The organism is Streptomyces sp. NPDC046876 (assembly GCF_040645035.1).
GTDB lineage: Bacteria > Actinomycetota > Actinomycetes > Streptomycetales > Streptomycetaceae > Streptomyces.
Genome location: NZ_JBEYXK010000015.1, coordinates 48,730 through 103,510, shown reverse-complemented (window position 1 = coordinate 103,510; position 54,781 = coordinate 48,730). Strand labels below are relative to the sequence as shown.

The window sequence follows — 54,781 nt, the reverse complement described above, 5'->3', positions numbered from 1 at the left end:
CGTAGCGCTCGCGGCCCACCGCGTCCGGGGCGCCGGCGACGGCCGGGGCGTACACCGAGCTCATCCAGGCGCGCAGCTCGGCGAGGGCCGCGGTGGCGAGGGCGGCCGCCTCGTCGAGCTCGGCGCGCAGGGACTGCGGGCCGCGGGCCGCGAAGCCGCCGAAGAAGCCGCGGTCGCTGCCGTCGCCGGCGTTGCCCTCGGTGCCGTCGTCCTCGCCCGCCCAGGTGGTGAGCTGCTCGATGAAGGTGGCGGTGGCGCGCGGGCCGCCGTACAGGCCCCGGTCCAGGCCCAGCCGGAGGCTCTCGCGGTAGCCGGCGAGCGCGGCGGGCACGGCCCGCATGCGGGAGGCGATCGCCGCCCAGTCCTCGTCCGTCTCGGCCGGGGTCAGCGGGAAGACCTCGCGGATGGCGTGCGCGGGGGAGTGGATGTTGCTGACGGCCCGGAGGTCCTCGTCGGCCTCGTACACGGCGAGTTCGGCGGTCAGGCGCTCGCGCAGCAGGCGGGCGCACCGGCGCTCCGCGTCGGTGTCCGCACCGGGCAGTCGCTCCGCGGCGTCGAGGCGGGCGAGCGTGGCGCGGGCCAGGTCGGCCACGGCGGCCCGGCCGGCCGGGGAGAAGTCCGGGAGCCGGCCGGAGCTCGCGGCGACACCGAGGTAGGTGCCCGTGATCGGGTCGATGGCGATGAGGTCGTCGACGTACGCGTCGGCAACCTGGCGGGGCAGCCGGGCGGCGCTGTCGCTGCGAAGGGTGTCTGACATGCGGACATCTTCGTACGGGGAACGGTCCGTGTCATCACCGTTCGCTCTCGGCCTGCTGACGTGCGCTGCTGCGCCCCGGGCCGGGTGGCCCGGGGCGCAGGGCGGTGGCGGCCGCGCTACCCCTGCGGGCGGTGGGCGCGGGGGAGTTCGTACGGGAGCCGCGAGACGACGGGGGCCGCCTCCAGGCGGGCCGTGATCACCAGGGTGCCCTCCTCGATCTGGTAGTCGAGGGGGAGGCCGAGGCCGCGCATGGCGGCGACCATGCCGGTGTTGGCGGACTGGGTGACGGCGTACACGCTGTCGCACCGGGCCTCGACGGCCATCGCGACCAGGCGGCGCAGCAGTTCGGAGCCGATCCCGCGGCGCTGCCAGTCGTCCTCGATCAGGAGCGCCACCTCGGTCTCGTCCCCGTCCCACAGCAGGTGCCCGAGGGCGACGAGCTTGCCGGACGCGGTGGTCGCGGCCAGGGTGCGGCCGAAGCGGGGGCTCAGCAGGTGGCTCAGGTAGCGGTCGGCGTCGGCGACGGGCCCGTGGTAGCGCAGACCGAGGGTGCGCTCGGAGCAGCGGTCGTGCATGGCCCTGGCGGCGGCCAGGTCGGAGAGGTCGGCGCGGCGCACCGTGATCTCGCTGCCCTCGGGCAGGGTGAGCACGTCCTGGCTGCGCGGGACGCGCGGTCCGAGGCGCGCGTCGAGCTCGACGAGGGCGCGGGCCCGGGCGAACTCGGTCGGGGTGAAGGGCAGGTACGGCCGCTCTACCGTGATGGCGCCGCCCGAGGGGTCGCGCAGCCGCATCACCGTGGCCTCCAGGACCCCCTCGACGGGGGCGTCGGCGGCCGCGTTGGGGCGGCCGGAGAGGGTGGTGGCCGGGATCGAGTGGATGGTGCAGCGGCCCAGCAGCTGGCGCAGCGCGAGCGGGAGTTCGGCGGCGTCCAGGGCAGTGCGGGTGGCCAGACCCAGGACGCGGGTCGGTGTGTCGACCAGGTCGTGGGCGTCGGCGCGCTCGATCCAGGTGCTGCGGCCGCCGGCCCCGGATACGGCCCGGGTGAGCTCCGCCAGGGGCAGCTGCTGCGGGGCGCGCACCAGGAACTCGTCCACGGTGCCGCCCTCGGGCAGAGGGTGCGTCTGGAGGGTCAGGATGTCCACGTTCGCCCGGGCGAGGGCCGTGCACAGCGCGGCCAGGCTGCCGGGCTCGTCGCGCACGGTCGTCCGCATCCGCCACAGTGCGGTGGATGCGGACGAGGGTGCGGATGTGGATGCGGATGCGGACGCGGGTGTCGGCGCAGGGGCGGCGGGCGCCGCCCGATCCGCGCCGGCCGTGGCGCCGGCCGCGCCGGCCGGCGCCTGCGGATCGGAGGGCGCCGTGCTCCCGGGCGGCGGCGCGTGGCTGTGGCGGCGTGCCCACCAGGTGTGGAACGCCGCGGTCACCAGGAGTGCGACGGCCGAGGCGACGAGCAGGACCGGGCCGTTCGGACCGTGCGCGACGAGGTTGGCGATGCCGTCGGCGACCGCGACGGCGCAGAAGAGAGCGGCCAGTTCGACGAGGTCCCGGCGCCAGTGGTGGCGGTGGGGACGGTGGGCGGAGGCGGGGATGCGTTCAGTCATGCATGCCACTGTGGCGCAGGGGTGTTGCGTGATCACGAACGATCTGTGACCGATGGGTTAAGTGTCCATCTGGCCGATTTCGCCCGGTTTTCCGGTTGATTTCCGCTGCCGCACTGTTCCTCTGCGGGACCGCCGGGTGTCGGTACCGGCTGCTACTGGCGCACCCGCCCCGGCCGGAGCGTCGTGGAGAACAGTACGCCTCCGCCCTGTCGGCGCAAGCGGACGGTGAGCTCCCCGCTCTCGCCGTCGATCTCGACCTCGCCGTAGTACGGAGGGTTCTCGGACGGCGACATGTTGGGCAGCGGGGCCGACTGCACGAACACCGTCTCCGGGCCGAAGGTGGCGTCGAGCTTCCCGGCAGGGAACCCGCCGGCCCCGACGGGACCGGAGACGAACTCCCAGAACGGCGCGAAGTCGCCGAAGGCGGCGCGCTCGGGGGCGTAGTGGTTCGCGGCCGTGTAGTGCACGTCGGCGGTGAGCCAGAGGGTGCCCGTGATGCGCTGGTGCTTGATGTGGCGCAGCAGCTCGGCGATTTGGAGCTCACGGCCCAGCGGCGCTCCCGGTTCGCCCTGCGCGACGGCCTCGAAGTTCGCGGCGCCGTCGGGGACGACGATGCCGAGCGGCATGTCGGAGGCGATGACCTTCCAGGTGGCGCGCGAGCGCAGCAGCTCGCGCTTGAGCCAGGCCAGTTGCTCCGGTCCCAGGATGCCGATGGGGTCGTCGCTCTGGCGGCCCGGCGAGTTGGCGTTGCGGTGGGTGCGCATGTCGAGCACGAACACGTCCAGGAGCGGCCCGTACCGCATCACGCGGTACATACGGCCTTCGGCGCGCCCGCCCCGCAGGTCGGTGACGGGGAAGTACTCGCCGAACGCCCGGCGGGCGCGCGCCGCCAGGGTGTCGACGTCCTTGACCGTGTAGCGGGGGTCTTCCAGCAGCTGGCCGGGGTACCAGTTGTTGCGCACCTCGTGGTCGTCCCACTGCGCGAGCACCGGCACCTGGGCGTTGAACGCGCGCAGATTGTGGTCGAGCAGGTTGTAGCGGAAGTTCCCACGGAACTCGTCGAGGGTCTCGGCGACCTTCGCCTTCTCCTCGGTGGTGACGTTGTGCCAGAGAGTGCCGTCGCGCAGGGGCACCGAGGCCTGGATCGGCCCGTCCGCGTAGACCGTGTCCCCGCTGAAGAGGAAGAAGTCGGGGTCGCGCAGCCGCATCTCCTCGAAAACGCGGTAGCCGCCCAGGTCGGGGTTGATGCCCCAGCCCTGGCCCGCCAGGTCGCCCGACCACAGGAAGCGCACGTCGCGGCGGCGCGAGACGGGCGTGGTGCGGAAGGTGCCCGCGACGGGCCGGCCGGCCCGCCGCGGGTCGTCGGGGTCGGCCAGGACGACGCGGTAGTGGATCTGCTGGCCGGGCGGCAGGTCGCGCAGGGTCACGGTGCCGGTGTAGTCGGTGCCGGGGCCGAGGTACGGGCCGCCGTGGCGGCGCACGCCGTAGCGGAACGACTCGCTCGGCGAGGTCTCGACGTACATCCGCGCCGGCCGGTCGGCACGGGTCCAGACGGTGGCGGAGTGGGCGGTGATCTCTCCGGACTGGACGCCCCACGGCGCGCCCGGGCGGCCCGAGCGGGTGAACGCCGGTGCCTCCGCGGGTGAGGCGAGGGCCGGTGCGGCGAACGCGGGGGCGGCGATGGTGCTGGACAGGGCGATGCCCACCGGAACGGCGATCGAGCCGCCGAGCAGGGACCGTCGGGTGTGCGGCAGGGGTGCCATCGGAGTGTCTCCAGGGCAGGCCGGGGAAGGGTCGGACCAGTGTGCCGAGGCACACCGGCCCGCCCGCGTCGCCCACGCGAACCGCGGATGAACAGCCCGCCAGCAGCTCATCCCACCTGGCTGTTTGTCGCCCTCACCGTGTCCAGAACCACACGGGCGACCAGGGTCGGGTCGTCGTTCATCGGGACGTGGCCGCATCCGCGCAGCCGCACCAGCCGGGCGCCGGGGACGACGTGCTTGGCCCGCACGCCCTGACGGGGCAGCAGCAGCCGGTCCCGGGAGCCCCAGGCGATGGTGACCGGCAGACCGGGCACGTCCTCGGTGAACCGCACGGAGCGGCCGGCGGCCAGGGTCTCCTCGAAGCCGGTGGCCTGGCGCAGGGCCAGGGTCTCGGCGACGACGGCCTCGGGCGAGCGGCGCGCCGGGCGGGCGTAGATCGTGCCGGTCAGCGCGGTGCGGCCGGCGGCGCTGTGCGAGAGCCGCTCCAGGGTGGACAGCGGCAGGGCCAGGGCGCCGACGCGCATCGCGCGCAGGGTGGCGAAGGCGTACTTGCGCTCGGCCTCGGTCCAGAAGCCGGCCGGCGAGAGCGCGGTGACCGAGCGGACCAGGCTGCTGCGGCCCATTTCGAGGGCGAGGAGGCCGCCGAGGGAGTTGCCCACGACGTGCGGGCGTTCGGCCCCGAGTGCCGAGCAGAGCGCGCCGAGGGCCGCGGCGACGCTGTGCAGGTCGTACGGGATCCCTTCGGGAAGGGGCTCCGAGGTGCCGAATCCGGGCAGGTCGACGGCGATCACGTCGTGCTCGGCGGCCAGGATGTCCGTCACCGGGTGCCAAGCCTGGAGGTGGTGCCCGATGCCGTGGAGCAGGAGGAGCGGCGTGCCGGCGCCCTTGCGCTCGTAAGAGACGGTGGCGGTGCGGGGGCCCAGCGGCGATGTGATCGGGAAGGACACCGTGGCGGTCATGCTGCTCCTCGTCGGCCGGACGCGGCCGGCCCGGGGCGGTGGGCGGACGCGCGTGAGACAGGCTGTCAGTTATGACTATGACCATGATTACCGCCCGGTAGTCCGCAAGCCGCAACCCCGCGGGGGCGTGTCGTGGGCGGCCGGCCGCACGCGCGAACATCCTGTGAACGGCTCGATACGTATGCCCGATCTGCCCGGTAAAGGGGTGAGGATTGGTCTTGACCAAGGTGGTGAGCCGCCCTAAGGTCGCAGGGATAGTGCAGGAACCTTTAATAAACAAGGGCGCGGAACTGCCGCTGGAACACGGCGATTGCAGCGATGGCAGGAGGATTCAGGGTGGGGACCACGCAGCTGGAAACGGTGCCGGAGCCGAAGTACTGGCACCTCAAGACCGTCCTCAGCGAGGCGCTCGACTCGGACTTCGCCGTCGGCGAGGTCCTGCCGAACGAGCGTGAGCTCGCCGCCCGTTTCGGAGTCGCCCGCGCGACCCTGCGCCAGGCCCTGGAGCAGCTGGAGCTCGAGGGCCGCCTCCAGCGCCGCCGCGGCGTCGGCACCACCGTCGCCCCGCCGCGCGTCGGCGTCGCCGTCGGCAGTACGCGGCACAGCTGGCCCGGCGAGAGCCCCGACGGCTGGGAGGCCGTGGACGCCGCCGAGACCGTGCCGCCCGCCGCGGTGCTGAAGGTCCTCCGCACAGCCGCCGACCAGCCCGTGCACACCGTGCGCCGGACCCGCAGCACGCAGGGCCAGGCCGTCGCCGCCGAGCTGCTGTACGTGCCCGCCGCCTCGGTGCCGGGCCTGTCCGTACCGGGCCTGTCCGCCATCGACGCCCCGGCCGGAGCCGGGCGCGCCCGCGCCGTGCTGCGCGAGCTCCAGCGCCTCGACCTCGACGGCCAGGACCGTTCGGTCGAGCTCGGCTCGGCCCGCGCCGACGACGCCAAGGAGCTGGACCGCCTGCCCGGCGCCCCCGTCCTGGTGGTCACCACCCGGTACTTCACCGCCGCGGGCACGGCCGCCGTCTCGATCGCGACGTACCGCGCCGACACCTGCCGCCTCACCTTCGGCGACTCCGGCGACGTCGAGATCGCTGACGACACGCGCGTCGCCTCCTGACTGCCCCCGGTCGCCGGACGGGCGGTTGCCGGGTGCGGCGGCGGGTCAGCGGCGCCGGGCGGTGACCGTCCGCTCCACGGCGAACAGCTCCTCCTCGACCTGGTCCAGCGCCAGCCGGAGCGCCCCGGTGGCCACGGCGGCCTCGCCCAGGAGGGACTGCACCACCCGGGGCGGGCGCAGGCAGTAGCGTTCGAGCTCCCGGCGCAAGGGGTCCAGGACGCCGTCCAGGCCGGCCGCCCAGCCGCCGACCACCACCAGCTCCGGATCCATCGCCAGCACCAGGGCCGCCACGTCGTGCACCAGGCGCTGGATGAAGCGGTCCACCGCGGCCACGGCCTGCTCGTCGCCCCGCGACGCCTTGGCGAAGACCTCGGCGACGGCCTGCTCGTCCAGCGGGTGCAGCGGCTCGCCGTTCGTCGACAGCAGCTTCTCCGGGGTGACCTCGCGGCCCAGCAGGTGCAGCGCGCCGATCTCGCCGGCCGCCCCGCCGAACCCGCGGTGCAGCCGGCCGCCGATCAGCGAACCGGCACCCGGGCTGAGGCCCGCCATCACGAACACCATGTCGTCGGTGTCCTGAGCGGCCCCCTTCCAGTGCTCGGCGAGCGCCGCCGCGTTGGCGTCGTTCTCCACCTGCACCGGGCAGCGGAATGAGCGGCGCAGCCGGTCACCGAGCGGCAGGCCGGTCCAGCCGGGCAGGGCCGTGCCGAGGCGGACGGTGCCGTCGGCCTCCACGATGCCGGGGCTGCCGACGCCGACCGCCCGCAGTGAGTCCCTCGGTACGCCGGCGCGGCGCAGCAGATCGGCCACCGCCGCCCGGACCCGCTCCAGCCGCTCGTCGGCAGAGGCGGTCTCGGCCACGTCCTTGGTGCCCGCGCCGATCACCCGCCCGTCCAGCCCGGACAGCAGCACCGCGATCCGGTGCGAGCCGATCTCGATGCCGAGCAGGTGCCCCGCTTCCGCCCGGAACCGGTAGCGCCGGGCCGGCCGCCCCTGCCGGCGGGCACCCTCCTCCGCATCGGCCTCGACGACGAGCCCGGCGGCGATGAGCCCCTCGACGACGCCCTCGACGGTCGGGCGGGACAGCCCGGTCACCCGGGTCAGGTCGGTGAGGGTCGGCGACCGGGAGGCGCGCAGTGCCCGCAGCACCACCGCCGAATTGATCCGCCGGAGCAGAGAGGGATCTCCGCCGGTCAGCTGCCCCAACGTCTGTCCTCCCAGCTGGCGAGCCTGTCAGCCGGATCGTACTGCGCACCCGCCGCGGCGGCGAGGAGCGGCCCCCGCCGGACCGGGCCGGAGCGCTCGGCGCGGGTGATCAGGTCGGCACGACGAAGCCCGATTCGTACGCCGCGATCACGGCCTGGGTCCGGTCCCGCGCCCCCAGCTTCGACAGCACCGCACTCACATGGGACTTCACGGTCTCGGTCCCCACGAACATCTCGGCCGCGATCTCCGCGTTGGTCAGCCCCCGCGCCATCAGCCGCAGCACCGCCTCCTCCCGCTCGGTCAGCGCGGCCCGCTCCAACCGCGCCCGCGCCCCACTGCTCCCGTACTCGGCGGCCAGCGACCGCACCGCCGTCGGGAAGAGCAGCGTCTCGCCCTCCGCGACCAGTCGCACCGCGTGCACGATCTCCGACGGCCGGGCCCGTTTCAGCAGGAACCCGTCCGCCCCCGCCCGCAGCGCCCGGTACACGTACTCGTCGTTCTCGAAGGTCGTGACCACCAGGATCTTCGGCGGCTGGTCGATGCTCTTCAGCACCGCCTTGGTCGCCTCGATCCCGTCCAGCAGCGGCATCCGCACGTCCATGGCGACCACGTCCGGCCGCAGCTGCCGGACCAGCGGGATCACGGCCGCACCGTCGGCGGCCTCACCCACCACCTCGATGTCGGGCTGGGCATCGAGCACGGCGCGCAGCCCCGCGCGCACCAGCGGTTCGTCGTCGACGAGCAGTACGGTGACCGGCATCCGCTCAGCTTATGTGCTGAGCGGGAGCCGTGCGCGCACCCTCCATCTCCCCTTGCGTGGACCGGATTCGGCCGAGCCCCCGAGCAGCGCGGCCCGCTCCTGCATCCCCCGCAGCCCGCTGCCGCTGCCGCCGCCGGGGGAGACCTGGCCTTCGGGCAGCGGATTCGACACCTCCAACTCCAGCTGCCTGCCGGACATTTCCACGCGCACCTCGACCGGGACCGGTCCGCAGTGCCGCAACACGTTCGTGAGCGCCTCCTGCAGGATCCGGTACGCCTCCCGGGTGACGGGTCCCGGCAAGGTCTCCAGCGGGCCGCTCAGCCGGGCGTGCACCTGCGCTCCCGAGGCCCGGGTGGAGTCCAGCAGCCGGTCCGCGTCCGCGAGCGTCGGCCGCTGGGAGGGACGCGGACCGGAATCCCGCAGGACCGACAGGACCCGGTCCAGGTCCTCCAGAGCCGCCCGGCCGGTCTCCTCTATCGCGCTCAACGCCCGCTCGGTGAAGGCCGGATCGCCCGCCGCCCGCGCCGCCCCCGCCTGCACCACGGCCACCGTCAGCGCGTGCCCGATCGTGTCGTGCAGCTCGCGCGCGATCCGGGTGCGCTCCAGCAGCTGCTCGGTCCGCTCCTCCAGTACGGACAGCCGCTCCGCGGCCGAAGGCCCCAGCAGCCGGGTCGCGATGGACGTGATGAGCTCGCCCATCAGGAACACGGTCACGAGCAGCACGACCAGCGGCAGCGGAGTGAGCACGGCCGCCAGCCAGGGCGGCGGGACCACCGGCAGCATCACGTCCCCGCGGACGGGATAGCCGAACGCGGCGGTGAGCAACTCGACGCTGAACGCCGGCAGCCACACGGTGGCGAGCATGGCCACGAAGGCCAGCCCCAGCCGTATCTCCAGCCACAGCACGGTCCGCCAGCGATCGCCCCAGCGCTTCGAGGCCACCGTGGATATGGCGCTCTCCTCGGCCCCGCGGTCGTACGGGGTGAGCAGGAACTGCGCCTGCAGCCCCTCCGCCGTCCGCATCCAGGGGATGAGACCGAACGGAGCGATGATCAGAGCAGGGGCCCACGGGATCTCGTCCTCTATGAACATCCACACCGCGACCAGCAGCACGGGCACGCACAGGTGCAGCCAACGCGTGTACGTCAGGGGCCGGAACGGCGCTGTGATCAATCGGTGCATGCCCCCATCGTGACAGCACCGCGATCACGGCCGTCTCCCCCGTGCGGGGGAGACGATCCCCCCGTGCGGGGGAGGAGGGGGAGGGGGGCCGACGGCGAATCTTGAGCCATGAACCGCATCGAGATCCGCCGACTCACCAAGGAATACGGCACGACCAAGGCCGTTGACGACCTCAGCTTCGACGTCCTGCCCGGCCGGGTCACCGGCTTCCTGGGCCCCAACGGCGCCGGCAAGTCCACCACGTTGCGGGTGCTGCTCGGGCTGGACCGGGCCACCTCCGGGACCGCCACCATCGGCGGCCGCAGCTTCACCGACCTCCAGCAGCCCCTGCTCCACGTCGGAGCACTGCTGGACGCCCAAGCCGCGCACGGCGGCCGGACCGCCCGCGACCACCTGCTCGCCCTGGCCGTGAGCAACCGCATCCCGGTGCGCCGGGTGGACGAGGTCATGGAGCAGGCGGGCATCACGTCCGCCGCGAAGCGGCGGATCAAGACCTACTCCCTGGGGATGCGACAGCGACTCGGTATGGCTGCCGCGCTGCTCGGCGACCCCGGCGTGCTGCTGCTGGACGAGCCCACCAACGGCCTGGACCCCGAGGGCATCATCTGGATCCGCGAGCTGATGCGCGGCCTCGCCCGTGAAGGGCGGACGGTCCTGGTGTCCAGCCATCTGATGTCGGAGACGGCCTCCTTCGTCGACCACCTGGTCGTCCTGGGACGCGGCAGGCTCCTCGCCGACACCTCGATGGAGGACTTCATCGACGCGCGGAGCACCCCCCGGGTGCGGCTGCGCACCTCCGACCCGATACGCCTGCGCGCCGCCCTCGCCCGGGACGGATTCCGGCTGACCGAGGCCGCGGAGGGCCGCTGGACGGTCGACGGGATGCAGGCCGAGCAGCTCGGCGCGCTCGCCGCCCGCGAGGGCGTCGCGATGCTCGAACTCTCCGACGAGCGGGCGTCGCTGGAGCAGGCCTACCTCGACCTCACCGCCGACCACGGCGAGTTCACCGCCACCCACTGACCCATGACCGGAGGAAACCGCGCCATGTCCACCACCGCCCTGCCCACCCGAGCCGCCCTGCACGCGGAATGGATCAAGATACGCTCGCTGCGCGGCATCGTCGGGTCGCTCGTCGCGACCTTCGTGGCCGTCACCGGGTTCCAGATGCTGACCGCCGCCGCCATCGGGACCGCCGAGGAAGGCAGCATGGGGTCGGACCCGATGTTCGCCGCCTTCTACGGGCTGATGTTCGGGCAGACAGCGGCCATCGCGTTCGGTGCGAACGCCATCTCGAGCGAGTTCCACAACAACGCCCTGCGGATCACGCTGACGTCGGTGCCGAACCGCACCCGCTTCTACCTCACGAAGGTGCTCACGGTGGGCGGGCTCGCCTTCCTGGTCGGCGAGGCGACCGCCTTCGCGACCTTCCTCGGCGGCCAGGCCTTCATGGGCCGGTACGCCATCGGCCTGGGGGACGAGGGCGCACTGCGCGCCGTCGTCGGCTGCGGGCTCTACCTGACCCTGATGTCCCTGTTCGCTGCCGGCATCACGGCCGTGTTCCGCAGCGCGGCGGCGACGCTCAGCATCCTCATACCGTTCATCCTGGTCGTCTCCTTCGTCGTGGGCGACGTTGCGGGCGGGGCCGCGCAGTACCTCCCGGACCGTGCGGGGCAGATGGTGATGCGCGTCGAGCCGTGGGGCGAGCTGGGCCCCTGGACCGGCCTGGGAGTGATGGCCCTGTGGACGCTGGCCGCGCTGATCGGCGGCTGGGCGGCGGTGCGCCGCCGCGACGCCTGACACGCATGACGGAGGGCCAGTTGTCAGTGCTCGGCGGAATACTGACGGCATGACCACGGCACAGCATCTCGAGACGATCGAACGGCTGCGGGCCAGGGAGTTCCCCACCGAGCACGGCCGGTCGGACGTGGGGACGAGCGGCCCGGGGTACCACCTCGCCGAGCTGGGCGGCAGCCGGTGGTACGGCGACGAGGACGCGGCCGACCGGGCGGCGCACGAGGACCAGGTGTCCGCCGAGTACGAGGCCCTGACCCACCGGTTGGAGGAGCGCTGGGGGAAGGCCGACACGTTCAGTCTCGGCAGTCTGCGGCTGCGGGACGGGGGAGAGGAGGTGCCGCAGCCGTGGCGGGAGATCGGTGACACCAGCGACCACCTGCACTTGTGGCGGGCCGGGGACCGCTGGGTCGCCGTCTACACGGCCCACTGGGGGGCCGACCACTCGCCCCAGCTGATGGTCGCGGTCACGGTGGTCGACCCGCCCTAATGACCGGGTGCGTCCGCGTCGGCGGCCGCGCGGAGGCGGGCGAACTCCTCGGCCATGGTCTGGGCGGTCCAGTGGGCGTTGAGCCCGCTGGGGTTGGGCAGGGCCCAGATCCGGGTGGAGCCGATCGTCCGGTCCTGGGGGCCGATCCGGGCGTGGCGTTCGCCGAAGGCGGTGCGGTAGGCAGTGACGCCTGCGACGGCCAGCCAGCGGGGGCGCAGCGCCTCCACCTTGGCCTCCAGGATGCGGCCGCCCTCGACCAGCTCCTCGCGGCTCAGTTCGTCGGCGCGGGCGGTGGCGCGGGCGGCGACGTTGGTGATGCCGAGGCCGTAGAGGAGCAGCTCCTGCTGCTCGGCGGGGGCCAGGCGGCGGGGCGTGAAGCCGGACAGGTGCAGGACGGGCCAGAAGCGGTTGCCGGGGCGGGCGAAGTGGTGGCCCGTCGCGGCGGAGAGGAGACCGGGGTTGATTCCGCAGAACAGCACACGCAGACCGCCCGCGACCACGTCGGGGACGAGGCGGTCGCGGGCGGCTTCGAGCTCTTCGGGGGTCAGAGGATCGACCCCGGTGCGTACCCGGCGGCCTCCGGGTACTGCTTCGCGATGGCCTCGATGCGGGAGACCACCGCCGAGACCTGGTCGCCGGCGGCGCCCGTGAAGGACAGCTTGTCGGCCATCAGGGCGTCGAGCTGGGCCCGGTCCAGCGGCATCCGCTCGTCGGCGGCCAGCTTGTCCAGCAGCTCGTTGCGCTCGGCGCCCTGCTCGCGCATCGCGAGCGCGGAGGCGACCGCGTGCTCCTTGATGACCTCGTGGGCGGCCTCGCGGCCGACGCCGGCGCGGACCGCGCCCATCAGGACCTTGGTGGTCGCGAGGAACGGCAGGTAGCGGTCCAGCTCACGGGCGACGACGGCCGGGAAGGCGCCGAACTCGTCGAGGACGGTCAGGAAGGTCTCCAGCAGGCCGTCGAAGGCGAAGAACGCGTCGGGCAGGGCCACGCGGCGGACCACGGAGCAGGAGACGTCGCCCTCGTTCCACTGGTCGCCGGCGAGCTCACCGGTCATCGAGGCGTAGCCGCGCAGGATGACCATCAGGCCGTTCACACGCTCGCAGGAGCGGGTGTTCATCTTGTGCGGCATCGCGGACGAGCCGACCTGGCCGGGCTTGAAGCCCTCGGTGACCAGCTCGTGGCCGGCCATCAGGCGGATCGTCTTCGCGATCGAGGACGGGGCGGCGGCCAGCTGGACCAGCGCGGTGACCACGTCGTAGTCGAGGGAGCGGGGGTAGACCTGGCCGACCGAGGTGAAGGCCTGGGCGAAGCCGAGGTGGGAGGCGATGCGCTGCTCCAGGTCGGCGAGCTTGGCGGCGTCGCCGCCGAGCAGGTCGAGCATGTCCTGGGCGGTGCCGACCGGGCCCTTGATCCCGCGCAGCGGGTAGCGGCCGATCAGGTCCTCCAGGCGGTCGAAGGCGACCAGCAGCTCGTCGGCCGCGGTGGCGAACCGCTTGCCCAGGGTCGTCGCCTGCGCGGCGACGTTGTGGGAGCGGCCGGCCATGACCAGCTCGGCGTGCTCGCCGGCCAGCTTGCCGAGGCGGGCGAGGACGGCGACCGTGCGGTCACGGGCCAGCTCGAGGGAGAGCCGGATCTGGAGCTGCTCGACGTTCTCGGTCAGGTCGCGGGAGGTCATGCCCTTGTGGACGTGCTCGTGGCCGGCGAGGGCGTTGAACTCCTCGATGCGGGCCTTCACGTCGTGGCGGGTGACCTTCTCGCGCTCGGCGATCGAGGCGAGGTCGACGGTCTCGAGCACGCGCTCGTAGTCGGCGAGCGCGGCGTCCGGGACGTCGATGCCGAGGTCCTTCTGGGCGCGCAGCACGGCGAGCCACAGCCGCCGCTCCAGCGTCACCTTGTACTCGGGGGACCACAGGACGGCGAGCTCCGGGGAAGCGTAGCGGCCGGCCAGGACATTGGGGATGCGGGGCTTGGCTGTCACGTGTAGGGATTCTACTTGGGCCGCCGCTGTGCGTTTACGCAGGTCGGACCCCTGCCTCGGATTGTGCTTTGCTACGAGGGCAGCTCGCCGACGGTGGCCTCGTACGGCACCAGCTCCGGGCGCTTGGCCGGCCGTCCGTCCCCGGAGGAGCGGCCCGTCAGCCGGCGCCCGATCCAGGGCAGCAGGTGCTGCCGGGCGAAGCCGAGGTCCTGCGAGCGGCGCACCGCCCAGCCCGGCCGCACGGCCGGCGGGAGACCGGCGCGCCAGTCCTCCTCGGCCGGCAGTCCCAGAGTCTGCCAGACCGCCTCCGCCACCCGCCGGTGGCCCTCGGCCGTCAGGTGCAGCCGGTCCACGTCCCACATCCGCTGGTCGCCGAGGACCTCGGCCCCGTACAGGTCGACCACCAGGGCGCCGTGCCGGGCGGCGAGCTCCTCGACGACGGCGAAGAGCTCCTCCATCCGCGGCCGGAAGCGCTCCATCACCGGGCCGTTGCGCCCCGGGGAGCGCATGAGCACCAGCGTCTTGCAGGAGGGGGCGAGGAGGCCGACGGCCTCCTCCAGGTGGCCGCGGACCCGGCCCATGTCGACCTTGGGCCGCAGCGCGTCGTTGAGCCCGCCGACCAGGGTCACCACGTCGGCGCGCATCGCCGCCGCGGCGGGGACCTGCTCCTCGGCGATCTGCCCGATCAGCTTGCCGCGGACCGCGAGGTTGGCATACCGGAAGCCCGGCTCCCGCGCGGCCAGCCGGGCGGCGAGCAGATCGGCCCAGCCGCGGTAGGAGCCGTCCGGCAGCAGGTCGGACATGCCCTCGGTGAAGGAGTCGCCGACGGCGACGAAGCTGGTGTAAGACGCATTGATCCGCATGGCGGAAGCGATGCTACCGGGCGGTATCCCGGCGGGGCGGGCCGGGTTGGGCACGGCGGGCCGGGACAGACCGGGAGCGGCCGGGGCCCGGCTGTGGCGGGCCTCAGGCGGAGGCGGGTCGGCCGAAGAGCTCCCTCAGCACGTCCTCCATCGTCACCAGGCCCGTCATCGCCCCGTCCGGCCCGAGGACGGCGGCCAAGTGCGTGCGGCTGCGCCGCATCGCGGTGAGGACGTCGTCCAGCGGGGTCTCTGCGCGGACCTGGGCGATCGGGCGCAGCGCGGACGCGGGGAAGGGCGCCTCCCGCTCCGCCCCGCTGGCGTCCAGGGCGTCCTTGACGTGGAGGTATCCGAGGATCCGGGCCTGGCCCTCGGTCACCGGGAAGCGGGAGTACCCGGACTCGGCCGAGAGCCGCTCCAGGGCCGCCGGGGTGATGCCCAGCCGGGCAGCGACGACGCGGTCCGACGGCAGCACCACGTCCCGGACGGGACGGCGGCCCAGCTCCAGGGCGTCGTGCAGGCGCTCGCTCGCCCGGTCGTCGATGAGCCCGGCATCGCTGGAGTCCTTCACGATCCGGGCGAGCTCGTCGTCGGAGAACGTCGCGGAGACCTCGCCCTTGGCGTCCACCCGCAGCAGCCGCAGCAGGAGGTTGGCGAAGGCGTTGATCGCGAAGATCACCGGCTTCAGCGCCCGGGTGAGGGCCACCAGCGGCGGCCCCAGCAGCAGCGCGGTGCGCACCGGCTCGGCCAGCGCCACGTTCTTCGGGAGCATCTCGCCGAAGAGCATGTGCAGGTACGTGGCCAGCGCCAGCGCGATCACGAAGGAGACCGCGTGGGTCACCTCGGAGGGGATCCCGACCAGGTCGAACAAGGGCGTCAGCAGGTGCGCGATGGCCGGCTCAGCCACCACGCCCAGCACCAGGGTGCACAGGGTGATGCCCAGCTGGGCCGCCGCCATCAGCGCCGAGACGTGTTCCAGGCCCCACAGGACCGAGCGGCCCCGCCGGTCGCCCTGCTCGGCGTACGGCTCGATCTGGCTGCGCCGGACCGAGATCAGTGCGAACTCGGCGCCGACGAAGAAGGCGTTGACGACCAGGGTCGCCAGGCCGATCAGCAGCTGCAGCACGGTCATCGCTCGCCCTCCCGGTCCGTGTCCTGTGCGGGTGCGGCCGGCGCGTGCAGCAGCACCCGGGCGGCCCGGCGGCCGCGGGCGTCCACCACGTCGATCCGCCAGCCGGCCAGCTCCAGGCTGTCGCCGACGGCCGGGATCCGGCCCAGTGCGGTGGCTATGAGTCCGGCGAGGGTCTCGTAGGGGCCCTCCGGCACGCGCAGCCCGATCCGCCGGAGCTGGTCGGTGCGCGCGGCGCCGTCGGCGGCGTACAGGAGGCGCCCGGAGGCGTCCGTCCCGGCCGGGGCCAGGTCGGGGGTCTCGTGCGGGTCGTGCTCGTCGTGCACCTCGCCGACGACCTCCTCGACGATGTCCTCCAGCGTTGCCACGCCGGCCGTGCCGCCGTATTCGTCGATGACGACGGCCATCGTCTGCTTGCCGGAGAGCCGGTCCAGCAGCCGGTCCACGGTCAGGGACTCCGGTACGAACAGCGGCGCGCGCAGCAGCTGCGCGACGGGGTGGTGCAGGCGCCGCTCGGCGGGCAGGGCGAGCACGTCCTTGATGTGGACGGTGCCGACGACGGTGTCGAGGCTGCCCCGGTAGACGGGGAAGCGGGACAGGCCGGTCGCGAGCGTCGCGTTGGCCACGTCCTCGGCGGTGGTCTGCACGTCGAGCGCGGTGACCTGGACGCGCGGGGTCATGACGTTCTCCGCGGTCAGGTCGGCCAGGTTCAGGGTCCGCACGAACAGCTCGGCGGTGTCCTTCTCCAGGGCGCCCGCCTTGGCCGAGTGCCGGGCCAGGGCCACCAGCTCCTGCGGCGTGCGCGCGGAGGCCAGCTCCTCGGCCGGCTCCAGGCCGAACCGGCGGACCATGTGGTTCGCGGTGGTGTTCAGATGGCTGATGAACGGCCTGAAGGTCCGGCTGAAGACCCGCTGCATGGTCGCCACGCGCTTGGCGACGGCCAGCGGGGAGGAGATCGCCCAGTTCTTGGGCACCAGCTCGCCGATGACCATCAGGACGACCGTGGACAGCACGGTCCCGAGCATCAGGGCGGTCGAGGAGGCGGCCGCGGCCGACAGCCCCATCGCCTCGAACGGACCCTGCAGGAGCGCGGCGATCGACGGCTTGGAGATCATGCCGATGATCAGGCCGGTCACGGTGATGCCGAGCTGGGCGCCGGACAGCTGGAAGGTCAGGCTGCGGACGGCGGCCAAGGCGCTCTCGGCGCCGCGCTCGCCGCGCTCGACGGCCCGTTCGAGCTCGCTGCGCTCGACGGTGGTCAGAGAGAACTCGGCCGCGACGAACGCTCCGCAGGCAAGGCAGAGCAGCAGTGCCACGACGAGCAGGAGCACTTCGGTCATCGGTCGGTCACCTCGTTCCCATGATCAGCCAGGAAGAGGGCCGACGCGCGGTGTCGGCCGCAGCGGCGGTATCGGGTACGGCGACGTCGGGTACCGGGGGCTCGCCCATGGGCGGATGCTCACACCTTTCCTTGCGGTTTCGGCAGCAGGAACCGTCGCCCACCATGGTAAAGGATCGGCAAAGTGCCGTCTTCATCCTTTGGGTGGAGTGGCGGGCGGGTGATGGGATCCGAGCATGAGTGATCTTCATATCGGACCCGCCTCGAGCGACGATCTCGCCGCCGTCCTGGACTTCTGGAAGACCGCCGCGGAGGGGACGAGCATCAGCGACGACCTCGCCGGAATCGGCCGCCTGCACGCCCGCGATCCGCAGGCGCTGCTGCTGGCCCGCCGTGACGGGGAGCTGGTCGGGACCGTGATCGCCGGGTTCGACGGCTGGCGCTGCCACCTCTACCGGCTCGCGGTGCATCCGGAGCACCGCCGCCGCGGCATCGGCTCGGCCCTGCTGACCGCTGCCGAGGAGCGCTTCGAGGAGCTCGGCGGGAGGCGCGCCGATGCGATGGCGCTCGACCGCAACGAGCAGGCGCACGGGGCGTGGGGCGCAGCCGGCTACCACCCCGAGGACCAATGGACGCGCTGGGTCAAGCCGCTGAAGGGGTGAAGGAACGCCGAAGCGCCCCGTCCTGGGACGGGGCGCTTCGCCGTGCGAGCGGCGGCCGGTCAGGCCGGTCAGGCCGGCAAGGCCGGCAAGGCGGGTCAGGCCCGTCAGCCCGGCCTTCAGGTCAGGCCGGCCAGGCGGCCAGGAAGGACTCCGCCGACCAGGTCCCCGACAGGGCCGGGGCCAGCCACGTCGGCGCCGCGGCCCGGAAGGCCTCGGGGGACAGCGCCCCGGAGCCCTCGGGGACCGCCCCCAGCAGCGGCAGCCCGGACGAGTCCGGCAGGTCCGCCAGGTTGCAGCGGCAGGCCAGGTCGGGCTCGGCGGGCCAGCTGCCGATGACCACCCCCTGCGCGGTCAGCCCGCGGGCGCGCAGGGCCTCGGCCGTCAGGGTCGTGGAGTTGAGGGTGCCGAGGGCCGCCGGGGCGACCACCAGGACCGGGGCGTCCAGCAGCCGCGCCGCGTCCGCCAGGGTGCGCCCCGCCTCGTCGAAGCGGACCAGCAGACCGCCCGCCCCCTCCACCAGGACCAGGTCGTGCGAGGCGGCGAGCTTCTGCGCGGCCTCCGCGACCGCCTCCGGCGACACGGTCGCGAGCCCCGCCCGCCGGGCCGCGGTGTCCGGGGCCAAGGGCTCCGGATAGCGGGCCAGTTCCACGGGCGTCACCGAGGGGCCCGCCAGCCGGGCCGCCTCCGCCGCATCGCCGGGGACGCCCGGCTCCAGACCCGTCTGGGCGGGCTTGAGCACCGCCACCGAACGGCCCCGGGCCGCCGCGGCGGCCGCGATCGCGGACGTGACCACGGTCTTGCCGATCTCCGTGCCCGTGCCGGACACGACGAGGACGCCCATCTCAGCCCTCCTTCGCCGCCGCGCACACCGCGCGGCAGATCCGGGCCACGTCGGCGTCGCCCGTCACGAACGGCGGCATGGTGTAGACGAGGTCGCGGAACGGACGCAGCCACACGCCCTCCCGGACCGCGGCCCGGGTGGCGGCCGCCATGTCGACCTCGTGCGTCAGCTGGACCACCCCGATGGCGCCGAGCACGCGCACGTCCCGTACGCCGGGTAGCGCACGGGCAGGTGCCAGCCCCTCCAGGAGCCCGGCCTCGATCCGCTTGACCTCGCGCTGCCAGTCCTGGCCGAGCAGCAGCTCGATCGAGGCCAGCGCCACGGCCGTGGCCAGCGGGTTGCCCATGAACGTCGGCCCGTGGGCCAGCACCGGCACCTCGCCCTGCGAGATGCCCGCCGCCACGCGCTCCGTGCACAGGGTCGCCGCCAGCGTGAGGTAGCCGCCGGTCAGGGACTTGCCCAGGCACATCACGTCCGGGGTGATCCCCGCGTGGTCCGCGGCGAACAGGGCCCCGGTGCGGCCGAAGCCGGTCGCGATCTCGTCCAGGACCAGCAGGACGTCGTACTCGTCGCACAGCTCGCGCAGCACCCGCAGGTAGCCCGGGTTGTGGAAGCGCATGCCGCCCGCGCCCTGGACCACCGGCTCCACGATCACCGCGGCGAGCTCGGCGGCGTGCGCGGCGATCAGGGAGCGCAGGTGGTCCACGTACGCGGGGTCCACCGGCGCGGAGAACCCGCCCGGCGGCACGTCGGCGAACACCTGGCGCGGCAGCACGCCCGACCAGAGCTCGTGCATGCCGCCCTCGGGGTCGCAGACGGCCATCGGCGTCCAGGTGTCCCCGTGGTAGCCGCCGCGCCAGGTCATCAGCCGGGTCTTGCCGCGCCGGCCGATCGAGCGCCAGTACTGCAGGCACATCTTCGCCGCGACCTCGACCGCGACGGAGCCGGAGTCGGCGAGGAAGACGTGCTCCAGGCCGGCCGGGGTGATCTCGACGAGTTTCGCGGCCAGCCGGACGGCGGGCTCGTGGGTGAGCCCGCCGAACATCACGTGCGACATCCGGCCGAGCTGGTCGGCCGCGGCCTCGTTCAGGGCCGGGTGGTTGTAGCCGTGGATGGCCGACCACCAGGACGACATGCCGTCGACCAGCTCGTCCTGCCCCTGTGCGGGTTCGGCGAGCCGCAGCCGGACCCCCGAGGCGGAGGAGACGACCAGCGGCTCCTGCCGCCCCGGCATGGGCCCGTACGGATGCCAGACGTGCTGCCGGTCCAGCGCGAGCAGGTCGGCGGCCGACAAGGGGCCGTAACGCTCGGACATGCCGTCCGGCGCGGACATGCCGTCCCGCGCGGACATGCCGTCCCGCGCGGACCGGCCGTGCTGCGGATCAGGCATTGGGGGCGAGATCCGTCCCCGCGCCCCGGCGGCGCACCGCGACCAGGTCCGGGCGCACCTCGCCCGGCTCCGCCTGCGCGGGCACGGCCTCGTGCCCGTGGCCCGAGCAGCCGCCGCAGGCCGAGCCGCAGCCGGCCTCGGCCGCCGCGGAACCGCACGGCCCGTGGGACGCGGAAGCGGCAGCAGCGGCGGCAGCCGCCGCGGCGGCGTCGGCGCGGTGCGCGGGCAGGGACGACGTACCGGCGCCCTCCACCTCGAAGCCGGCGTCCGCGATCATGTCGAGGTCGGCCTGCCCGGCCTGGCCCTCGCTGGTGAGGTAGTCCCCGAGGAAGATCGAGTTCACCACCTGCAGGGCGAGCGGCTGCATGCTGCGCAGGTGCACCTCGCGGCCGCCCGCGAGGCGGACCTCGATGTCGGGGCAGACGAACCGGACCATCGCCAGGATGCGCAGGCAGCGCTGCGGGGTGAGGTTCCACTCCTTGGCCAGCGGGGTGCCCTCGAAGGGGATGAGGAAGTTGACCGGCACCGAGTCGGGGTCCAGCTCGCGCAGCGAGAAGACCACGTCGACCAGGTCCTCGTCGCTCTCGCCCATGCCCGCGATCAGGCCGGAGCAGGCCGACAGGCCGGCGGCGTGCGCCTTCTGCACCGTGTCGACGCGGTCCGCGTAGGTGTGGGTCTTGGTGATCTGGCCGTACGTCGCCTCGGACGTGTTGAGGTTGTGGTTGTAGGCGTCGGCGCCCGCGTCCTTCAGACGCTCCGCCTGGCCGTCGGTGAGCAGGCCGAGGCAGGCGCAGACCTCGATGTCCTCGTTCTGCTCCTTGATCGCCTCGATCGTCCTGCCGACCCGCTCCACGTCCCGGTCCGTCGGGCCGCGGCCGCTCGCCACCAGGCACACGCGCTTCGCGCCGCCCGCGACACCCGCCGCGGCGGCCGCGGAGGCCTCCTCCGGCTTCAGCCACGTGTACTTGAGGATGTCGGCCTTCGAGCCCAGGCGCTGGGAGCAGTACGAGCAGTCCTCCGGGCAGAGCCCGGACTTCAGGTTGACCAGGTAGTTCAGCTTGACCCGACGCCCGAACCACTGGCGGCGCACCTTGCCGGCCGCGGCCACTACGTCGAGCAGTTCGTCGTCAGAGGTCGCCAGTACGGCGAGTGCCTCTTCGCGGGTCGGCAGCTCGCGCCGCAGCCCCTTGTCCACCAGGGTGTTCAGCAGGTCCATGACGCCGATCCTGGACCACACGACCACTCCCGGCCAAGGAGAGATCGCACAACATGGCCGGAACGGAGTGTGTGTATCGCCACACCTGGCGCTCGAGTCTCGCCCGTTAGGGTCGGGCATCGCCTGTGGACAGCCGACAAAACGCGGAGACCCGATGCCCCAGCCCCGCCCCGAGCCCGATGACGTGTTCGCCTGGATCGACGGGGCGGAGCAGGCCCGTGAACAGGCCGGACTCGTCCGGACGCTGCGCCCGCGCCCGGCCGACTCGCCGCTGCTGGACCTCGCGAGCAACGACTACCTGGGCCTGTCCCGGCACCCCGAGACGGTGCGCGGAGCACGCGATGCGGCCGAGCGGTGGGGAGCCGGGGCCACTGGATCGCGCCTGGTCACCGGCACGACCGAGCTTCACGGGGAGCTCGAGCGGGAGCTCGCGCAGTTCTGCGGGTTCGAGGCGGCGCTGGTGCTGTCCTCCGGGTACGCGGCCAATCTCGCGGCCGTCACCGCGCTCAGCGACCGGGGCACCCTGGTCGTCTCCGACGCGGGCAACCACGCCTCGATCGTGGACGGCTGCCGGCTCTCGCGCGCCGGGACCGCGGTGATCCCCCACTCGGATCCGGAGGCCGCGCGCAAGACGCTCGCCACCCACGAGGGCCGGGCCCTGCTGGTCAGCGATTCGGTGTTCTCCGTGGACGGGGACGCGGCTCCGCTCGCCGCGTACGCGGCCGCCTGCCGCGAGGAGGGCGCGGCCTTGGTCGTGGACGACGCGCACGGCCTCGGCGTGCTGGGCGAGGGCGGCCGCGGCGCACTGCATGCGGCCGGCCTCGCGGGGGCGCCCGACGTGGTCGCCACGCTGACCCTGTCGAAGTCCCTCGGCAGCCAGGGCGGGGCCGTGCTCGGCCCGGCCAAGGTGATCCGGCACCTGGTCAACACGGCGCGGACCTTCATCTTCGACACGGGGCTGGCGCCCGCCGCCGCGGGCGCGGCGCTGGCGAGCCTGAAGCTGCTGCAGCGCGAACCGGAGCGCGCCGCCCGGGCCATGGAGGTGGCCGGCCGGCTGTACGGGCGGCTCACTGCGTCCGGCCTGACCGCGGCCAGGCCGGACGCGGCCGTGGTGTCGGTACGGGCCCCGTCGGCCGCGGCGGCACTTCGCTGGGCCGCCGACTGCCGCGAGGCGGGTCTGTCCGTCGGGTGCTTCCGTCCGCCGTCCGTCCCGGACGGCATCTCCCGGCTGCGGCTGACCGCTCGGGCCGATCTCACGGGGGACGAGATCGACCGGGCCGTCGAGACGATCCTGCGGACCGCCCCGGCCGGAGCCGCGGACGCGCCCTAGGACGTCCGGGCGTGCCGGCGTGCGGGTGTCAGGACGTCATACCAGCACGTCATACCAGCACGTCGGCCCGTAGCGATGCGAGGAAGCCGTTCCAGGCCGGCCCGGTGAAGAGCACGGCCGGGCCGTCCGTCCGCTTGGAGTCGCGGACGGCCAGCAGGCCGCCGCCGTCCAGCACGGCCGTTTCCACGCAGTTGTTCATTCCGGTACTGCGGCTGCTTCGCCGCCACCGGGTCGCACTTTTCAGAAGTCCGCTGGTGGAGAGGGGGGTTGCGGACACGGGGGTGCCTCCTTATACGCGTCGTCGGCCAGTGAGCCGATGAGATCCGACGAGTCCCGGGGCGGGAGGGCGTGCGCCTGGATCGTGCGGAACGCGGCGCTGTACGCCTCGAGGTCTTCCTTCCGCTCCAGATAGAGGCTACTCGTCAAATGGTCGAGTACCACCACATCCAGATCGGCGATGTTCGGAAATGAGAAAATTACGAACGGTCCGGTCAGGCCGAGATGACCCCCCACGCTGAACGGCAGCACCTGGAGCCTCACTTGGGGCAGCCGTGCCACCTCCACCAGATGGCGCAGCTGCGCCGCCATCACCCCAGGCCCCCCGATCTGCCGCCGCAGCACCGCCTCGTCCAGCACGGCGCTCAGCTGGAGCGGCGGATCGGCCCGCAGCACCGACTGCCGCGCCAGCCGTACGTCGACCAGCGCGTCCACCTTCGGCTCCGGCAGACCGCCCAGCGCGGCCCGCGTCACCGCCCGCGCGTACTCGGCGGTCTGCAAGAGGCCCGGAACCACGGAGAGTTCCACCGTGCGGGCCGAGCGGGCGCCCGCCTCCAGGTTGATGAAGTCCCGGTACTCCTGCGGCAGCAGGCCCCGGTAGTCGTGCCACCACTGGCGGCCCCGCACGGCGTCGCCGCCCGCCCCGGGGCCGGCCGCCGAGACCGCGAGCGCCTCCAACAGCGCCCGCTGCTCCGGGCTCACCACCGAACCATAGGCGTCGAGCAGCAGCCGGATGTCCTCCGGTTTGACGCCACTGCGGCCCGTCTCGATGCGGCTGATTTTCGACTGGTGCCAGCCGACGATCCGGGCTGCCTCACCACTGGTGAGTCCGGTACGGTCGCGCAGGGCACGCAATTCCTCGCCGAGCTTGCGCCGGCGCACCGCGGGACCGTGCTGCATACCCGCCTCCTTCCACCGGCACAGCTCGCACCAGTTTGCCGTCCAAATACGCTCTTCCGTAGCAGAGTTCACCGCATTGAGCGACAGATATATGCATATCTTGGGGGAACGGCAGCACCCGCGGGACGATGGTGGCACTCTGGCGTCCAGCACAGATCCGGGGCGGTTGCGCCCCGGTGGGAAAGGGACCGTCGCCATGGCAGACCACCAGGAAGCAACCGTCACTCTGCCGAGCGATCCCGCCTCGGTCGCCGCCGCCCGCCGCTACGTCGCCGATGTACTCGCCGAATGGGGCCTGCCCGACGGGGCCGACACCGCGGACAGCGTGAGACTGATCGTCTCCGAGCTGGCCACCAACGCCGTGCAGCACACCTTCGGGCAGTCTCCCACCTTCACCGTCGACGTGCGGCTGGAGCGCGGGGAGTGGCTGCGCGTCGGGGTCACCGACAGCCACCCGCGCTGGCCCAAGCGGCTCCCGGCAGCCGTCCAGCAGGACAACGGCCGGGGCATGGTCATCATCCGCTGGCTCACCGCCGAGGCGGGCGGCCGACTCTCGGTCAGCCCCACCGAGGAGGGCGGCAAGACCGTGTGGATCGCCCTGCCCTGGCCGGTCGCGGCCCCCGCCGCGAGCGGCAGCACCTGCTGAGCAGCAGCACGTGCTGAGCGGTAGCCCGTGCTGAGCAGCAGCACGTGCGGAGCGGTCGGCGACGGCGCGCACTCGTCCGAGTCCGTATACGGAACCCGCTGAAGTCGGCCCACGGGCCGAACCGGGTGCCTCCCCGAAACGTGGGTTAACGCGACGGAAAAACGAGGCCCCTAGCGTGGTGCCTTCGGCCTTCCGTCAATGATCACCCATACGCCGGTAAAGCGGTGGTGCTCGGGACGGAAAGCCTTTTTCAGCGTTGGGCAAGACACGCTTGGCTCGGATATGCGCAGGTCAACAGGGTGTTGAAGGCCGTTAGGGTCGGTTCGGCGCGATGTTGATCTTGTCCTGGAAGCTTGGTGATACGAGTGCAACTGACACCGCACGAGCAGGAGAGACTGCTCATCCACGTGGCCGCCGACGTGGCCGAGAGGCGCAGGGCGCGCGGGGTGCTCCTCAACCACCCCGAGGCGGTGGCCCTGATCACCGCGCACATCCTCGAAGGGGCCCGCGACGGGCGGACGGTGGCCGAGCTCATGGCCTCCGGCCGCAGCGTGCTCGGCCGCGCCGAGGTCATGGAGGGGATCCCCGAGATGATCCATGACGTCCAGGTCGAGGCGACCTTCCCGGACGGCACGAAGCTCGTCACCGTCCACGACCCGATCGTCTGAGGGGGAGCAGCCGCATGATCCCCGGCGAGATCGTCCACGGGGACGGACCGGTGCGCCTGAACGAGGGCCGCCCCGTCACCCGCCTCACCGTGCTCAACGCCGCCGACCGGCCCGTCCAGGTCGGCTCCCACTACCACTTCGCCGAGGCCAACCCCGGCCTCGACTTCGACCGCGCCGCCGCCCGCGGGCTCCGGCTCAACATCGCCGCCGGCACCGCCGTCCGCTTCGAGCCGGGCATCCCGGTCGAGGTGGAACTCGTACCGCTGGGCGGCCTGCGCACCGTACCGGGCCTGCGCGGCGAGACAGGAGGGCCGCTCGATGGCTGAGCTCGAACGCGGCGCGTACGCCGACCTCTTCGGACCGACGGCCGGCGACCGGATCCGGCTGGCCGACACCGACCTCTTCATCGAGATCGAGCAGGACCTCAGCGGCGGCCCCGGACGCTCGGGGGACGAGGCCGTGTTCGGCGGCGGCAAGGTCATCCGCGAGTCCATGGGCCAGGCCCGCACCACCCGCGCCGAAGGCGCCCCCGACACCGTGATCACCGGGGTGGTGGTCCTCGACCACTGGGGCATCGTCAAGGCCGACCTCGGCATCCGCGACGGCCGGATCTGCGGCATCGGCAAGGCCGGCAACCCCGACACCATGGACGGCGTGGACCCCGCCCTCGTCATCGGCCCCGAGACGGAGATCATCGCGGGCAACGGGAAGATCGTCACCGCGGGCGCCATCGACGCCCACGTCCACTTCATCTCCCCGACCGTCATCGACGAGGCCCTCGCCTCCGGCATCACCACCCTCGTCGGCGGCGGCACCGGACCGGCGGAGGGCACCAAGGCCACCACCGTCACCCCCGGACCCTGGCACCTGGCCCGCATGTTCGCCGCCCTGGAGGCGTACCCGGTCAACATCGGCCTGCTCGGCAAGGGCAACACCATGTCCCGCGAGGGCATGCACTCCCAGCTGCGCGGCGGCGCCCTCGGGTTCAAGATCCACGAGGACTGGGGGGCCACCCCGGCCGTCATCGACGCCTGTCTGGGCGTCTGCGAGGAGACCGGGGCGCAGGTCGCGATCCACACCGACACCCTCAACGAGGCCGGATTCGTCGGCGACACGCTCGCCGCCATCGCCGGGCGGACCATCCACTCGTACCACACCGAAGGCGCGGGCGGCGGGCACGCACCCGACATCATCACCGTGGTCTCCGAGCCGAACGTCCTGCCCAGCTCGACCAACCCGACCCGGCCGCACACCGTCAACACCATCGAGGAACACCTCGACATGCTGATGGTCTGCCACCACCTCAACCCCGCCGTCCCCGAGGACCTCGCCTTCGCCGAGTCCCGGATCCGGCCCTCCACCATCGCCGCCGAGGACGTCCTCCACGACATCGGGGCCATCTCGATCATCTCCTCCGACTCCCAGGCCATGGGCCGCGTCGGCGAGGTCGTCCTGCGCACCTGGCAGACCGCCCACGTGATGAAGCGGCGCCGCGGCTTCCTGGCCGGAGACGGGCCCGCCGACAACCACCGCGCCCGCCGCTACGTCGCCAAGTACACGATCAACCCCGCCGTGGCCCAGGGGCTCGCCCGGGAGATCGGCTCGGTCGAGACCGGCAAGCTCGCCGACCTCGTGCTGTGGAACCCCGCGTTCTTCGGGGTCAGGCCCGAGGCCGTCATCAAGGGCGGCCAGATCGCGTACGCCCAGATGGGCGACGGCAACGCCTCCATCCCCACCCCGCAGCCCGTGCTGCCCCGCCCGATGTACGGGGCCCACGGGCGCGCCCCCGCCCTGAACTCGGTGAACTTCACCGCGCAGGCGGCACTCGACGACGGCCTGCCCGAACGGCTCGGCCTCGGCAAGGCGTTCACCGCCATCGAGAGCACCCGCAAGGTCGGCAAGGCGGACATGCGCAACAACGACGCCATGCCGCGGGTCGAGGTCGACGCCGACACCTTCACCGTCACCATCGACGGCGAAGCGGTGGAGCCCGCCCCGGCCGCGGAACTGCCCATGGCCCAGAGATACTTCCTCTTCTGATGGGCCTCGCCGCACTGCTCGTCCTCGCGGACGGCCGCTTCCCCGCCGGGGGCCACGCCCACTCCGGCGGGGCGGAAGCCGCCTGCAAGGCGGGCCGCATCCACGACGCCGCCTCCCTGGAGGAGTTCTGCCGCGGCCGCCTGCACACGGCCGGGCTCACCGCCGCCGCCCTCGCCGCGGCCGCCGCCCTCGGGCTCGACCCGGCCGTCCTCGACGCCGCCGCCGACGCCCGCACCCCCTCACCCGCCCTGCGCACCGCCGCCCGGCGGCTCGGCCGGCAGCTGCTGCGCGCCGCCCGGGCCACCTGGCCCGCGGCGGAACTCGACGCCTTGGCCGCCGCGTTCCCGCGCGGGGCGCACCAGCCCGTGGTGCTCGGCCTCACCGCCCGGGCCGCCGGCCTCGGGCCGCTCGACGCCGCGCACGTGGCGGCGTACGAGAGCGTCAGCGGGCCCGCGACCGCCACCGTGCGGCTGCTCGGCCTGGACCCCTTCGAGGCGAGCGGGGTCCTGGCCCGCCTCGCGGCCGAGCTCGACTCGGTGGCCGGGCGGGCCGTGCAGGCCGCGGACCGGGCCCGGCTCGAAGGCCCGGAGGCCCTGCCCGCGGCCTCCTCGCCGCTGCTGGAGATCGCGGCGGAGATCCATGCCGACTGGCCGGTACGGCTGTTCGCGTCCTGACCCGTGTGTGCCGGACCCGCCCGCACCGGCCCCACCCCACCCACCCCCCTGGAGTACCCCGTGCACCTCGACCACGCCACGACCTTCCCCGAGCGCCACACCCACAGCGCCGAGCCCGTCCGCGCCGACGGCTCGCGCCGCGCCCTGCGGATCGGTCTCGGCGGGCCCGTCGGCTCCGGCAAGACCGCCACCGTCGCCGCGCTCTGCCGTGCCCTGCGCACCGAACTGTCCATGGCCGTCGTCACCAACGACATCTACACGCGGGAGGACGCCGAATTCCTGCTCCGCGAGGCCGTGCTGCCGCCCGAGCGGATCACCGCCGTGGAGACCGGGGCCTGCCCGCACACCGCGATCCGCGACGACATCTCCGCCAACCTCGAGGCGGTGGAGGAGCTGGAGGAAGCGCACCGGCAGAGCGCACCGCTCGACCTGATCCTGGTCGAGTCCGGCGGGGACAACCTCACCGCCACCTTCTCCCGCGGTCTCGTCGACGCCCAGATCTTCGTGATCGACGTGGCGGGCGGCGACGACATCCCGCGCAAGGGCGGCCCCGGCGTCACCACCGCCGACCTGCTCGTCGTGAACAAGACCGACCTCGCCCCGCACGTCGGCTCCGACCTGGACCGGATGGCCCGCGACGCCGCCGAACAGCGCGGCGCACTGCCCGTCACCTTCCAGTCCCTGCGCGGCGAGGAGGGCGTCGCCCCGGTGGCCGCGTGGGTGCGCGAGCGGCTCGCCGCCTGGACCGCACGGTGACCGCCCCACCCGCCACCGCCCCTGCGGCCACCGCGCCGCCCGCCACCGCTGCCCCGCCCGCCACCGCCCCGCCGGCCGCCGCAGTACCCGCTTCTGTCCCGACCCCGGCCCCGGCGCCCGCCCCGGCCGGGGTCCGGGCCACCGCCCGGATCGGGGCCGTCGCCGACGGGCGCGGCGGGACCGCCCTGCCGCTGCTCACCGGCGAAGGGCCGCTCGCGCTGCGCCGCACCCGGGGTGCCGGAGCCGAGGCCGGCGTGATGCTGGTCGGCGCGATGAGCGCCCCGCTCGGCGGGGACCACCTCACGGTCGAGGCCACCGCCGGGCCCGGGGCCCGCCTCGCCCTGGCCTCGGCGGCGGCCACCCTGGCGCTGCCCGGCCGCGGCGGCACCCCCGCGCGGTACGACGTACGCCTGAGCGTGGCCGAGGACGCGGCGGTGCGGTGGCTGCCGGAGCCGCTGGTCTCGGTCCGCGGCAGCGACCTGCGGGTGCACACCCGCGCCGAACTGGCCCCCGGGGCCCGGCTCCTGCTGCGCGAGGAGCAGGTGCTGGGCCGGACGGGCGAGGAGCCGGGCCTGCTGCGCAGCCGGCTCGCCGTCACCCTGGACGGCCGACCGCTGCTGGACCAGGAGCTCGCCTGCGGTCCCGGCGCACCCGGCGGCTGGGACGGCCCGGCGGGGCTCGCCGGGCACCGGGCGCTCGGTCAGCTCCTGGCCGTCCACCCGGGGTTCGCCGCGGCTCCGCCCACGGCGGCCGTGCTGGGGGAGTTCGCCGTGGTCACCCCGCTGGCCGGTCCCGCCGTCCTGGTCACGGCACTTGCGCCGGACGCGCTGCGGCTGCGCGGTCTCCTGGATGCGGCGTGTCGCACGTACGGCTGGTAACTGCTGGGCGAACCTGGGGCGAATCAGACACCGCTCAGCGGTACACGCCTCTCCGGTTATCGGGTTGGCAAAGAAACCCGACGTTGGTCTGTTGTCAGGTGTAGGTCAGGCGAAAGGATCCCCCTTGCATTCGCACGACCAACCCGACCCAACCCGGCCGTGTCCGGCCGGGCCTGATGCAGGGGGAACAACCACGTGATAAGCAAAGCAGCGCTGGGGAGCGCTGCCACTTTGATCACCGGAGCGCTGGCGGCGGGTCTGCTGCTGGCGCCGCCGGCCGCGGCGGCGACCGCGTCCGGCACCAGCTCGGTTCCGGAGGCGCTCGGCGCGCAGCTCGCCGCCGCCCGCGCCGCCCGGACCGGGATCGAGTGGAAGGACTGCCCCGCCGACTGGGGCTTCGCGGCTCCGATCCAGTGCGGCTGGGTCAAGGTCCCGCTCGACTACGCCAAGCCGTTCGGCAAGACGATCGACATCGCGGTCGACCGCGCCGTCAGCACCGGCACCAAGGAAGAGCGCCAGGGCGCCCTCCTGTACAACCCCGGCGGCCCCGGCGGTTCGGGCATGCGCTTCCCGCGCCGGTCCACCACCAAGTCCCCGCTGTGGGTGAACACCGCCAAGGCGTACGACTTCGTGGGCTTCGACCCGCGCGGCGTCGGCCACTCGGCGCCGATCTCCTGCATCGACCCGCAGGCGTTCGTCAAGGCCCCGAAGGCGGACCCGGTTCCGGCCACCGAGGCCGACAAGAGCGCCCAGCGCAAGCTCGCCGCGGAGTACGCGGACGGCTGCAAGGAGCGCAGCGGCGAGATGCTCCCGTACATGACCACGCCGAACATCGCGCGTGACCTGGACGTCATCCGCGCCGCCCTCGGCGAGAAGAAGCTGAACTACCTCGGCGTCTCCTACGGCACCTACCTCGGCGGGGTCTACGCGACCCTGTTCCCGACCCACGTGCGCCGCATGATCGTCGACAGCGTGGTCAACCCGGCGCAGGACAACATCTGGTACGAGGCCAACCTCGAGCAGGACGTCGCCTTCCAGATGCGCTGGAACGACTGGCAGGACTGGGTCGCCAAGAACGACGCGTCCTTCCACCTCGGCGACACGCGCGCCAAGGTCGAGGCGAAGTGGCAGCAGCTGCGCGCCCAGGCCAAGGCCAAGCCGCTCGGCGGCGTCGCCGGTCCGGCCGAGCTGATCAACTTCTTCCAGGGCGCCCCGTACTACGACTCCTCGTGGGTCCCGGTCGCGCAGGCGTTCAGCGCCTGGGCCGCCGGTGACGAGAAGCCGCTGGTCGACGCGATCGCCCCGGACATGTCCGACATCAAGGGCAACATCGCCTCGGAGAACAGCAACGCGGTGTACACCGCGGTCGAGTGCGCCGACGCCAAGTGGCCCACCAGCTGGACGAAGTGGGACCGGGACAACTCGGCGCTGCACGAGAAGTACCCGTTCCTGACCTGGTCGAACGCCTGGATGAACCTGCCCTGCGCGACCTGGAAGTCCAAGCAGAGCAAGCCGATCGCCGTCGGTGCCAAGCACGGCCTGGCCCCGGTGCTGATCGTCCAGTCCGAGCGTGACGCGGCCACCCCGTACAAGGGCGGCGTCGAGCTGCACCGCCGTCTCGCCGGCTCGCGCCTGATCACCGAGCAGGGCGCCGGTTCGCACGGTGTCACCAGCCTGGTGAACCCCTGCATCAACACCCGCGTGGACGACTACCTGCTCCACGGCAAGGTCGACGCCAAGGACGTGGTGTGCGGTCCGCACGCCGCCCCGGTCGCCCCGGCCCCGGCCGCGGCGAAGGCGCTCGCCGAGTCCCCGGCGTCCGCCCTGCCCGCGCAGGAGGAGCTGCCGGCCGTCCGCTGACCCCGTGACACGGGCAGCGGGCCGTAAGGCCCCTCGCACGGGAGAAGGCTCAGCGCGTCCTGCGCCGGGCCTTCTTCCGTGCTTCCTCCTCCTCGGCCTTGACCTCGGCCGCGTACCGGTCGACGTACTCCTGGCCGGACAGTTCGAGGATGGCGTACATGATCTCGTCGGTGACCGCGCGCAGCACGGCCCGCTCGCCCTCCATGCCGGCGTAGCGCGAGAAGTCCAGCGGGCGGCCGAAGCGGATGGTGACCGGCCGGATGTTCGGGATCTTCTGCCCGGGCGGTTGGATCTCGAAGGTCCCCACCATGGCGCACGGCACGACCGGCACCCCGGCGCCGAGCGCCATCGCGGCCACCCCGACCTTGCCCTTGTACAGCCGGCCGTCGTGCGAGCGGGTGCCTTCGGGGTAGATGCCGAGCAGTTCGCCCCGGGCCAGTACGGCCAGCCCCTCGCGGATCGCGGCCCGGCCGGCGTCCCGGCCCGAGCGGTCGACGGGGATCTGGCCGGCGCTGCGGAAGAAGAACGCGGTCAGCCGGCCCTTCAGCCCGGGTCCGGTGAAGTACTCCGCCTTGGCGAGGAAGGTGATCCGCCGCTTCAGGATCGCGGGCATCAGGAAGTGGTCGGAGAACGACAGGTGGTTGCCCGCGACGATCGCGGCGCCCTCGGCCGGGATGTTCTCCAGCCCCTCGATGCGCGGGCGGAACAGCAGCCGCAGCAGCGGCCCGAGGAACACGTACTTGAGCAAGTGGTAGAACACCAGGCCGCTCCCGTCGCCGTCCCGTTGTCACCGCCATCGTACGGACAGCCGGCGCCGGGCCCGAGAGGCCGGACACGGGGAAAACGCGGGGCGCCGGGCGATCGGCGGGGGCCTCAGCTGCTGCGGGACGCCGCCATGCCGGCGGTGAGGAGGCCCAGGACCACCCAGCCGAACCACAGCCAGCCGTTGCTGCCGAGGGCCACGGAGTACGTGGCGACGCCCACCAGGGCGGCGAAGGTCATCACGGCCATCGCCTTGACGGATCCGGTCATGCCCCATGGTGGCGCGCCGGAGCGGGATCGCGCTACTGGCCACGCGCGCGGAGCGAGGCGAGATAGGCGTTGTACGCCTCCAGCTCCTGGTCGCCGTCGCGCTCGGCGGCCCGGTCGGCGCGCTTCGCCGCCCGCTGCTCCGAGTGGTACCACTGGTACATCAGGGCGATCAGCACCAGCACCGAGGGGATCTCGCTGAAGGCCCAGGCGATGCCGCCGCCCCACTGCTGGTCGAGGAGCGGATCGATGCCGAGCGAGGCCGGCGGGTTCTCGTACGTCTTGATCATCGGCTCGCTGGCCATCATCAGCGCGATGCCGAAGAACGCGTGGAAGGGCATCCCGGCGAAGAGCTCCAGCATCCGCATCACGTAGCCGGGGCGGTGCGGGCCCGGGTCCACGCCCATGATCGGCCAGAAGAAGACCAGGCCGACGGCGAGGAAGTGCACCATCATGCCGATGTGTCCGGCCTTGCTCTCCATGAGGAAATCGAAGAGCGGGGTGAAGTACAGGGCGTAGAGGCTGGCGATGAACATCGGGATGGTGAACGCCGGGTGGGTGATCACCTTCATGTAGCGGCTGTGCAGCAGCATCAGCAGCAGCTCGCGGGGGCCCTTGCGGCCCCGCCCGGCGGGCGGCAGCGCGCGCAGCGCGAGCGTGACCGGGGCGCCCAGCAGCAGCAGGATCGGCGACAGCATGCTGATCACCATGTGCTGGACCATGTGCACGCTGAACATGACCATGCCGTAGTCGTTCAGCTTGGTGCACATCACCAGGGCCACGCTCAGCACGCCGGTGGCGAAGGCGACGGTCCGGCCCACGGGCCAGGCGTCCCCGCGCCGGCGCAGCCGCGCCACGCCCCACAGGTACAGCCCGAGGCCGACGAGCGAGCCGATCAGGAAGAAGGCGTCGAAGGAGAACTCCAGACCACGCCCGAGGGTGAACGGCGGCAGGTCCATGTCCATGTGCATGTCCATGCCGTGCCCGCTGTGATCCATCTGTTCTCCCTTGACCGTGGTGCCCCACCACAGTAGTGCCGCCCCCGGCCGCAGCTGCGACCGGGGGCGGCGACAGAAAGGGGGAAAGGGCTACAGAACGGTCTCGGCCTCGGCGTAGCGCGCGTCCGGGACCGTCTTGAGGGTCGAGGTGGCCTCCGCCAGCGGCACCATCTCGATGTCGGTGCCGCGCAGCGCGGTCAGCATCCCGAACTCGCCGCGGTGTGCCGCCTCCACCGCGTGCCAGCCGAAGCGGGTGGCCAGGACGCGGTCGTACGCGGTCGGCGTGCCGCCGCGCTGGACGTGGCCCAGGATGACCGGGCGGGCCTCCTTGCCCAGGCGCCGCTCCAGCTCGACGGCGAGGATGTTGCCGATGCCGGCGAAGCGCTCGTGGCCGTACTGGTCCTTGCCGCCCTGCTGGTACTCCATGGAGCCGGGGCGCGGCTTGGCCCCCTCGGCGACCACGACAATCGCGAACCGCTTGCCGGCGGAGAAGCGCTCGCCGACGATCGCCGTCAGCTCCTCGATGTCGAAGGGGCGCTCCGGCACGACGATCGCGTGCGCGCCGGCGGCCATGCCCGAGTGCAGGGCGATCCAGCCGGTGTGGCGGCCCATGACCTCGACGACCATCACGCGCTGGTGCGACTCGGCGGTGGTCTTCAGCCGGTCCAGGGCGTCGGTGGCGACCCCGACCGCGGTGTCGAAGCCGAAGGTGACGTCGGTCGAGGCGATGTCGTTGTCGATGGTCTTCGGCACGCCGACGATCGGCAGGCCGGCCTGCGAGAGCAGGTTGGCGGCCTTCAGGGTGCCCTCGCCGCCGATCGGGATGATGGCGTCCAGGCCGAGGTCCGCGACGTGCCCGCGGGCCCGCTCCACGCCGTCGCGCAGGTGCGCGGGCTGGACGCGGGAGGAGCCGAGGATGGTGCCGCCGCGGGCGAGGATGCCGGCCACCGCGTCGAGGTCGAGCTTGCGGTAGTCCGCCTCCAGGAGGCCGCGCCAGCCGTCGTGGAACCCGATCACCTCGTCGCCGTGGTCGACGACGGCGCGGTGTACGACGGAGCGGATGACGGCATTGAGACCGGGGCAGTCGCCACCGGAAGTGAGCACACCAATGCGCATGGCACAGAGAACCTTTGCAACGTGGGCCGACGACCGGACCACGTCGTCCGGTTGGAACTACCCGTCACCCTACAAGCGGATCGGCACCGGACTGAACCATCCTCCACGCACCGGTCGGGATCCTTGTGCGAACGCACGGCGCGCGGAAGCGGGGCGTACGCCGGAACGCACGACGGCCCGGACCCCGCAAGCGGAATCCGGGCCGAACGCCGGGTGGCGCCGGGGTTACGCGGGCTGCGTCGCCGCCGCGATGCGCTCGGCGCGCAGCGCCTCGTACCAGCGGTCGTCGACGGGCGGCAGCGCGTTCACGTCGAGGGCCAGCTTCAGCAGGAGGTCCGCGATCTGCGGGTTGCGGGCCATCACGGGGCCGTGCATGTACGTGCCGAAGACCGTGTCGTTGTACGCGCCCTCGGTGCCGTCGCCGGTGCCGTTGCCGCGGCCGATGCGGGTGCGGGCGAACGGCTTGGCGGACGGGCCCAGGTGCGTGACGCCCTGGTGGTTCTCGAAGCCCGTCAGCTGCGGCAGGCCCAGCTGCGGGTCGATGTCGGCGAGGACGTCGCCGACGCACCGCTCGCCCTCGCCGCGCACGGTGACGACGTCCAGCAGGCCCAGGCCCGGCTGGCGCTCGCCCATGTCGTTGACGAACTCGTTGCCGAGGATCTGGTAGCCGGCGCACACGGAGAAGACGATCGCCCCGTTCGAGACGGCCCGCTCCAGGCCGCCGTCGCGCAGCAGGCGCTCGGCGGCCAGCCGCTGCGGCCGGTCCTCGCCGCCGCCGATGAGGTAGATGTCACCGGAGGTCGGGATGGGCTGGTCGCTGCGCACGTCCACGCGCTGCACGTCCAGGCCGCGCTGGCGGGCCCGGCGCTCGACGACGAGGGCGTTGCCCTGGTCTCCGTACGTGCTGAGCAGGTCGGGGTAGACCCACACCAGACGCAGGCTGTTGTCGCTCATGCTCTTTGTCCTCAAGGGGTACTAGTTGCCGACGCGGCGGCGGACGTCCTGGAAGGCGGTGTAGTTGGCGATCAGCTCGATCTGGCCGGGCGGCGCCAGCTGCACGGCCTCGTCGAGGGTCTCGCAGACGCGGAAGTCCAGGCCCGCGACCTCCAGGCGGACCGCCAGGTCCAGCTTGCGGTCGCCGATCACGAAGATCGGGTGGCCGGCGAGGCGCGGGTAGTCCACGTCCCACAGCCAGGAGGTGTCGGTGCCGTCGGCGCCGCGCGCGTTCACCGAGAGGATCACCGGGGCCGGCGGCTGGTCGATCAGCGAAAACGTTTCGAGCCAGCCGGCCGGGTTCTTCGCCAGCAGCAGGCGCAGCTCGCGGCCCTGGAAGTCCACCACGTCGTAGCGGCCGGCGACCGCCTGCACCTGGTACATCCGCTCCAGCGCGACCTGCGGCGGCACGCCGAAGACGGCGGCGACGGCGGCCGAGGTGGCGGCGTTGGCCTTGTTGGCGCGGCCGGGCAGCTGGAGGCTGATCGGCCAGGCGGAGCCGTGCGGGTCCAGCACGTGGTCGCCGGAGAGCACCCAGCTCGGGGTCGGGCGGCGGAAGCCGCACTCACCGCAGAACCAGTCGTCGCCGGGGCGCTGCATCACACCGCCGCAGGAGGGGCACGACCAGGCGTCGTCCTTCCACTCCTGGCCGGCGGCGACCCAGACCACGTTCTGCGAGGACGAGGCCGACCACACGATCAGCGGGTCGTCGCAGTTGGCGACGATCACGGCCTTGGAGCCCTGCAGGCCCTCGCGCCACTTCTCGGCGAGCATGCGGGTCTCGGCGGCGCGGTCCAGCTGGTCGCGGCTGAGGTTCAGCAGGGCGATCACCTTGGGGGTGACGTCCCGGGCCACGCCCGCGAGGTACTTCTCGTCCACCTCGATGACGCCGTACTTGGCGTCCGAGCCGCCCGCGAGGGCGGAGGTGATGCCGGCCGGCATGTTCGCGCCGAGCGCGTTGGAGACCACCGGGCCGCTGGCCCGCAGCGCCTCGGCGATCAGTCGCGTGGTCGTGGTCTTGCCGTTCGTCGCGGAGACGAGGACGACGTCGAGATGCTGCGCCAGCGCTCCGAGGAGATCGGGGTCGAGTTTGAGTGCGACCTTGCCGCCGATCACCGATCCGCTTCCGCGTCCCGCGGCCCGCGACACCGCCGCCGCGGCCCTGCCCGCCGTCACGGCCAGCTTGGCCCGCGGCGAAAGCGGCTCCGTGTTGCCTGCCATCGTCCCTTGTCCTCCTTGCGTCGGTCGGCCCCAGCCTATCCAGTACCGGCCGGGGCCTTGACCGCGGCGCCCCAGGTCGCCGCGGATCTCCTCATATATTCGCCCGTCGTACGCTTACGGCCATGCGACAGCGCGTCATTCCCGGCACCACCGGCATCGTCCGCACCATGAGCCTCCTGGGCGACCCGGTGCTCCACTCGGCCTGCGCGGAGGTCACCGCGTTCGGCCCGGACCTCGACCGGCTGATCGAGGACATGTTCGCGACGATGTACGCGGCCGAGGGCGTCGGCCTCGCCGCCAACCAGATCGGCGTCGGGCAGCGGGTGTTCGTCTACGACTGCCCCGACGACGATGACGTACGCCACGTCGGGCACATCGTCAACCCGCGCCTGGTCGAGGCCGACGGCGACGAGTACGTGGGCCCCGAGGGCTGCCTGTCGCTGCCCGGCCTGGAGGCCGGCACGGCCCGCTTCGACCGCGCCGTCGTCGAGGGCGTCACCTCGGACGGCGCGCCGGTGCGGATCACGGGCACCGGGTTCTTCGCCCGCTGCCTCCAGCACGAGTGCGACCACCTCGACGGCACCGTCTACGCGGAGCGCGTCACGGGGATGCGGGCCCGCCGACTGCACCGGGCGATCCGCCGGACGCCCTGGGGCGCGCGCGGCGCACACGCCCTCCAGGGCTGAGCCTTTCCGTCACAGCACTAGAAGCCCGGGCCGTCCGCGCGGTCGCCCGCGGTGGCCAGGCGGCCCCACAGCAGGTCGGTCAGTCCGGCCACCAACTCCGCACGGCCGCACGGCCGCTCGGCCAGCCACCAGTCGCCCGCCGCGTGCATCATGCCGACGATCCCGTGGCCCCAGATCCGGGCGAGCTGCTCGCCGCCGGGACCGAGGTCCACGCGCTCGCTGATCACCTCGGCCAGCTCCTCGCCGAGCCGTCGCAGCAGCGGCGCCGAGTGCTTGCCGACGTCGAAGCCGCGCTCGGCGGCGTGCGAGTCCTCGGTCGGGTGCATCAGGAAGCGGTACACCTGCGGGCGGGCCTCGATGGCCGCGAGGTAGGTGTCCAGGGTGGACTCCACGCGGCTGCGGCGCTCCGCCGGGGCGTCGAGCGCGGCCCGCAGCGAGTCGAGCAGGCCGTCGGTGTGCCGGACGGCCAGGGCCTGGTACAGGCCCGCCTTGTCACCGAAGTGCCGGTAGAGGATCGGCTTGGTGATGCCGGCCTCCGCGGCGATGGCGTTCATGGAGGCCTTGGGGCCGTCCCTGAGCACGACCCGGTCGGCCGCTTCGAGCAGCTCCCGCCGGCGGCGCTCGGCCGTTCCCGGTTCACCGGCCTGCTGCGTGGTCTCCATGACGTGTTCTCTCCCCGCCCTTGCGATGGTGCGTGACGCCCACGCAACGTAACACCCCGGGCACCCCGGCGAGCGAACCGGCCGGTGGGCCCGTCCTGCTTGACAGTGCTTACTCGTCGGTAACAGACTGTGGCCACCGACGAGGTTACCGCCAGTAACGTAACTGGCGGATGCACAGGGGAGGGACGTTGGCGGAGTTCACGATGGAGCTGAACGACGAGCAGAAGCAGGTCCGGGACTGGATCCACGGCTTCGCCGCCGATGTCATCCGGCCCGCGGCCGCCGAGTGGGACGAGCGCGAGGAGACCCCCTGGCCCGTCATCCAGGAGGCCGCCAAGGTCGGCATCTACTCCCTCGACTTCTACGCCCAGCAGTTCTTCGACCCCACCGGCCTCGGCATCCCGATGGCCATGGAGGAGCTGTTCTGGGGCGACGCGGGCATCGCGCTGTCGATCGTCGGCACCGGTCTCGCAGCCATCGGCGTCGTCGCCAACGGCACCGAGGAGCAGATCGGCACCTGGATCCCGCAGATGTACGGCACGCCCGACGACGTGAAGGTCGCGGCCTTCTGCTCCTCCGAGCCGGACGCCGGCTCCGACGTCGGCGCCATGCGGACGCGGGCGGTCTACGACGAGGCCAAGGACGAGTGGGTCCTGAACGGCACCAAGACCTGGGCGACCAACGGCGGCATCGCCAACGTCCACATCGTCGTCGCCGTCGTCGACCCCGAGCTCGGCACCAAGGGCCACGCCTCCTTCATCGTGCCGCCGAACACCCCCGGCCTGTCCCAGGGCCAGAAGTTCAAGAAGCACGGCATCCGCGCCTCCCACACCGCCGAGGTGGTCCTGGAGGACGTCCGTGTCCCCGGCTCCTGCCTCCTGGGCGGCAAGGACAAGCTGGACGAGCGGCTCGCGCGGGCCCGGGAGAAGGCGAAGGCCGGGGGCGGTGAGCGCGTGAAGAACGCGGCCATGGCCACCTTCGAGGCCTCCCGCCCGGCCGTCGGCGCGATGGCCGTCGGCACGGCCCGCGCCGCGTACGAGGTCGCCCTCGACTACGCCCGCACCCGCACCCAGTTCGGCCGGCCGATCATCGACAACCAGGGCGTCGCCTTCCAGCTCGCCGACATGCGCACCCAGATCGACGCGGCCCGGCTGCTGGTCTGGCGGGCCTCCTGGATGGCGGTGGCCGGCAAGCCGTTCACCTCGGCCGAGGGCTCGATGTCGAAGCTGTTCGCCAGCGAGGTGGCCAAGAAGGTCACCGCCCAGGCCGTCCAGATCCTCGGCGGCAACGGCTTCACCCGCGAGTACCCGGTGGAGCGCATGCACCGCGACGCGGCCATCTACACGATCTTCGAGGGAACGAGCGAGATCCAGCGGCTGGTCATCGCCCGCACCCTCTCCGGCATGCCGATCCGCTAGCGCGGGCCGAGCCGTACGCCCCCACCCCCGGACGCCCGGCGTCCGGGGGCTTCGGCGTGCCGGCGCCGAGGGGGCCGCCGCGCTAGCGCAGTGGCGTCAGACAGCTGAAATCCATGCCGTCCGCGCTGTACTTCAGGTCCGTGACGTATTCCAGGCCGGTGCAGGGGGGCGCGTGCACCCGGTACTGGGCGTCCAGCGAGCCGCAGTCCACCACCAGCAGCTCCTGGTCCTTCCAGTCGCCCACGTTGCGCACGCACATCCCGGCGGTCAGGGCCGGGGGCTTGTCCTCCCCGGCCAGGATGCCGAGCACGACCAGGGTCGGCAGCGAGAAGGAGAGCAGGACGGTCAGCACGAGCAGGACCAGGGCCGGCGGGCGGCGCCACAGCGGCCTGCCCGGGTCGAGCGGCGGCAGGATGCTGCCGGACGGGGGAGCCAGCCGGTGGAAGGCCGCCCGCGGGCCGAGGTTCATCAGCAGCGTCACGGGCGTGATGAACAGCGACAGCGGACCCCACCAGCCCTGCCACAGGGTGTCCGAGGTCATGCGCCGGTAGGTGGCGAGCCCGCAGTTGCGGCACAGCGGCCCCTCCACCCGCAGGAACCGCATCAGGACGAGCAGCCCCTGGTGCCCCCGCACGGTCGCCGCCGCGGCGGGCACCGACCCGCAGATCCGGCACTCGTAGTGCTGCGGCACGCCGTACGGGCCCGGCAGGCCCGGCAGGCCCGGCCCGGCGGCGTACGGGCCGTGGGGGCCGCCCTGCTGCGGGGCGTACGGGGTGTACGGGGTGTACGGGCCGGCGCCGTGCTGCGGTGGCGGAGTGGCCACGGGATCCTCCTCGCTCTCGCGCTGACCACCGGGTGCGGTGATCACGGAACCCTAGCCTCCGTGGACCGCCGTCCGGACCCCGGTTTTCGCCCGGGGCGTCGGACGTGATCCTGGCCACTCGCGCGCCCGCCCCGCGGCGCGCTCCGGTGTCCGCGGTCGGCTGCGCACCGTGACCGGACGCGGGCTCCGGGCCCCGCGCGCCGTGCCCTTCCAGGGCCGTCGGCAACGGCCCCGCCGGAGACGGCCGTACGCCTTCGGTGAACGATCCGCATACCGGGCATGAGCAGATGGTGAGCGGGCATACACACCCTGAACTGGACCGCGAATATGGGTTCCGTCCGGGGGCGGCGATCAGTAATACTCACCGCCACCGTGGATCGCGGAATCGACCGGGTGACCGCCGGCTTCCCGCGCCACACAGCGAGGAGGTGCGCCATGTGCTCCCACCAGCCCCCCTGCCCGTCCGCCGACAGCGCCGACCACGACGCCGCCCGTACCGTGGCCTTCCATCCCGAACAGGGCTGGAGCCTGCTGTGCAACGGCCTGGTGATCTTCGACGACACCGGTGAGCTGCTCCCCGACGGCCGCGTGGTGGAACCCCGCCGCCCGGCCCTGGTCTGAGCGAGGAGGCCGCATGCGCCAACAGCTGATCCGCAAGCCCGTCCCGAAGCCCGCTCCCCGAGACCTGGACCTGCGTACACCGTCGGGCAGAACCCTCCCGTACTGACGGGAGCCCGGTACAGCAGCAGTTCAGGACGTCCGCGGCCCACCGGCTGCCGTCAGCCGGTGGGCGCAGCCGCGCCGCCCAGGAAAGCGCTCTCGAAGGCCGCGTCGCCGATCGCCGCGCGGGCCTGCCGCTCGCCCCGCTCCCGCAGGGCCGTCAGCGAGGGTGAGCCCATCTGGGGCCGGCCCACCGTGCGCCACCAGGCGTGCCCCGTGCCCAGCAGCCGGGCCGCCAGCTCCCCGTCGCCCAGCGCCGCGACGGCCGCCGCCAGCAGGTCCAGGCCGAGCGCGATGCCGATGCGGTCGCCGAGCAGCCGTTTGCCCGACAGCATCGCCCGTACGTGCCGGGCCGCCTCCTCGGGGCGCCCGAGCCCGAACGCCGCGACGGCCAAGACGTAGTCCGCATAGGCCCGCAGCCACCGCTCGTCGAGGTCCGCGCACGCCTCGCGCAGCCCCCGCGCCTCCTCGGCGGCCTGCTCGAAGCGCTGCAGGTCGCACAGGGCGTAGGCGGTCACCAGCCGGCACAGGAGCCGCCCGGCGCCGTCGGCCGGCCCGGTGTGCCGCGAGCGCGCCCGCGGCCCCGCCAGCTCAAGGGCCCGCGCCGGATCCCCGGGCAGCAGCAGGGACAGCGCCCGCAGGTGGACCGCCCGCACCTCCGCCTCGGGGTCGGCCACCCCGGCCGCCGCGGCGGTGCACCGGTCGCCGAGCTCCCGGGCCGTGTCCATCTCCCCCTGGAGCACCATGGTCAGCCCGAGCGCCCACAGCCCCTGCGCGTACACCGCGCCCGACGGCGGGGCCGTGCGCAGGGCCCGCTCCAGGAAGCCCCGGCCCTCGTGCACGTGCCCGCAGGAGAACCAGAAGAACCACAGCGCCCCGGCCATCTCGAGCGCCGCCGCCGGATCGGTGCCGAGGAGGTGCTCCAGGGCTCGGCGCAGGTGCGGGTGCTCGGCGGTCATCCTGCGGTACCAGTCCACCTGGCGCGGGCCCATCCAGCCCCGGTCCGCGGCCCGCGAGAGCGCCGCGTACCAGTGGGCGTGCCGGTCGGCGACGGTGCGGACCTCGCCGAGCTCGGCCAGCCAGTCGTGGCCGTACTCGCGGATCGTGTCCAGCATCCGGTAGCGGGCGCCCGCCCCGCGCTCCTGGGTGCGGCGCACCACCGACTTGGCCACCAGGCCGCCGAGCACCCGCTCCACCCGGGCCGCGGACAGCGGGCCGCCCGAGCACACCGCGCGGGCCGCGGCCATGTCGAAGTCGCCGGTGAACACCGAAAGCCGGGCCCACAGCAGCCGTTCCACCGGCTCGCACAGCTCGTGGCTCCAGCCGATGGCGGTGCGCATCGTACGGTGGCGGGGCAGCAGCGAGTCACGGCCGTCGGCGAGCACGTCGAAGCGGGCGCCGAGGCGCTCGGCCATCTGCTCCAGGCTCCAGCGCCGCATCCGGGCGCCGGCGAGCTCCAGGGCGAGCGGGATCCCGTCGAGGCGCCGGCACACCTGCGCGGCCAGGGCCGCCCGTTCGGGATCGTCGAAGGCGGCCGCGGCCTCCGGGGCCGCGGCGAGGGCCCGGGCGCGCAGCAGGGCGACGGCGTCGCTGTCGGGGCCCTCGCAGGGCAGAGGGCAGAGCTCGACCACGTACTCGCAGGGGCTGTCCAGCGGCTCCCGCGAGGTGATCAGGACCGTCAGCCCGGGGGAGGACTGGAGGAGTTCGCCCACCAGGTGGCGGCAGTCGGACACCATGTGCTCGCAGGTGTCCAGGACGAGCAGGAGTTCCTTGTCCGCCATCCAGGCGCACAGCTCCTCGTCGAGCGGGCCTGCGGAGTGGTCGGCGAGCCCGACGGCGTGCGCCACGGTCATCGCCAGCAGCGCGGGGTCGCGCAAGGGGGAGAGGTCCACCCACCAGACCCCGTCGGGGCGGGCCTGTTCGGCGTCGGCGACGGCGCGCAGGGCGAGGCGGGACTTGCCGACGCCGCCCACGCCCGTGAGGGTGATCAGCCGCCGTGTCCGCAACAGGCAGTGCAGTTCGGCCAGTTCGTTCTCGCGGCCGACGAACCCGGGGGGCTCGGGCGGCAGGTTGCCCGGTGCCGCCGCGCCGGCCGCGGAGCCGGAGTCGGATTCGGGATCGGCCCCGGGAGCGCCGTCCGCGGAATCCGCCTGTCTGTTGTTGAACGAGTACTCTCCGAACACGGATGTATTGTGCGTGATCTTCCTTCCCGGCGGCGCCGTTCCGTCCGGATCGCTGTCACGTCGTGACCCCCCGGGGCCGCCGCCGTCACCCGGCCAGGACGACGCGCTGCTGCGCCGAGAACGCGCCCCAGGTGCCGTCCGGCAGGCGGGCGCGCAGTCGCAGCTCCCATACGGTGCCGGCGGGCTCGGTCACCGTGAGCCGGTGCTCCACCCGTCCGGCGGGCACCGCACCTGCACCGAATTGGATGACGGTGACGGGCTTGCCGTTGACGTGGAGTTCGTACGCGTCGGTCGGGCGGCCGGTGTCCGGGGCGGTCCAGGCCAGGGTGACCGCGCCGGGTGAGGCGGTGGCCGTGAAGCCGCGGGGCGCGGTGTCCGGGCGCTGCTCGGAGGAGGCCGGGGTGGTCACGACCGCCGCGGGCCCGTCGGGGGAGGAGTTGTCGGCGCCGTCGCGGGCCCGGACGGTGAAGCTGTAGGCGGTGTCCGGCTGGAGGCCGGACAGGGTCGTGGAGGTCTCGCCCGGCCCGGCGGTGTGGATGCGGATGCCGCCCTGGTAGACGTCGTACGCCGTGACGCCTGTGTCGTCGCTCGCGGCGGACCAGGACAGCGTGACCGTACGGGGGCCGTCCGCGCGGGCCGCGGTGCGGGCGGGTGCGGTGGGGGCGGCGCGGTCCTCGGCCCGGGCGGCCGGGGTGGTGGCGGTGGCGGCGGTGCTGGGCGCGGACGTGTTGCCGGCGGCGTCGCGGGCCCGGACGGTGAAGGTGTAGGAGGTCTGCGGGGCGAGCCCGGTGACGTCCACCATGGTCCTGTCGGCGGGGAGTTCGCGGACCAGCCGCCCGGCCTGGAAGACCTGGTAGTTGGTCACGCCGTCGGCCGCGGCGGCCGCCCGCCACATCACGTGCACCGAGGTGGCGCTCCCCGCCTGGGCGGTGAGACCGGCGGGGGCGGCCGGGGGCGCGGTGTCGGCGGAGGTGCAGGCCGCGAGGCCGGCGGCGACCGCGGCGGCCGCCACGCCGAGGGAGAGCAGGGCGGCGGTGCGTCGCACGGGGCCCTCCTCGGCTTCCGCCTCCGTCTAAAGGTCTAGACATATATGGCACGGCGGCGGGCGGCCCGGCAAGACCCGTGCCGTGGTCCGCCGGAACGGTTCGTCAAGCACGGAACGCCCGTCACGCACCGTCAACACCCGTTCGGCGGACACCTGTTTCGCCCGAAGGCACCCCCTCCTGCGCCACGATGGCGCCGCGAAAAGGAGGTAACGATGGTGATCTCGCTCTCCGCGGTCGTCCTGCTGCTCATCCTCGTGGTGATCTTCATGCGCAACGGCGGCCTGAAGTTCTCGCACGCCCTGATCTGCGCCCTGCTCGGCTTCTGCCTCGCGAGCAGCAGCATGGCGGCGACCATCCACGACGGCCTCTCGGCCACCGCCCAGGTCGTCGCCGGCCTCAACCCGTAGTACTCCGTGCCGTTGGCTGGAGGCGTGTCGCGGTGAGGACGAGGTCGGCGACGGCTTTGGACCTGCTGTGGGGCGGCCAGGCGATGACGGTCGTGACAGCCGGTGCGTCCGGCACGGGCACCGCCGCATGATCGTCACGCAGGTGGGCCCGGAGGGACTCGGGCACGACCGCGCAGGCCCGTCCGAGCGCGATCAGCTGGAACAGCTGGGTGTGGTCGCGTACCTGGGGGCCGGGTCCGTCCGGATAGCCCCCGTCCGGTCGAGGCCAGCGTGGCAGGGGCAGGTCGGCCAGGGTGGTGACCTCGGCCATCGACACACGGGGTCGGTTGGCCCAGGGGTGCCCCGCGGGCAGGACCACGACCTGCTGTTCGGTGCGCAGGTCCTCGGTGTCGAGGCCGGCCGTCGTGTCGAAGGGCCGGTGGAGCAGAGCAACGTCGGCACGCCCGTCGCGCAGCAGCCTTTCCTGCTCGCCGGGCCCGCACAGCACCACCTCGACGGCGACCGCGCCGGGCTCGGCGGCGTAGGCGTCCAACAGCTTCGACAGCAGTTCGCTGGACGCTCCGGCTTTCGTCGCCAGCACCACACCGGGCGATTCGGCAGCCGCGCGGCGGGTGCGGCGCTCGGCGGCTTCGACCGCGTCGAGTGCGGCCCGGGCCTCCCGCAGAAGCACCGACCCGGCCTCGGTCAAGGCGACTGCGCGAGCAGTGCGGTGCAGCAGAACCACTCCGAGCCGCCGCTCGAGCTGCTGGATCGCCCGCGACAGCGGTGGTTGCGCCATGGCGAGCCGCTGCGCCGCCCGCCCGAAGTGCAACTCCTCCGCGACGGCGACGAAGTACCGTAGCTCCCGCGTCTCCACCGCGTCATCGTATCCGGCGCTCACCAGGACCGATACCCGAGCGGTATCACCGCCCACCCAGTCGGTCTTGGACGTCCCACCCGAGTCCGCACCACGCTTGATGACATGAGTGAACAGAAGATCGCACTGGTGACCGGCGCGAACAAAGGAATCGGATACGAGATCGCGGCGGGCCTGGGCGCCCTCGGCTGGCGAATCGGCGTGGGCGCGCGGGACCAACAGCGCCGCGACACCGCGGTGGAGAAGCTGCGGGCAGCCGGGACCGACGCGTTCGGCGTTCCGCTCGACGTGACGGACGACGCAAGTGTGGCCGCCGCGGCCGAGTTGATTGCCGACCGCGCCGGAGGTCTGGACGTCCTGGTCAACAACGCCGCGATCACCGGCCGTATGCCGCAGACGCCCACCACGGTCGATCCCGCGACCGTACGAGTCGTCGTGGAAACCAACGTGATCGGGGTCATCCGCGTCACCAACGCGATGCTGCCCATGCTGCGCGGCTCGGCATCGCCGCGGATCGTGAACATGTCCAGCAGCGTCGGCTCGCTCGCCCTGCAGACCACGCCCGGCGTCGACATGGGCCCGGTTCCCGCCGCGTACTTGGCGTCCAAGACCTTCCTCAACGCCGTCACCGTCCAATACGCCAAGGAACTGAGCGACACCGGCATCCTGATCAACTCCGGCTGTCCCGGCTTCACCGCCACCGACCTCAACGGCTTCCAGGGCGTCCGCACTCCCCACCAGGGCGCGGCGATCGCGATTCGCCTCGCGACCCTGCCCGACGACGGACCGACCGGCGGATTCTTCGACGACGGTGGAACAGTGCCCTGGTGATGGTCGGCGGCGGCGAGGGTGAGGAAGGCGTGGGCGAGTCGCCGGCACACCGTCCGACGTCAACCAGGGTTGACAAAGCCCCTATGTCAACCTAGGTTGACGTGCATGAGTGAGGCGACCGATCTGGCCGACCGCGCCGGCGACCGCGACCCCCGCGTGGGGTTGCGGGCCGTGGCCGCGTTGCGGCGGCTGTTGGAGCAGTTGGAGTCCGTGCAGGTGCGCAGCGCGCGGGCGCAGGGGTGGTCGTGGCAGGAGATCGCTGCCGAGTTGGGGGTCAGCCGGCAGGCCGTGCACAAGAAGTACGGGAGGTCGTGATGTTCGAGAGGTTCACTGCAGCGGCGCGGTCGGCGGTGGTCGGGGCGCAGGCGGAGGCCGCCCGGGCGCAGTCCCCGGTGGTGGCGGAGGAGCACCTGTTGCTGGCTCTGCTGGAGCAGGGGGCGCTCGATCCGCTGGAGGTGGACCGGGCGGCCGTGCGGGCGGGGCTGGTCGAGGCGCGGCGGCGGGGCGGGTTGTCGAAGGCGGACGAGGAGGCGCTGGCGGGGCTGGGCATCGACCTGGCGGAGGTGGTGGCCCGGATCGAGGAGAGTCACGGCGAGGGTGCCTTGAGCGCCTCCGCGCCGCGGAACCAGGTGCGCGCCGCGGGGCTGTTCGGGCGGCGGGAGCCGGGGTCGCGCTCGCACCGGCCCTTCACGGCCGAGGCCAAGCAGGTGCTGGAGAAGTCCTTGCGGATCGCCCTCGGGCGCAAGGACAAGGAGATCGGGTCCCGGCATCTGGTCCTCGCCCTCGTCGCCCGCCCCGGTCCGGTGTCCGAGGTCCTGGCGGACCACGGCGTCACCTACGAGCGGGTGGAGCGCGATCCGGCCGGTTAGTACTGCAACCGCATATGGGGGATCTGGCCTCGGCGTTTGTAGCGGGATCGGCGGGATCGGGCCTGGCTTCGTCGTCGGAAGCATGACCGGCGCAGATGGTGCTCGTCGGTCCGGTGTCGGGGCCCGACGAGGTGGCCCATGAGCCGGCGGATCTCCGGGACGCTCAGGGGTATGAGCTCCTGTTCGTCGTCAGCGTCGCCCCTTTTGCGGCCTCACGGACATCCATCACGCAGATGTGGTTGCAGGATTAGGCTGACCGGATGACAGCTGATCGTACAGCAGCCAAGTATCGCCGCATCCTCGCCCTGGCCGGCGCGGCCGGGATCGCCCTTGCCGGGAGCGCCTGTTCCGCGTCCGGGAGTTCCGGCGGGGCCGCCTCGGGCGGTGAGAGGCTGTCCTACGACCGGGTCGCCTCGACGGCGAAGCAGCTGACGAGTACGTCGGCCTGCCCGTTCGGCCTCGACCCGGCGGCGGCGCTGAAGGCGGCCGGTGCCGAACGGACCGTCACCCCGGCCGTGTCCGGCGGCGATCCTGCGGCTCAGGGGACCGTCGACCCGGGCCGCCCGGCCCAGGCCTGGCCCAGCGGGCAGCCCACGCCGTCCGGGCTCCCCGCCATCCCCGCCGTCCCGCCGAACGCGTCCGTCGTCTGCAACTTCACGGCTTCGCAAGCCCCGATGGAGATCGACCTCGTGGCCGTGTCCGAGGGCGAGGTGGCGGTGAACCTGGCGCTGCCGCAGATCGCCGCCCTCGGCAACCTCAGCGCTGACGAGGTGATGGCGTTCTCCAAGGACGAGCCCGGGATCGGCCAGACCAGGGTCACCCCGGGCCGGGGCACGGCCGCCGTCGCACGGGTGGCGGTGGCAGGCAAGGGCGACTTGGCGCTCGTGGTCTCCCAGGGATCGACCGTCACCAAGGCGGACCCGGCCCTGGCCGGCGAGTCGCTCAGGAAGGTCACCGAGGCACTCGCGGCCCAGCTGCGGCCGTAGGCGGCGCCGGCAGGCGACCCGCCGCGCACTGCTCACCGCCCGACCGGAGCGAGCCGGTGCGGTACCGGGAGGGCCGAACCGGAGGTCGCCAGGGCCCGCGGCCGGGGCCGCCTCGGAGCCCCGGGTGGCTCCGAACGAGTACCGCGACTCGACCTGCTCAACCGTCAGCTCATCGGCACACAGATACACCAACGAGCCCCACACCACATCCGTCATGCAGATGCGGTTGCAGTATGAGCCGGTCCCGACTCGCGTCGGCGTGATCGACTGTTGCGCCTTCGTGAATCATCCGGCACGTCCATGGACTCCTCGGGCGGTACGACCTAGCGTCTGGCGGCGGCGCGACGTCAGACGCATTGTCAACAACCCGAGAGAACGGAGGACGCCCGGATGATGCGAAGAGCGCTGAACTGCGCCGCGGTCCCGGCCCTCATTGTCATGACGGCGCTGTACGGCGCCTCCCCGGCGCAGGCCGAGGAGATACCCAAGGCCCCCGGCCATCGGCTGGTCGACCACTACCAGGGCGGCCCCGCCGTCCCCGCCCCGCTGCCCGGCCGGGCCCCGGCGCAGCACCCGTACCTGGCGCCCAACGGCCGCAGCGGCATGCACTCCGACGCGGGCGGCAGCGCCACCTCGCCCTGGTCCGGACCGCTCGGCAGGAACCCGCAGGTCACCAGCGAGAAGATCGCCGCGCTCGGCGGCGAGTGCGCCACCGCCACCTTCGACGCGGGCGGCCGGCTCGTCACCGTGTGCGGTACCTTCTCCGGCTTCAAGGTCAAGCTGTTGGAGCCCCGTACGCTCGCCACCCTCGCCGAGTACGGGCTCCCGCAGCGGTCCTCCACGGTCGAGGCGATCACCTCGCTCGACTTCTCGAAGATCTTCAAGGACACCTCGGGCGGCGCCTACTTCTACCTCGACAACCAGGACCGCGCCGTGCTGGCCGACTCGCGCCAGCACATCCTGCGCCTGTCGCACGCGCAGGGCCCCGACGGCAGCTGGAAGTTCACCGTCGAGGACGACTGGGACCTCACCCCCCACGTCCCGCACGACTGCGTCAGCTGGACCAACCTGTGGCCCACCGGCACCTGCGACCCTGTGACGTCGGTGATGCCCGACTGGAACGGTCGCATCTGGTGGGTCACCCGCCAGGGCCGCGTGGGCACCGTCGACCCGGCCGGCGGCGCGATCCGCTCCGTCCGGCTCGACGGCGAGGAGATCCAGAACTCCTTCTCGGTCGCCGAGGACGGCGTGTCCATCGTCAGCGACCACGCGCTCTACGGCTTCCGCGCCGCCGCCGACGGCACGCCCGAAGTGCAGTGGCGCCAGGCGTACGACCGCGGTACCGGGACCAAGCCGGGCTCCGTCAACCAGGGTTCGGGAACCACCCCGGACCTCTTCGGCGACGGCTACGTCGCCATCACCGACAACGCCGACGACCGGATGAACGTCCTGGTCTACCGGCGCGGCGCGGACGTGCCCGCCGACCGGCGCCTGGTCTGCAAGGTCCCGGTCTTCGGCAGCGGCGCCTCCACCACCGACAACTCCCTGATCACCTGGGGCAACAGCATCGTCGTCGAGAACAACTACGGCTACGAGAACCCGACCAGCCTGCTGCTCGGCAAGTCCGTCGTCGGCGGGGCCGCCCGCATCGACGTCCGCGCCGACGGCAGCGGCTGCGACACCGTCTGGCAGAGTACGGTCCGCTCGCCCTCCGTCGTGCCCAAGCTCTCCACCGCCAACGGGCTGCTCTACTTCTACGAGAAGGAGCCGAACGCCTGGGGCATCGACGCCTGGTACCTCACCGCCGTGGACTTCCGCACGGGCGAGAGGCGCTGGCGGCAGCTGACGGGCACCGGTCCGCTGTACGACAACAACTGGGCCCCGATCACCCTCGGCCCTGACGGCACCGCGTACGTCGGCGTCTTCAACGGCATCGTCGCGGTCCGCGACGGGGGCTGAGCCCCCCGGGCACCGGTGGGCGCTCAGGCCTGCCGGCTGCGGCCCGCCGGCTCAGGCCTGCCAGAAGAACACGGCCGTCATCCGCTTCTCCTCCAGGGTGCGGCCCCAGTACGCGGTGGCGCTGTGGATCAGGTTCGCTGAGTAGAGCAGCAGCCGGTTGGCGCGGTGGGGGACCCGTACGTCCTCGACGAAGGAGTCCGGGGCGACGAAACGGGTGCCCAGCGCGTCGACCAGGTTGTTGTGCGGGGCGATGACCTGGTTGCCGCCCAGGGCGCCGCCCGGCAGGCTCTGGCGGTAGAAGCTGGTCCCGCAGTCCTTGGGCACCGAAGGGTTGAGGTAGAGCACCGCCGCGTAGCGGCACAGCGTGCGCGAGTCGGTGTGCGGGCGGGCCTCGCACTCGCCCTCGCCGACGACCTGGACGCAGTTGTGGTTGAACGTTCCGCCGCCCGCGGGCCGTTCGGCCCGGAGCCTCGCCGCCCCCGTCGATTTGCGTACCAGCCGCTCCACCAGGGCCAGCTCGTCGGGCTCCAGGCCGGGCATCGCCCGCAGCCCCGGCCAGCTCTCCGGCTTGTGCGGGTAGCCCTCGGCCCAGTCGTCCTTGGCCAGGCAGCGTTCCCGTACGGCGCCGGGGTCGGGCAGCACGTCGTCCAGGACCCAGTAGTCGCGCCCGCGGGTCGGCTTGCGGTAGGGGAGGACGGGAAGGGAGGGAGGCAGGGGCATGACAGGGACCGTAGCGACCGCGCCCGGCGGCGCTCGCTCCCGGCACGGTCAACGTTGCGTCAAGTGTTCGCCATGGAGGGCGCGATGGCGCCCGGGCGGCGCCTGCCGACCGACACGGCCCCGGCTGCTCCCGCCCCGGCCCCGCGGGTGGTTGACTGGCGGCCATGCCCCTGGAGAACTACGGAGTCCTCGCCGGCACCCTGCACCGCCACTTCCGCGACCGGCCCGACGACCAGGGCCGCTGGTTCCACGTGCACCTGGAGGTCGACACGCCGGCCGGCCGCTACGCGTGCGCCGTCGACGTCGACAGCAAGAAGTCGGCGATCGGCGTCCAGTGGAAGGTCTTCACCCTGTACCCCTCGGTGCTGGAGCCCGTGGACGCGCCGGACCCCGGCTACCACGACCTCGCCCGCACCTCCGGCTCCGGGGCGATCGACTACCTGCGCCACCCGGCCCTCGCGGACCGCCGGGGCTGCCTCTTCGTCCGCCGACCGCCGCAGTGGCTCCAGCAGGTCCTCGACCGGTTCGACCCGCCGCGCCCCTGGGTCGAGGGCAGCCACCTGGAGGCCTCGGCGGCGCTGGAGCAGATCCTCGTCCCCGGCCGGCAGGTCCTCGTCTTCGGCGAGCCCTTCGACGAGGGGCTCGGCATGCACAACATCCACCAGAACCAGGGCGACCCGCCCGGCAGCCAGTGGTGGGAGGAGAACGGCATCTGGCAGGACGGTGCCACGATGACGCGCCGCCCCGACGGCCTCTACGACGTGTTCCTGTCCCGCTTCTCCAGCCAGCGCGTCCCCACCGACGACAACGGCCACCCGCTCTAGGACAGGCCCTGGCCCTTGCCCTGCCGAGGGCGGCGCAGCGCCACCGCCGCGCAGGCCGCCGCGAGAGGCAGCTCCGCGCACACCGCCAGGACGAGCGCGGTCGTCTGGCCGGTGCCCGGCGCCGACAGCGTCACGTCGAACCAGGCGTCGACCAGCAGCAGGGCGCCCGTGGCGGCCGCCAGGGGCGCGGCCCGCGGGTCGCGCCGGCGCAGCAGCACGCCCGTACCGCCCAAGCCCGCCGCCAGCAGCACGTCCAGCCCGATCCAGGCCGCCGACCAGTGCGCGACCTCCGCCGTCGGGGGCAGCGTCACCGCCAGCACCGCCATCCACGGCAGCAGCGCCAGCGCCGCGCCGGTGAGGAGCGTGGGCAGGGTGGGCAGGACGGGCAGCAGGGGCGTGCGGCGGTCGCGGCAGCGGGGGGCGACGAGCGTCATCGTCAGGGCTCCTTCCGGCCCGGCGGTCCGTCCCCCGGGGATGACCACCACTCTGGTCGCGCGGAGCGGCCGAATCAGTAGCGGCACTGTCCGAACCGGGGGTGGCACTGGCTACACCCCCGGGCTGGCACCAGGGTGATGGAGCGCCTCCGACCAGTGCGATTACCGTACGGGGCATGGCACTTCACGGTGCGCTGCGGCGTACCTCCCACTGGATCGCCCACCACACGCCGTGGTCGGCCTGGGCCTGGCGCAACACGGCCTTCACCGTCGCCGCCGTCCCCCTGGCCCTGCCCGCCCTGGCCGCGTTCACGTACAGCGCCGTCGCGCCCGGCCAGGCGGTCGCCACCCTGCTCGCGGTGCTCCTCCTCGGGCCGCTGCTCACCCTGCTCCAACGCAGCAGGTTCCAGGCCCTGCTGGAGCTGGACGTACCGGCCGTGGCCTACACCCACCGCCCGTACGGCCCCCGCGGCCTGCTCGAGCGGGCCCGCTCCGAGGCGACCTGGCGCAGCTACGGCTACCACCTGCTGGTCAGCCCGCTGGCGGCCACCGGCGGAGCGCTGGTCGTCCTCGCCTGGGCGGGCGCGGCGGTCTGCACCACCGTGTACGGCTGGACGGCGCTGGTCCCGGTCCAGGACCACACCATGGGCTGGACGCAGGAGTACGACCTGCTCACCGGCCTCGGCGTGCTGCTGCTCCTGGGCACCCCCTGGCTCGCCGCCGCCCTGGCCCGGCTGGACGCCTTCGCCGCCGCCACCCTCCTCGGGCCCAACCGGGCCAAGGAGTTGGAGCGCCGCGTCGAGGACCTCGCCGAGAGCCGGGCCGGGGTCCTCGACGCCGCCGACCTCGAACGCCGCCGCATCGAGCGGGACCTGCACGACGGCGCCCAGCAGCGCCTGGTCGCCCTCGCCATGAACCTCGGCATCGCCCGCGCCACGCTCACCGACCTGCCGCCCGAGGCCAAGGCCGTGATCGACGAGGCGCACCGCGAGGCCAAGGAGGCCATCGAGGAACTCAGCAACCTGGTGCGCGGCCTGCACCCGGCCGTCCTGGAGGACCGCGGCCTGGACGCGGCCCTGTCCGGCATCGCGGCCCGCGCGCCCCTGCCCGTCGAACTCGACGTGGACCTGCCCGAGCGGCCGGGGCCCACCGTGGAGGCCGTCGCCTACTTCGTCGTGTCCGAGGCCCTCGCCAACGTGTCCAAGCACGCCCGCGCCTCCCGCTGCCGCGTCGAGGCCCGCCGGGACGGGGACCTCCTGCGCATCACCGTCACCGACGACGGGGTCGGCGGGGCGGACCCGGCCGGGGGCACCGGTCTGACCGGACTGCGCAAGCGCGTAGGGTCGGTCGACGGAACCATCAAGATCATCAGCCCCCTCGGGGGCCCGACCGTTGTGAGTGTGGAGCTGCCGTGCGGGCTGTGATCGCAGAGGATTCGGTACTGCTGCGCATAGGACTGGTCAAGGTCCTGGAAATGGCCGGTTTCGAGGTCGCCGCCGAGGCCGGCGACGCCGATGCGCTGCTCGCCGCCGTCGCCGAGCACGAGCCGACGCTGGCCCTGGTCGACGTCCGCATGCCGCCCGGGTTCACCGACGAGGGCGTGCGGGCCGCCCTGATGATCCGCCGGCAGTGGCCGGGCACCTCGGTCCTACTGCTCTCCCAGTACGTCGAGGAGCGCTACGCCGCCGATCTGCTGGCCAGTCAGAACGGCGGCATCGGCTATCTGCTCAAGCAGCGCGTGGCCGACGTCGAGGAGTTCATCGACGCCCTCAAGCGGGTCGCCTCCGGCGGCACCGCCCTCGACCCGCAGGTCGTGGCCCAGCTGCTGCTGCGCCGCGGCGGGGGCATCGACCCGCTGGAGCGGCTCACCCCGCGCGAGCGGGAGGTGCTCGCCCTGATGGCGGAGGGCCGCTCCAACGCGGGCATCGCCGAGGGGCTGGTGGTCAGCGAGAGCGCGGTCGCCAAGCACATCAACAACATCTTCGCCAAGCTCGACCTGCCCGTCGCCGACGGGGACCACCGGCGGGTGCTCGCCGTCCTGCGGTTCCTGGACGGCACCTCGTGAGCGGCGCACCCGCATCGGTCACCGGTCGGCCGCCGCACCGGACCGCGTGGATCGTGACCGCCGCGCTCAGCGCCGTGTTCATCGTCGCCCCGGCCGCCTGGCAGGTGTGGGCGTACGGCTCCACCCGGGGCGGGACGCTCACCGGCGGCAGCGGCGGCCGCACCGTGACCGCCCTGGAGATCGACGCGGGCAGCGCCGACGTACGGATCACCCCGCGCGCCGACCAGCAGGTCGCCTACCGGGCACAGGTGAGCTGGTCGCTGGCCGCGCCGGTGATCGAGGAGAGCTGGCTCGGCGACACCCTGAAGCTGACCCCGCACTGCCCGGGCCCGCAGGGGCTGGAGGACACCGGCCTGGGCTGCTCGGTCGACCTGGGGGTGACCGTGCCGGCCGGCATCCCGGTGAAGGTGACCGGCGGCTCCGGAACCGTGGAGGTCAGCGGTCTGGGCGGCGCCGTCGACGCGGAGGTCGGGGCCGGGCAGCTGAAGCTGACCGCGCTGCGCGGGCCGCTGAGGGCGAAGGTCGGCGCGGGCTCCCTGGAGGCATCCGGGCTCACCTCGCCGCAGGCGGACATCCGGGCCGGGGCCGGCGCCGCCGTCGCCCGGTTCGTCGCCCCGCCGGAACGGATCACCGCGCGGGCCGGGTCCGGGCACCTGGAGCTGCGGCTCCCCGCGGCCACCCGCTTCCGGGTCACCTCCCGCGTCGGCGCGGGCCGCTGCGACGTCGCGCCGGGCCTGAACGACCCGTCCGCGCCCGGACAGCTGGACATCGCCGCGGAAGCGGGGCGCGCCGAGGCGGGCTACTGAGCGGTCACACGCGAGGCGGCGGCCCCGGCGCCGGGCCGGGGCCGCCGCCCGCCGCCGCCGCCGCGGCGAT

The 54,781-nt window shown here is 73.2% G+C and carries 57 protein-coding genes (1 of these 57 cut by a window edge); 27 read left to right on the top strand and 30 right to left on the bottom strand.

Annotated elements, in window-relative coordinates:
- From ABZ924_RS12070 to ABZ924_RS12055, 4 genes are all read right to left on the bottom strand, one after another.
- Window positions 1-757: the 5' portion of a DUF885 domain-containing protein gene (locus ABZ924_RS12070; protein WP_361907242.1), read on the bottom strand. 974 nt of this gene lie to the left of the window's left edge; the window shows 757 of its 1,731 coding nt (coding positions 1-757); it begins with the start codon at window positions 755-757; its stop codon lies beyond the left edge, outside the window.
- Between the two features lie 116 nt (window positions 758-873).
- Complete coding sequence (locus ABZ924_RS12065; protein WP_361907240.1) at window positions 874-2,358, bottom strand: GNAT family N-acetyltransferase; 1,485 nt, start codon at window positions 2,356-2,358, stop codon at window positions 874-876.
- A 152-nt stretch (window positions 2,359-2,510) separates the two neighbouring features.
- The gene (locus tag ABZ924_RS12060; protein WP_361907238.1) at window positions 2,511-4,121 is read right to left on the bottom strand and encodes an alkaline phosphatase D family protein; all 1,611 of its coding nucleotides are present in this window, start codon (window positions 4,119-4,121) and stop codon (window positions 2,511-2,513) included.
- 107 nt (window positions 4,122-4,228) lie between these two features.
- The gene (locus ABZ924_RS12055) at window positions 4,229-5,080 is read right to left on the bottom strand and encodes an alpha/beta fold hydrolase (protein ID WP_361907236.1); all 852 of its coding nucleotides are present in this window, start codon (window positions 5,078-5,080) and stop codon (window positions 4,229-4,231) included.
- A 336-nt stretch (window positions 5,081-5,416) separates the two neighbouring features.
- Between ABZ924_RS12055 and ABZ924_RS12050 the strand changes: the two genes are divergently transcribed.
- Complete coding sequence (locus tag ABZ924_RS12050; RefSeq protein WP_361907234.1) at window positions 5,417-6,190, top strand: GntR family transcriptional regulator; 774 nt, start codon at window positions 5,417-5,419, stop codon at window positions 6,188-6,190.
- Between the two features lie 45 nt (window positions 6,191-6,235).
- On the opposite strand, the gene ABZ924_RS12045 is transcribed toward ABZ924_RS12050, so the two are convergent.
- The 3 genes from ABZ924_RS12045 to ABZ924_RS12035 form a co-directional block, all read right to left on the bottom strand.
- On the bottom strand, window positions 6,236-7,393 hold the full coding sequence (locus ABZ924_RS12045) for an ROK family transcriptional regulator (RefSeq protein WP_361907232.1): 1,158 nt from the start codon (window positions 7,391-7,393) through the stop codon (window positions 6,236-6,238).
- 109 nt (window positions 7,394-7,502) lie between these two features.
- Window positions 7,503-8,153, bottom strand: a complete 651-nt coding sequence (locus ABZ924_RS12040) for a response regulator transcription factor (protein WP_361907230.1) — start codon at window positions 8,151-8,153, stop codon at window positions 7,503-7,505.
- A 9-nt stretch (window positions 8,154-8,162) separates the two neighbouring features.
- On the bottom strand, window positions 8,163-9,335 hold the full coding sequence (locus ABZ924_RS12035; RefSeq protein ID WP_361907228.1) for a histidine kinase: 1,173 nt from the start codon (window positions 9,333-9,335) through the stop codon (window positions 8,163-8,165).
- 108 nt (window positions 9,336-9,443) lie between these two features.
- Between ABZ924_RS12035 and ABZ924_RS12030 the strand changes: the two genes are divergently transcribed.
- Genes ABZ924_RS12030 through ABZ924_RS12020 form a run of 3 tightly spaced genes read left to right on the top strand, consistent with a single transcriptional unit; the run spans window position 9,444 to window position 11,616 of the window.
- Window positions 9,444-10,355: an ATP-binding cassette domain-containing protein gene (locus ABZ924_RS12030; RefSeq protein ID WP_361907226.1), complete on the top strand. Its 912-nt coding sequence runs from the start codon at window positions 9,444-9,446 to the stop codon at window positions 10,353-10,355.
- A 24-nt stretch (window positions 10,356-10,379) separates the two neighbouring features.
- The gene (locus tag ABZ924_RS12025) at window positions 10,380-11,132 is read left to right on the top strand and encodes an ABC transporter permease (RefSeq protein WP_361907224.1); all 753 of its coding nucleotides are present in this window, start codon (window positions 10,380-10,382) and stop codon (window positions 11,130-11,132) included.
- Window positions 11,133-11,181: 49 nt separating this feature from the next.
- A complete protein-coding gene (locus tag ABZ924_RS12020; RefSeq protein WP_361907222.1) occupies window positions 11,182-11,616 on the top strand; it encodes a hypothetical protein in 435 nt (144 codons plus the stop codon).
- Here the strand turns inward: ABZ924_RS12020 and mug are convergent.
- From mug to ABZ924_RS11995, 5 genes are all read right to left on the bottom strand, one after another.
- Window positions 11,613-12,164: a G/U mismatch-specific DNA glycosylase gene (gene mug, locus ABZ924_RS12015; protein WP_361907282.1), complete on the bottom strand. Its 552-nt coding sequence runs from the start codon at window positions 12,162-12,164 to the stop codon at window positions 11,613-11,615. The two genes, ABZ924_RS12020 and mug, sit on opposite strands and share 4 nt — an antisense overlap.
- Window positions 12,161-13,594 (bottom strand): adenylosuccinate lyase, encoded by a 1,434-nt coding sequence (purB, locus tag ABZ924_RS12010; protein WP_361907220.1) that lies wholly within the window; start codon window positions 13,592-13,594, stop codon window positions 12,161-12,163. The genes mug and purB overlap by 4 nt, the downstream gene beginning before the upstream one ends.
- Before the next feature lie 71 nt (window positions 13,595-13,665).
- Window positions 13,666-14,457 (bottom strand): SGNH/GDSL hydrolase family protein, encoded by a 792-nt coding sequence (locus ABZ924_RS12005; protein WP_361907218.1) that lies wholly within the window; start codon window positions 14,455-14,457, stop codon window positions 13,666-13,668.
- A gap of 103 nt (window positions 14,458-14,560) precedes the next feature.
- Window positions 14,561-15,586 carry a hemolysin family protein gene (locus ABZ924_RS12000; RefSeq protein ID WP_361907216.1) on the bottom strand — a complete coding sequence of 342 codons (1,026 nt, stop codon included), beginning with the start codon at window positions 15,584-15,586 and terminating at the stop codon, window positions 14,561-14,563.
- Complete coding sequence (locus ABZ924_RS11995) at window positions 15,583-16,923, bottom strand: hemolysin family protein (RefSeq protein ID WP_361907214.1); 1,341 nt, start codon at window positions 16,921-16,923, stop codon at window positions 15,583-15,585. Before ABZ924_RS11995 ends, ABZ924_RS12000 begins: the two co-directional genes overlap by 4 nt.
- 235 nt (window positions 16,924-17,158) lie before the next feature.
- Here ABZ924_RS11995 and ABZ924_RS11990 point away from each other — a divergent pair, with 235 nt between their 5' ends.
- Window positions 17,159-17,584 (top strand): GNAT family N-acetyltransferase, encoded by a 426-nt coding sequence (locus tag ABZ924_RS11990; protein ID WP_361907212.1) that lies wholly within the window; start codon window positions 17,159-17,161, stop codon window positions 17,582-17,584.
- 121 nt (window positions 17,585-17,705) lie between these two features.
- On the opposite strand, the gene bioD is transcribed toward ABZ924_RS11990, so the two are convergent.
- From bioD to bioB, 3 genes are all read right to left on the bottom strand, one after another.
- A complete protein-coding gene (gene bioD, locus ABZ924_RS11985) occupies window positions 17,706-18,425 on the bottom strand; it encodes a dethiobiotin synthase (protein WP_361907210.1) in 720 nt (239 codons plus the stop codon).
- Window position 18,426: 1 nt separating this feature from the next.
- Window positions 18,427-19,740 carry an adenosylmethionine--8-amino-7-oxononanoate transaminase gene (locus ABZ924_RS11980; RefSeq protein ID WP_361907280.1) on the bottom strand — a complete coding sequence of 438 codons (1,314 nt, stop codon included), beginning with the start codon at window positions 19,738-19,740 and terminating at the stop codon, window positions 18,427-18,429.
- 67 nt (window positions 19,741-19,807) lie between these two features.
- Complete coding sequence (gene bioB, locus ABZ924_RS11975) at window positions 19,808-21,031, bottom strand: biotin synthase BioB (protein ID WP_361907208.1); 1,224 nt, start codon at window positions 21,029-21,031, stop codon at window positions 19,808-19,810.
- 154 nt (window positions 21,032-21,185) lie between these two features.
- On the opposite strand from bioB, the gene ABZ924_RS11970 reads away from it, so the two are divergent.
- The gene (locus tag ABZ924_RS11970; RefSeq protein WP_361907206.1) at window positions 21,186-22,361 is read left to right on the top strand and encodes an 8-amino-7-oxononanoate synthase; all 1,176 of its coding nucleotides are present in this window, start codon (window positions 21,186-21,188) and stop codon (window positions 22,359-22,361) included.
- Window positions 22,362-22,410: 49 nt separating this feature from the next.
- Here the strand turns inward: ABZ924_RS11970 and ABZ924_RS11965 are convergent, their stop codons facing one another.
- A complete protein-coding gene (locus tag ABZ924_RS11965; RefSeq protein ID WP_361907205.1) occupies window positions 22,411-22,638 on the bottom strand; it encodes a DUF397 domain-containing protein in 228 nt (75 codons plus the stop codon).
- Window positions 22,602-23,537, bottom strand: a complete 936-nt coding sequence (locus ABZ924_RS11960) for a helix-turn-helix transcriptional regulator (protein ID WP_361907203.1) — start codon at window positions 23,535-23,537, stop codon at window positions 22,602-22,604. The genes ABZ924_RS11965 and ABZ924_RS11960 overlap by 37 nt, the downstream gene beginning before the upstream one ends.
- Before the next feature lie 196 nt (window positions 23,538-23,733).
- Between ABZ924_RS11960 and ABZ924_RS11955 the strand changes: the two genes are divergently transcribed.
- The 8 genes from ABZ924_RS11955 (at window position 23,734) to ABZ924_RS11920 (ending at window position 31,059) form a co-directional block, all read left to right on the top strand.
- On the top strand, window positions 23,734-24,183 hold the full coding sequence (locus ABZ924_RS11955) for an ATP-binding protein (protein ID WP_361907201.1): 450 nt from the start codon (window positions 23,734-23,736) through the stop codon (window positions 24,181-24,183).
- Window positions 24,184-24,548: 365 nt separating this feature from the next.
- Window positions 24,549-24,851: an urease subunit gamma gene (locus ABZ924_RS11950; RefSeq protein ID WP_361907199.1), complete on the top strand. Its 303-nt coding sequence runs from the start codon at window positions 24,549-24,551 to the stop codon at window positions 24,849-24,851.
- Window positions 24,852-24,865: 14 nt separating this feature from the next.
- Window positions 24,866-25,177, top strand: coding sequence for an urease subunit beta (locus ABZ924_RS11945; protein WP_361907197.1), 312 nt, complete (start codon window positions 24,866-24,868; stop codon window positions 25,175-25,177).
- On the top strand, window positions 25,170-26,891 hold the full coding sequence (locus ABZ924_RS11940) for an urease subunit alpha (RefSeq protein ID WP_361907195.1): 1,722 nt from the start codon (window positions 25,170-25,172) through the stop codon (window positions 26,889-26,891). Before ABZ924_RS11945 ends, ABZ924_RS11940 begins: the two co-directional genes overlap by 8 nt.
- On the top strand, window positions 26,891-27,565 hold the full coding sequence (locus ABZ924_RS11935) for an urease accessory UreF family protein (RefSeq protein ID WP_361907193.1): 675 nt from the start codon (window positions 26,891-26,893) through the stop codon (window positions 27,563-27,565). Before ABZ924_RS11940 ends, ABZ924_RS11935 begins: the two co-directional genes overlap by 1 nt.
- A gap of 60 nt (window positions 27,566-27,625) precedes the next feature.
- On the top strand, window positions 27,626-28,321 hold the full coding sequence (gene ureG / locus ABZ924_RS11930; protein ID WP_361907191.1) for an urease accessory protein UreG: 696 nt from the start codon (window positions 27,626-27,628) through the stop codon (window positions 28,319-28,321).
- Between the two features lie 149 nt (window positions 28,322-28,470).
- Window positions 28,471-29,199: an urease accessory protein UreD gene (locus tag ABZ924_RS11925; RefSeq protein ID WP_361907278.1), complete on the top strand. Its 729-nt coding sequence runs from the start codon at window positions 28,471-28,473 to the stop codon at window positions 29,197-29,199.
- A 195-nt stretch (window positions 29,200-29,394) separates the two neighbouring features.
- Window positions 29,395-31,059 (top strand): alpha/beta hydrolase, encoded by a 1,665-nt coding sequence (locus tag ABZ924_RS11920; RefSeq protein WP_361907189.1) that lies wholly within the window; start codon window positions 29,395-29,397, stop codon window positions 31,057-31,059.
- Between the two features lie 49 nt (window positions 31,060-31,108).
- Here ABZ924_RS11920 and ABZ924_RS11915 read toward each other — a convergent pair whose 3' ends face one another.
- From ABZ924_RS11915 to ABZ924_RS11890, 6 genes are all read right to left on the bottom strand, one after another.
- The gene (locus ABZ924_RS11915) at window positions 31,109-31,819 is read right to left on the bottom strand and encodes a lysophospholipid acyltransferase family protein (protein WP_361907187.1); all 711 of its coding nucleotides are present in this window, start codon (window positions 31,817-31,819) and stop codon (window positions 31,109-31,111) included.
- A 113-nt stretch (window positions 31,820-31,932) separates the two neighbouring features.
- Window positions 31,933-32,091 (bottom strand): hypothetical protein, encoded by a 159-nt coding sequence (locus ABZ924_RS11910; RefSeq protein ID WP_361907185.1) that lies wholly within the window; start codon window positions 32,089-32,091, stop codon window positions 31,933-31,935.
- A 32-nt stretch (window positions 32,092-32,123) separates the two neighbouring features.
- Window positions 32,124-33,086: a cytochrome c oxidase assembly protein gene (locus tag ABZ924_RS11905; RefSeq protein ID WP_361907183.1), complete on the bottom strand. Its 963-nt coding sequence runs from the start codon at window positions 33,084-33,086 to the stop codon at window positions 32,124-32,126.
- Between the two features lie 90 nt (window positions 33,087-33,176).
- Complete coding sequence (locus ABZ924_RS11900) at window positions 33,177-34,202, bottom strand: 6-phosphofructokinase (protein ID WP_361907182.1); 1,026 nt, start codon at window positions 34,200-34,202, stop codon at window positions 33,177-33,179.
- Between the two features lie 225 nt (window positions 34,203-34,427).
- A complete protein-coding gene (locus ABZ924_RS11895) occupies window positions 34,428-35,156 on the bottom strand; it encodes a glutamine amidotransferase (protein ID WP_361907180.1) in 729 nt (242 codons plus the stop codon).
- Window positions 35,157-35,177: 21 nt separating this feature from the next.
- A complete protein-coding gene (locus tag ABZ924_RS11890) occupies window positions 35,178-36,416 on the bottom strand; it encodes a MurT ligase domain-containing protein (RefSeq protein WP_361907178.1) in 1,239 nt (412 codons plus the stop codon).
- 122 nt (window positions 36,417-36,538) lie between these two features.
- Here ABZ924_RS11890 and def point away from each other — a divergent pair, with 122 nt between their 5' ends.
- On the top strand, window positions 36,539-37,102 hold the full coding sequence (def, locus tag ABZ924_RS11885; protein ID WP_361907176.1) for a peptide deformylase: 564 nt from the start codon (window positions 36,539-36,541) through the stop codon (window positions 37,100-37,102).
- Between the two features lie 17 nt (window positions 37,103-37,119).
- Here the strand turns inward: def and ABZ924_RS11880 are convergent, their stop codons facing one another.
- Window positions 37,120-37,764, bottom strand: a complete 645-nt coding sequence (locus tag ABZ924_RS11880) for a TetR family transcriptional regulator (protein WP_361907175.1) — start codon at window positions 37,762-37,764, stop codon at window positions 37,120-37,122.
- Window positions 37,765-37,952: 188 nt separating this feature from the next.
- On the opposite strand from ABZ924_RS11880, the gene ABZ924_RS11875 reads away from it, so the two are divergent.
- Complete coding sequence (locus tag ABZ924_RS11875; RefSeq protein WP_361907173.1) at window positions 37,953-39,182, top strand: acyl-CoA dehydrogenase family protein; 1,230 nt, start codon at window positions 37,953-37,955, stop codon at window positions 39,180-39,182.
- A gap of 82 nt (window positions 39,183-39,264) precedes the next feature.
- On the opposite strand, the gene ABZ924_RS11870 is transcribed toward ABZ924_RS11875, so the two are convergent.
- Window positions 39,265-40,050: a hypothetical protein gene (locus ABZ924_RS11870; protein WP_361907171.1), complete on the bottom strand. Its 786-nt coding sequence runs from the start codon at window positions 40,048-40,050 to the stop codon at window positions 39,265-39,267.
- Window positions 40,051-40,440: 390 nt separating this feature from the next.
- On the opposite strand from ABZ924_RS11870, the gene ABZ924_RS11865 reads away from it, so the two are divergent.
- Window positions 40,441-40,626, top strand: coding sequence for a DUF5999 family protein (locus ABZ924_RS11865; protein WP_053790202.1), 186 nt, complete (start codon window positions 40,441-40,443; stop codon window positions 40,624-40,626).
- A 158-nt stretch (window positions 40,627-40,784) separates the two neighbouring features.
- On the opposite strand, the gene ABZ924_RS11860 is transcribed toward ABZ924_RS11865, so the two are convergent.
- The gene (locus ABZ924_RS11860) at window positions 40,785-42,908 is read right to left on the bottom strand and encodes an NB-ARC domain-containing protein (protein ID WP_361907169.1); all 2,124 of its coding nucleotides are present in this window, start codon (window positions 42,906-42,908) and stop codon (window positions 40,785-40,787) included.
- Between the two features lie 85 nt (window positions 42,909-42,993).
- Entirely contained in the window at window positions 42,994-43,953 is a 960-nt protein-coding gene (locus ABZ924_RS11855; protein WP_361907167.1) for a fibronectin type III domain-containing protein, read from the bottom strand.
- Between the two features lie 213 nt (window positions 43,954-44,166).
- Here ABZ924_RS11855 and ABZ924_RS11850 point away from each other — a divergent pair, with 213 nt between their 5' ends.
- The gene (locus tag ABZ924_RS11850) at window positions 44,167-44,361 is read left to right on the top strand and encodes a hypothetical protein (RefSeq protein ID WP_361907165.1); all 195 of its coding nucleotides are present in this window, start codon (window positions 44,167-44,169) and stop codon (window positions 44,359-44,361) included.
- Here the strand turns inward: ABZ924_RS11850 and ABZ924_RS11845 are convergent.
- Window positions 44,351-45,217, bottom strand: a complete 867-nt coding sequence (locus tag ABZ924_RS11845) for a LysR family transcriptional regulator (RefSeq protein WP_361907163.1) — start codon at window positions 45,215-45,217, stop codon at window positions 44,351-44,353. The genes ABZ924_RS11850 and ABZ924_RS11845 overlap by 11 nt on opposite strands.
- 105 nt (window positions 45,218-45,322) lie before the next feature.
- On the opposite strand from ABZ924_RS11845, the gene ABZ924_RS11840 reads away from it, so the two are divergent.
- The 5 genes from ABZ924_RS11840 to ABZ924_RS11820 all read left to right on the top strand — a co-directional run bounded on the left by ABZ924_RS11840 (window position 45,323) and on the right by ABZ924_RS11820 (window position 49,862).
- The gene (locus tag ABZ924_RS11840; RefSeq protein ID WP_361907161.1) at window positions 45,323-46,048 is read left to right on the top strand and encodes an SDR family oxidoreductase; all 726 of its coding nucleotides are present in this window, start codon (window positions 45,323-45,325) and stop codon (window positions 46,046-46,048) included.
- A 105-nt stretch (window positions 46,049-46,153) separates the two neighbouring features.
- The gene (locus tag ABZ924_RS11835; protein ID WP_361907159.1) at window positions 46,154-46,363 is read left to right on the top strand and encodes a helix-turn-helix domain-containing protein; all 210 of its coding nucleotides are present in this window, start codon (window positions 46,154-46,156) and stop codon (window positions 46,361-46,363) included.
- Window positions 46,363-46,917: a Clp protease N-terminal domain-containing protein gene (locus ABZ924_RS11830; protein WP_361907157.1), complete on the top strand. Its 555-nt coding sequence runs from the start codon at window positions 46,363-46,365 to the stop codon at window positions 46,915-46,917. The genes ABZ924_RS11835 and ABZ924_RS11830 overlap by 1 nt, the downstream gene beginning before the upstream one ends.
- Window positions 46,918-47,177: 260 nt before the next feature.
- Window positions 47,178-47,903, top strand: coding sequence for a hypothetical protein (locus tag ABZ924_RS11825; RefSeq protein ID WP_361907155.1), 726 nt, complete (start codon window positions 47,178-47,180; stop codon window positions 47,901-47,903).
- A gap of 438 nt (window positions 47,904-48,341) precedes the next feature.
- Window positions 48,342-49,862, top strand: coding sequence for a hypothetical protein (locus ABZ924_RS11820; RefSeq protein WP_361907276.1), 1,521 nt, complete (start codon window positions 48,342-48,344; stop codon window positions 49,860-49,862).
- 51 nt (window positions 49,863-49,913) lie between these two features.
- On the opposite strand, the gene ABZ924_RS11815 is transcribed toward ABZ924_RS11820, so the two are convergent.
- Window positions 49,914-50,582, bottom strand: a complete 669-nt coding sequence (locus ABZ924_RS11815; RefSeq protein WP_361907153.1) for a DUF6445 family protein — start codon at window positions 50,580-50,582, stop codon at window positions 49,914-49,916.
- A gap of 164 nt (window positions 50,583-50,746) precedes the next feature.
- Between ABZ924_RS11815 and ABZ924_RS11810 the strand changes: the two genes are divergently transcribed.
- Window positions 50,747-51,406, top strand: a complete 660-nt coding sequence (locus ABZ924_RS11810) for a DUF2278 family protein (protein WP_361907151.1) — start codon at window positions 50,747-50,749, stop codon at window positions 51,404-51,406.
- Here ABZ924_RS11810 and ABZ924_RS11805 read toward each other — a convergent pair.
- Window positions 51,403-51,840 (bottom strand): hypothetical protein, encoded by a 438-nt coding sequence (locus ABZ924_RS11805; RefSeq protein ID WP_361907149.1) that lies wholly within the window; start codon window positions 51,838-51,840, stop codon window positions 51,403-51,405. The two genes, ABZ924_RS11810 and ABZ924_RS11805, sit on opposite strands and share 4 nt — an antisense overlap.
- Window positions 51,841-52,016: 176 nt before the next feature.
- Between ABZ924_RS11805 and ABZ924_RS11800 the strand changes: the two genes are divergently transcribed.
- Genes ABZ924_RS11800 through ABZ924_RS11790 form a run of 3 tightly spaced genes read left to right on the top strand, consistent with a single transcriptional unit; the run spans window position 52,017 to window position 54,711 of the window.
- Entirely contained in the window at window positions 52,017-53,264 is a 1,248-nt protein-coding gene (locus ABZ924_RS11800; RefSeq protein ID WP_361907147.1) for a sensor histidine kinase, read from the top strand.
- Window positions 53,252-53,905: a response regulator transcription factor gene (locus ABZ924_RS11795; protein ID WP_361907145.1), complete on the top strand. Its 654-nt coding sequence runs from the start codon at window positions 53,252-53,254 to the stop codon at window positions 53,903-53,905. Before ABZ924_RS11800 ends, ABZ924_RS11795 begins: the two co-directional genes overlap by 13 nt.
- Window positions 53,902-54,711, top strand: a complete 810-nt coding sequence (locus ABZ924_RS11790; RefSeq protein ID WP_361907143.1) for a hypothetical protein — start codon at window positions 53,902-53,904, stop codon at window positions 54,709-54,711. Before ABZ924_RS11795 ends, ABZ924_RS11790 begins: the two co-directional genes overlap by 4 nt.
- Window positions 54,712-54,781: the final 70 nt, after the last annotated feature.

Excerpts from the sequence above, each read along its gene's own strand:
- ABZ924_RS12065 (WP_361907240.1), bottom strand. The coding sequence starts at position 2,358 with ATGACTGAACGCATCCCCGCCTCCGCCCACCGTCCCCACCGCCACCAC.
- ABZ924_RS12060 (WP_361907238.1), bottom strand. The coding sequence starts at position 4,121 with ATGGCACCCCTGCCGCACACCCGACGGTCCCTGCTCGGCGGCTCGATC.
- ABZ924_RS12055 (WP_361907236.1), bottom strand. The coding sequence starts at position 5,080 with ATGACCGCCACGGTGTCCTTCCCGATCACATCGCCGCTGGGCCCCCGC.
- ABZ924_RS12040 (WP_361907230.1), bottom strand. The coding sequence starts at position 8,153 with ATGCCGGTCACCGTACTGCTCGTCGACGACGAACCGCTGGTGCGCGCG.
- ABZ924_RS12035 (WP_361907228.1), bottom strand. The coding sequence starts at position 9,335 with ATGCACCGATTGATCACAGCGCCGTTCCGGCCCCTGACGTACACGCGT.
- ABZ924_RS12030 (WP_361907226.1), top strand. The coding sequence starts at position 9,444 with ATGAACCGCATCGAGATCCGCCGACTCACCAAGGAATACGGCACGACC.
- ABZ924_RS12025 (WP_361907224.1), top strand. The coding sequence starts at position 10,380 with ATGTCCACCACCGCCCTGCCCACCCGAGCCGCCCTGCACGCGGAATGG.
- ABZ924_RS12020 (WP_361907222.1), top strand. The coding sequence starts at position 11,182 with ATGACCACGGCACAGCATCTCGAGACGATCGAACGGCTGCGGGCCAGG.
- ABZ924_RS12005 (WP_361907218.1), bottom strand. The coding sequence starts at position 14,457 with ATGCGGATCAATGCGTCTTACACCAGCTTCGTCGCCGTCGGCGACTCC.
- ABZ924_RS12000 (WP_361907216.1), bottom strand. The coding sequence starts at position 15,586 with ATGACCGTGCTGCAGCTGCTGATCGGCCTGGCGACCCTGGTCGTCAAC.
- ABZ924_RS11995 (WP_361907214.1), bottom strand. The coding sequence starts at position 16,923 with ATGACCGAAGTGCTCCTGCTCGTCGTGGCACTGCTGCTCTGCCTTGCC.
- ABZ924_RS11990 (WP_361907212.1), top strand. The coding sequence starts at position 17,159 with ATGAGTGATCTTCATATCGGACCCGCCTCGAGCGACGATCTCGCCGCC.
- bioD (WP_361907210.1), bottom strand. The coding sequence starts at position 18,425 with ATGGGCGTCCTCGTCGTGTCCGGCACGGGCACGGAGATCGGCAAGACC.
- ABZ924_RS11980 (WP_361907280.1), bottom strand. The coding sequence starts at position 19,740 with ATGTCCGAGCGTTACGGCCCCTTGTCGGCCGCCGACCTGCTCGCGCTG.
- bioB (WP_361907208.1), bottom strand. The coding sequence starts at position 21,031 with ATGGACCTGCTGAACACCCTGGTGGACAAGGGGCTGCGGCGCGAGCTG.
- ABZ924_RS11970 (WP_361907206.1), top strand. The coding sequence starts at position 21,186 with ATGCCCCAGCCCCGCCCCGAGCCCGATGACGTGTTCGCCTGGATCGAC.
- ABZ924_RS11960 (WP_361907203.1), bottom strand. The coding sequence starts at position 23,537 with ATGCAGCACGGTCCCGCGGTGCGCCGGCGCAAGCTCGGCGAGGAATTG.
- ABZ924_RS11955 (WP_361907201.1), top strand. The coding sequence starts at position 23,734 with ATGGCAGACCACCAGGAAGCAACCGTCACTCTGCCGAGCGATCCCGCC.
- ABZ924_RS11945 (WP_361907197.1), top strand. The coding sequence starts at position 24,866 with ATGATCCCCGGCGAGATCGTCCACGGGGACGGACCGGTGCGCCTGAAC.
- ABZ924_RS11940 (WP_361907195.1), top strand. The coding sequence starts at position 25,170 with ATGGCTGAGCTCGAACGCGGCGCGTACGCCGACCTCTTCGGACCGACG.
- ABZ924_RS11935 (WP_361907193.1), top strand. The coding sequence starts at position 26,891 with ATGGGCCTCGCCGCACTGCTCGTCCTCGCGGACGGCCGCTTCCCCGCC.
- ABZ924_RS11910 (WP_361907185.1), bottom strand. The coding sequence starts at position 32,091 with ATGACCGGATCCGTCAAGGCGATGGCCGTGATGACCTTCGCCGCCCTG.
- ABZ924_RS11905 (WP_361907183.1), bottom strand. The coding sequence starts at position 33,086 with ATGGATCACAGCGGGCACGGCATGGACATGCACATGGACATGGACCTG.
- ABZ924_RS11900 (WP_361907182.1), bottom strand. The coding sequence starts at position 34,202 with ATGCGCATTGGTGTGCTCACTTCCGGTGGCGACTGCCCCGGTCTCAAT.
- ABZ924_RS11895 (WP_361907180.1), bottom strand. The coding sequence starts at position 35,156 with ATGAGCGACAACAGCCTGCGTCTGGTGTGGGTCTACCCCGACCTGCTC.
- ABZ924_RS11890 (WP_361907178.1), bottom strand. The coding sequence starts at position 36,416 with ATGGCAGGCAACACGGAGCCGCTTTCGCCGCGGGCCAAGCTGGCCGTG.
- def (WP_361907176.1), top strand. The coding sequence starts at position 36,539 with ATGCGACAGCGCGTCATTCCCGGCACCACCGGCATCGTCCGCACCATG.
- ABZ924_RS11880 (WP_361907175.1), bottom strand. The coding sequence starts at position 37,764 with ATGGAGACCACGCAGCAGGCCGGTGAACCGGGAACGGCCGAGCGCCGC.
- ABZ924_RS11865 (WP_053790202.1), top strand. The coding sequence starts at position 40,441 with ATGTGCTCCCACCAGCCCCCCTGCCCGTCCGCCGACAGCGCCGACCAC.
- ABZ924_RS11850 (WP_361907165.1), top strand. The coding sequence starts at position 44,167 with ATGGTGATCTCGCTCTCCGCGGTCGTCCTGCTGCTCATCCTCGTGGTG.
- ABZ924_RS11840 (WP_361907161.1), top strand. The coding sequence starts at position 45,323 with ATGAGTGAACAGAAGATCGCACTGGTGACCGGCGCGAACAAAGGAATC.
- ABZ924_RS11835 (WP_361907159.1), top strand. The coding sequence starts at position 46,154 with ATGAGTGAGGCGACCGATCTGGCCGACCGCGCCGGCGACCGCGACCCC.
- ABZ924_RS11830 (WP_361907157.1), top strand. The coding sequence starts at position 46,363 with ATGTTCGAGAGGTTCACTGCAGCGGCGCGGTCGGCGGTGGTCGGGGCG.
- ABZ924_RS11825 (WP_361907155.1), top strand. The coding sequence starts at position 47,178 with ATGACAGCTGATCGTACAGCAGCCAAGTATCGCCGCATCCTCGCCCTG.
- ABZ924_RS11820 (WP_361907276.1), top strand. The coding sequence starts at position 48,342 with ATGACGGCGCTGTACGGCGCCTCCCCGGCGCAGGCCGAGGAGATACCC.
- ABZ924_RS11815 (WP_361907153.1), bottom strand. The coding sequence starts at position 50,582 with ATGCCCCTGCCTCCCTCCCTTCCCGTCCTCCCCTACCGCAAGCCGACC.
- ABZ924_RS11810 (WP_361907151.1), top strand. The coding sequence starts at position 50,747 with ATGCCCCTGGAGAACTACGGAGTCCTCGCCGGCACCCTGCACCGCCAC.
- ABZ924_RS11805 (WP_361907149.1), bottom strand. The coding sequence starts at position 51,840 with ATGACGCTCGTCGCCCCCCGCTGCCGCGACCGCCGCACGCCCCTGCTG.
- ABZ924_RS11800 (WP_361907147.1), top strand. The coding sequence starts at position 52,017 with ATGGCACTTCACGGTGCGCTGCGGCGTACCTCCCACTGGATCGCCCAC.